General features: G+C 64.1%; 49 protein-coding genes and 3 riboswitches (2 of these 52 only partly in view). Of the genes, 14 read left to right on the top strand and 35 right to left on the bottom strand.

Features of this window, described 5'->3' with window-relative positions:
* The 5 genes from ACSQ8R_RS19240 to kynU all read right to left on the bottom strand — a co-directional run.
* Positions 1–269 carry the start of a branched-chain amino acid ABC transporter ATP-binding protein/permease gene (locus ACSQ8R_RS19240; RefSeq protein WP_436254848.1) on the bottom strand. The gene continues 1,501 nt to the left of window position 1, outside the view, so only the first 269 of its 1,770 coding nucleotides appear in the window; it begins with the start codon at positions 267–269; its stop codon lies off the left edge, out of view.
* A gap of 3 nt (positions 270–272) precedes the next feature.
* Positions 273–1,307 (bottom strand): branched-chain amino acid ABC transporter permease, encoded by a 1,035-nt coding sequence (locus ACSQ8R_RS19235; protein ID WP_436254847.1) that lies wholly within the window; start codon positions 1,305–1,307, stop codon positions 273–275.
* A gap of 68 nt (positions 1,308–1,375) precedes the next feature.
* Positions 1,376–2,524 carry an ABC transporter substrate-binding protein gene (locus tag ACSQ8R_RS19230; protein WP_436254846.1) on the bottom strand — a complete coding sequence of 383 codons (1,149 nt, stop codon included), beginning with the start codon at positions 2,522–2,524 and terminating at the stop codon, positions 1,376–1,378.
* Positions 2,525–2,668: 144 nt separating this feature from the next.
* Complete coding sequence (locus tag ACSQ8R_RS19225) at positions 2,669–3,184, bottom strand: MarR family winged helix-turn-helix transcriptional regulator (RefSeq protein ID WP_436254845.1); 516 nt, start codon at positions 3,182–3,184, stop codon at positions 2,669–2,671.
* Between the two features lie 4 nt (positions 3,185–3,188).
* Complete coding sequence (kynU, locus tag ACSQ8R_RS19220; protein WP_436254844.1) at positions 3,189–4,382, bottom strand: kynureninase; 1,194 nt, start codon at positions 4,380–4,382, stop codon at positions 3,189–3,191.
* Positions 4,383–4,584: 202 nt separating this feature from the next.
* On the opposite strand from kynU, the gene ACSQ8R_RS19215 reads away from it, so the two are divergent.
* Positions 4,585–4,992 carry an ACT domain-containing protein gene (locus ACSQ8R_RS19215; RefSeq protein ID WP_436254843.1) on the top strand — a complete coding sequence of 136 codons (408 nt, stop codon included), beginning with the start codon at positions 4,585–4,587 and terminating at the stop codon, positions 4,990–4,992.
* Here ACSQ8R_RS19215 and ACSQ8R_RS19210 read toward each other — a convergent pair.
* Positions 4,989–6,302 carry a cobyrinate a,c-diamide synthase gene (locus ACSQ8R_RS19210; protein ID WP_436254842.1) on the bottom strand — a complete coding sequence of 438 codons (1,314 nt, stop codon included), beginning with the start codon at positions 6,300–6,302 and terminating at the stop codon, positions 4,989–4,991. The two genes, ACSQ8R_RS19215 and ACSQ8R_RS19210, sit on opposite strands and share 4 nt — an antisense overlap.
* Positions 6,299–7,078, bottom strand: a complete 780-nt coding sequence (gene cobA, locus ACSQ8R_RS19205) for a uroporphyrinogen-III C-methyltransferase (RefSeq protein ID WP_436254841.1) — start codon at positions 7,076–7,078, stop codon at positions 6,299–6,301. Before cobA ends, ACSQ8R_RS19210 begins: the two co-directional genes overlap by 4 nt.
* 53 nt (positions 7,079–7,131) lie before the next feature.
* On the opposite strand from cobA, the gene ACSQ8R_RS19200 reads away from it, so the two are divergent.
* Positions 7,132–8,244 (top strand): cobalt-precorrin-5B (C(1))-methyltransferase, encoded by a 1,113-nt coding sequence (locus ACSQ8R_RS19200; RefSeq protein WP_436254840.1) that lies wholly within the window; start codon positions 7,132–7,134, stop codon positions 8,242–8,244.
* Here ACSQ8R_RS19200 and cobM read toward each other — a convergent pair.
* From cobM to cbiE, 3 genes are read right to left on the bottom strand one after another with little or no spacing between them, the layout of a single operon-like run.
* Positions 8,217–9,002, bottom strand: a complete 786-nt coding sequence (cobM, locus tag ACSQ8R_RS19195; RefSeq protein WP_436254839.1) for a precorrin-4 C(11)-methyltransferase — start codon at positions 9,000–9,002, stop codon at positions 8,217–8,219. The genes ACSQ8R_RS19200 and cobM overlap by 28 nt on opposite strands.
* On the bottom strand, positions 8,999–9,385 hold the full coding sequence (locus tag ACSQ8R_RS19190; RefSeq protein WP_436254838.1) for a cobalamin biosynthesis protein: 387 nt from the start codon (positions 9,383–9,385) through the stop codon (positions 8,999–9,001). The genes cobM and ACSQ8R_RS19190 overlap by 4 nt, the downstream gene beginning before the upstream one ends.
* Complete coding sequence (gene cbiE / locus ACSQ8R_RS19185; protein ID WP_436254837.1) at positions 9,382–10,671, bottom strand: precorrin-6y C5,15-methyltransferase (decarboxylating) subunit CbiE; 1,290 nt, start codon at positions 10,669–10,671, stop codon at positions 9,382–9,384. Before cbiE ends, ACSQ8R_RS19190 begins: the two co-directional genes overlap by 4 nt.
* On the opposite strand from cbiE, the gene ACSQ8R_RS19180 reads away from it, so the two are divergent.
* Complete coding sequence (locus ACSQ8R_RS19180) at positions 10,652–11,407, top strand: cobalt-precorrin-6A reductase (protein ID WP_436254836.1); 756 nt, start codon at positions 10,652–10,654, stop codon at positions 11,405–11,407. The genes cbiE and ACSQ8R_RS19180 overlap by 20 nt on opposite strands.
* Here the strand turns inward: ACSQ8R_RS19180 and ACSQ8R_RS19175 are convergent.
* The 7 genes from ACSQ8R_RS19175 to ACSQ8R_RS19145 are packed head-to-tail and all read right to left on the bottom strand — an operon-like array spanning position 11,383 to position 19,626.
* Positions 11,383–12,150: a precorrin-3B C(17)-methyltransferase gene (locus ACSQ8R_RS19175; RefSeq protein ID WP_436254835.1), complete on the bottom strand. Its 768-nt coding sequence runs from the start codon at positions 12,148–12,150 to the stop codon at positions 11,383–11,385. The two genes, ACSQ8R_RS19180 and ACSQ8R_RS19175, sit on opposite strands and share 25 nt — an antisense overlap.
* Entirely contained in the window at positions 12,147–12,887 is a 741-nt protein-coding gene (locus ACSQ8R_RS19170) for a precorrin-2 C(20)-methyltransferase (protein WP_436254834.1), read from the bottom strand. The genes ACSQ8R_RS19175 and ACSQ8R_RS19170 overlap by 4 nt, the downstream gene beginning before the upstream one ends.
* Positions 12,884–13,513: a precorrin-8X methylmutase gene (locus tag ACSQ8R_RS19165; protein ID WP_436254833.1), complete on the bottom strand. Its 630-nt coding sequence runs from the start codon at positions 13,511–13,513 to the stop codon at positions 12,884–12,886. The genes ACSQ8R_RS19170 and ACSQ8R_RS19165 overlap by 4 nt, the downstream gene beginning before the upstream one ends.
* A complete protein-coding gene (gene cobG, locus ACSQ8R_RS19160; protein WP_436254832.1) occupies positions 13,510–14,823 on the bottom strand; it encodes a precorrin-3B synthase in 1,314 nt (437 codons plus the stop codon). Before cobG ends, ACSQ8R_RS19165 begins: the two co-directional genes overlap by 4 nt.
* On the bottom strand, positions 14,820–18,164 hold the full coding sequence (gene cobN, locus ACSQ8R_RS19155) for a cobaltochelatase subunit CobN (RefSeq protein WP_436254831.1): 3,345 nt from the start codon (positions 18,162–18,164) through the stop codon (positions 14,820–14,822). Before cobN ends, cobG begins: the two co-directional genes overlap by 4 nt.
* 17 nt (positions 18,165–18,181) lie before the next feature.
* On the bottom strand, positions 18,182–19,219 hold the full coding sequence (gene cobW, locus ACSQ8R_RS19150) for a cobalamin biosynthesis protein CobW (protein WP_436254830.1): 1,038 nt from the start codon (positions 19,217–19,219) through the stop codon (positions 18,182–18,184).
* On the bottom strand, positions 19,216–19,626 hold the full coding sequence (locus ACSQ8R_RS19145) for a DUF1636 family protein (protein WP_436254829.1): 411 nt from the start codon (positions 19,624–19,626) through the stop codon (positions 19,216–19,218). Before ACSQ8R_RS19145 ends, cobW begins: the two co-directional genes overlap by 4 nt.
* 105 nt (positions 19,627–19,731) lie before the next feature.
* A riboswitch (cobalamin riboswitch) is annotated at positions 19,732–19,938 on the bottom strand.
* A 59-nt stretch (positions 19,939–19,997) separates the two neighbouring features.
* A riboswitch (cobalamin riboswitch) is annotated at positions 19,998–20,226 on the top strand.
* Between the two features lie 37 nt (positions 20,227–20,263).
* On the opposite strand from ACSQ8R_RS19145, the gene ACSQ8R_RS19140 reads away from it, so the two are divergent.
* From ACSQ8R_RS19140 to ACSQ8R_RS19125, 4 genes are read left to right on the top strand one after another with little or no spacing between them, the layout of a single operon-like run.
* Positions 20,264–20,440, top strand: coding sequence for a CbtB domain-containing protein (locus tag ACSQ8R_RS19140; RefSeq protein ID WP_210013432.1), 177 nt, complete (start codon positions 20,264–20,266; stop codon positions 20,438–20,440).
* 12 nt (positions 20,441–20,452) lie between these two features.
* Entirely contained in the window at positions 20,453–21,217 is a 765-nt protein-coding gene (locus tag ACSQ8R_RS19135; RefSeq protein ID WP_436254828.1) for a CbtA family protein, read from the top strand.
* Positions 21,214–21,828 carry a cob(I)yrinic acid a,c-diamide adenosyltransferase gene (cobO, locus tag ACSQ8R_RS19130; RefSeq protein WP_436254827.1) on the top strand — a complete coding sequence of 205 codons (615 nt, stop codon included), beginning with the start codon at positions 21,214–21,216 and terminating at the stop codon, positions 21,826–21,828. Before ACSQ8R_RS19135 ends, cobO begins: the two co-directional genes overlap by 4 nt.
* A 3-nt stretch (positions 21,829–21,831) precedes the next feature.
* Positions 21,832–23,301: a cobyric acid synthase gene (locus tag ACSQ8R_RS19125; protein ID WP_436254826.1), complete on the top strand. Its 1,470-nt coding sequence runs from the start codon at positions 21,832–21,834 to the stop codon at positions 23,299–23,301.
* Here the strand turns inward: ACSQ8R_RS19125 and cbiB are convergent.
* Complete coding sequence (cbiB, locus tag ACSQ8R_RS19120) at positions 23,285–24,250, bottom strand: adenosylcobinamide-phosphate synthase CbiB (protein WP_436254825.1); 966 nt, start codon at positions 24,248–24,250, stop codon at positions 23,285–23,287. The two genes, ACSQ8R_RS19125 and cbiB, sit on opposite strands and share 17 nt — an antisense overlap.
* Here cbiB and cobD point away from each other — a divergent pair.
* Positions 24,249–25,289, top strand: coding sequence for a threonine-phosphate decarboxylase CobD (cobD, locus tag ACSQ8R_RS19115; protein WP_436254824.1), 1,041 nt, complete (start codon positions 24,249–24,251; stop codon positions 25,287–25,289). The two genes, cbiB and cobD, sit on opposite strands and share 2 nt — an antisense overlap.
* On the opposite strand, the gene ACSQ8R_RS19110 is transcribed toward cobD, so the two are convergent.
* The 3 genes from ACSQ8R_RS19110 to ACSQ8R_RS19100 are packed head-to-tail and all read right to left on the bottom strand — an operon-like array spanning position 25,270 to position 29,153.
* Positions 25,270–26,268, bottom strand: coding sequence for a P1 family peptidase (locus tag ACSQ8R_RS19110; RefSeq protein ID WP_436254823.1), 999 nt, complete (start codon positions 26,266–26,268; stop codon positions 25,270–25,272). The genes cobD and ACSQ8R_RS19110 overlap by 20 nt on opposite strands.
* Before the next feature lie 3 nt (positions 26,269–26,271).
* Complete coding sequence (gene amaB, locus ACSQ8R_RS19105; RefSeq protein WP_436254822.1) at positions 26,272–27,813, bottom strand: L-piperidine-6-carboxylate dehydrogenase; 1,542 nt, start codon at positions 27,811–27,813, stop codon at positions 26,272–26,274.
* A gap of 56 nt (positions 27,814–27,869) precedes the next feature.
* Positions 27,870–29,153: an NAD(P)/FAD-dependent oxidoreductase gene (locus ACSQ8R_RS19100; protein WP_436254821.1), complete on the bottom strand. Its 1,284-nt coding sequence runs from the start codon at positions 29,151–29,153 to the stop codon at positions 27,870–27,872.
* Between the two features lie 98 nt (positions 29,154–29,251).
* Here ACSQ8R_RS19100 and ACSQ8R_RS19095 point away from each other — a divergent pair, with 98 nt between their 5' ends.
* Together ACSQ8R_RS19095 and ACSQ8R_RS19090 are read left to right on the top strand one after the other, a co-directional pair.
* The gene (locus tag ACSQ8R_RS19095) at positions 29,252–30,190 is read left to right on the top strand and encodes a LysR family transcriptional regulator (RefSeq protein ID WP_436254820.1); all 939 of its coding nucleotides are present in this window, start codon (positions 29,252–29,254) and stop codon (positions 30,188–30,190) included.
* A gap of 53 nt (positions 30,191–30,243) precedes the next feature.
* Complete coding sequence (locus ACSQ8R_RS19090) at positions 30,244–30,480, top strand: Lrp/AsnC ligand binding domain-containing protein (RefSeq protein ID WP_007765628.1); 237 nt, start codon at positions 30,244–30,246, stop codon at positions 30,478–30,480.
* Positions 30,481–30,534: 54 nt separating this feature from the next.
* On the opposite strand, the gene ACSQ8R_RS19085 is transcribed toward ACSQ8R_RS19090, so the two are convergent.
* The 3 genes from ACSQ8R_RS19085 to purU form a co-directional block, all read right to left on the bottom strand.
* A complete protein-coding gene (locus tag ACSQ8R_RS19085; protein ID WP_436254819.1) occupies positions 30,535–30,732 on the bottom strand; it encodes a hypothetical protein in 198 nt (65 codons plus the stop codon).
* Between the two features lie 432 nt (positions 30,733–31,164).
* Complete coding sequence (locus tag ACSQ8R_RS19080) at positions 31,165–33,810, bottom strand: aminotransferase class III-fold pyridoxal phosphate-dependent enzyme (RefSeq protein WP_436254818.1); 2,646 nt, start codon at positions 33,808–33,810, stop codon at positions 31,165–31,167.
* Between the two features lie 85 nt (positions 33,811–33,895).
* The gene (gene purU / locus ACSQ8R_RS19075; protein ID WP_436254817.1) at positions 33,896–34,780 is read right to left on the bottom strand and encodes a formyltetrahydrofolate deformylase; all 885 of its coding nucleotides are present in this window, start codon (positions 34,778–34,780) and stop codon (positions 33,896–33,898) included.
* A gap of 311 nt (positions 34,781–35,091) precedes the next feature.
* Between purU and ACSQ8R_RS19070 the strand changes: the two genes are divergently transcribed.
* Positions 35,092–36,141: a glycoside hydrolase family 5 protein gene (locus ACSQ8R_RS19070; protein ID WP_436254816.1), complete on the top strand. Its 1,050-nt coding sequence runs from the start codon at positions 35,092–35,094 to the stop codon at positions 36,139–36,141.
* Between the two features lie 83 nt (positions 36,142–36,224).
* A complete protein-coding gene (locus tag ACSQ8R_RS19065; RefSeq protein WP_436254815.1) occupies positions 36,225–38,057 on the top strand; it encodes an alpha/beta fold hydrolase in 1,833 nt (610 codons plus the stop codon).
* Here ACSQ8R_RS19065 and ACSQ8R_RS19060 read toward each other — a convergent pair.
* The 5 genes from ACSQ8R_RS19060 to ACSQ8R_RS19040 are packed head-to-tail and all read right to left on the bottom strand — an operon-like array spanning position 38,025 to position 43,865.
* Positions 38,025–40,487 (bottom strand): glycosyl hydrolase 2 galactose-binding domain-containing protein, encoded by a 2,463-nt coding sequence (locus tag ACSQ8R_RS19060; RefSeq protein ID WP_436254814.1) that lies wholly within the window; start codon positions 40,485–40,487, stop codon positions 38,025–38,027. The genes ACSQ8R_RS19065 and ACSQ8R_RS19060 overlap by 33 nt on opposite strands.
* Positions 40,484–41,467, bottom strand: a complete 984-nt coding sequence (locus ACSQ8R_RS19055; RefSeq protein WP_436254813.1) for a DUF1839 family protein — start codon at positions 41,465–41,467, stop codon at positions 40,484–40,486. Before ACSQ8R_RS19055 ends, ACSQ8R_RS19060 begins: the two co-directional genes overlap by 4 nt.
* A gap of 4 nt (positions 41,468–41,471) precedes the next feature.
* Entirely contained in the window at positions 41,472–42,383 is a 912-nt protein-coding gene (locus ACSQ8R_RS19050) for an amino acid--[acyl-carrier-protein] ligase (protein ID WP_436254812.1), read from the bottom strand.
* Positions 42,384–42,430: 47 nt separating this feature from the next.
* Complete coding sequence (locus ACSQ8R_RS19045; protein ID WP_436254811.1) at positions 42,431–43,612, bottom strand: acyl-CoA dehydrogenase family protein; 1,182 nt, start codon at positions 43,610–43,612, stop codon at positions 42,431–42,433.
* Between the two features lies 1 nt (position 43,613).
* Positions 43,614–43,865 (bottom strand): acyl carrier protein, encoded by a 252-nt coding sequence (locus ACSQ8R_RS19040; RefSeq protein ID WP_210013415.1) that lies wholly within the window; start codon positions 43,863–43,865, stop codon positions 43,614–43,616.
* 179 nt (positions 43,866–44,044) lie between these two features.
* Positions 44,045–44,177: riboswitch (TPP riboswitch) on the top strand.
* 99 nt (positions 44,178–44,276) lie between these two features.
* Here ACSQ8R_RS19040 and thiC point away from each other — a divergent pair.
* Positions 44,277–46,088, top strand: a complete 1,812-nt coding sequence (gene thiC / locus ACSQ8R_RS19035) for a phosphomethylpyrimidine synthase ThiC (protein ID WP_436254810.1) — start codon at positions 44,277–44,279, stop codon at positions 46,086–46,088.
* 773 nt (positions 46,089–46,861) lie between these two features.
* Here thiC and ACSQ8R_RS19030 read toward each other — a convergent pair.
* Together ACSQ8R_RS19030 and epmA are read right to left on the bottom strand one after the other, a co-directional pair.
* Positions 46,862–47,908: a lysine-2,3-aminomutase-like protein gene (locus ACSQ8R_RS19030; protein WP_436254809.1), complete on the bottom strand. Its 1,047-nt coding sequence runs from the start codon at positions 47,906–47,908 to the stop codon at positions 46,862–46,864.
* On the bottom strand, positions 47,905–48,975 hold the full coding sequence (gene epmA / locus ACSQ8R_RS19025) for an EF-P lysine aminoacylase EpmA (RefSeq protein WP_436254808.1): 1,071 nt from the start codon (positions 48,973–48,975) through the stop codon (positions 47,905–47,907). The genes ACSQ8R_RS19030 and epmA overlap by 4 nt, the downstream gene beginning before the upstream one ends.
* A 165-nt stretch (positions 48,976–49,140) precedes the next feature.
* Here epmA and efp point away from each other — a divergent pair, with 165 nt between their 5' ends.
* The gene (efp, locus tag ACSQ8R_RS19020; RefSeq protein WP_436254807.1) at positions 49,141–49,710 is read left to right on the top strand and encodes an elongation factor P; all 570 of its coding nucleotides are present in this window, start codon (positions 49,141–49,143) and stop codon (positions 49,708–49,710) included.
* 88 nt (positions 49,711–49,798) lie between these two features.
* On the opposite strand, the gene ACSQ8R_RS19015 is transcribed toward efp, so the two are convergent.
* From ACSQ8R_RS19015 to ACSQ8R_RS19000, 4 genes are all read right to left on the bottom strand, one after another.
* Complete coding sequence (locus ACSQ8R_RS19015; RefSeq protein WP_436254806.1) at positions 49,799–51,226, bottom strand: efflux transporter outer membrane subunit; 1,428 nt, start codon at positions 51,224–51,226, stop codon at positions 49,799–49,801.
* Between the two features lie 132 nt (positions 51,227–51,358).
* Positions 51,359–54,457, bottom strand: a complete 3,099-nt coding sequence (locus ACSQ8R_RS19010; protein ID WP_436254805.1) for an efflux RND transporter permease subunit — start codon at positions 54,455–54,457, stop codon at positions 51,359–51,361.
* Positions 54,458–54,506: 49 nt separating this feature from the next.
* A complete protein-coding gene (locus ACSQ8R_RS19005; RefSeq protein WP_436254804.1) occupies positions 54,507–55,703 on the bottom strand; it encodes an efflux RND transporter periplasmic adaptor subunit in 1,197 nt (398 codons plus the stop codon).
* Between the two features lie 172 nt (positions 55,704–55,875).
* Positions 55,876–55,922, bottom strand: partial view of a TetR family transcriptional regulator gene (locus ACSQ8R_RS19000; protein WP_436254803.1) — the 3' portion only. Its footprint extends 556 nt past the window's final position; 47 of the gene's 603 nt are visible here — the last part of the coding sequence; the start codon falls outside the window, past its right edge; the stop codon is at positions 55,876–55,878.

Raw genomic sequence — 55,922 nt, 5'->3', positions numbered from 1 at the left:
ATCAGCGACAACGGCAGGGTGAGCCATGGCGAGATGCCGTAGTTGGTGCTCAGAACGGCAGTCGTATAGGCGCCGAAGCCGCAGAAGGCAGCCTGGCCGAACGAGGTGAGACCACCGACGCCGGTCAAGAGCACGAGGCCGATCGTCACCAGCGAGGCGAGGCCGATATTGTTGAGGATGGTCAGCCAGAAGGGCGGCACCGGCAGGAGGGGGATGACTGCCAGGAAAGCGATGCCGGCGAGGCCGGGTAATATGCGTTCGATCTTCATCGCTCACTCCTCTTCGTGGAAACCGCTGCTCAGCGACAGCCAGATCAGCACGGGAATGATGAGCCCGAAAACGATGACCTCCTTGTAGCTGCTGGCGAAGAAGGACGAGAAGGATTCGACGAGGCCGACGCCGATCGCGGCGATCGCGGTGATCGGGAAGCTCGCAAGCCCGCCGATGATCGCCGCCACGAAGCCCTTGAGGCCGATCAGGAAACCGGTGTCGTAATAGATGGTGGTGATCGGCCCGATCAGCACGCCGGAAACAGCGCCGATCGCCGCGGCCAGCGTGAAGGCGGTGACGCCGGTCAGATGGGTGCGCACGCCGACCAGCCGGGCGCCGAGCCGGTTGACGGCGGTGGCGCGCAGCGCCTTGCCGAGCAGCGTCCGTTCGAAGAACAGGTAGAGGCCGATGATGATCGCGATCGTCGCGCCGTAGATGCAGAGGCTCTGGGCGCTCACCATCAGCGAGCCGATGTTGAAATTGTCGTCCGCGAGCGGATTGGCGCGCAGGCCTTCGGCGCCGAAGAAAACGAGGCCGAGCCCCATCATGGCGAGATGCACGCCGACCGAAGCGATCAGCAGGACGAGCACCGATGCATCGGCAAGCGGCCGGTAGGCGATGCGATAGACGTAGACGCCCATCGGCGTGATTATCAGGATGGTGAGCAGGGCCTTCGCGACGGAGGGAAGCTCGAGCGGAGCGAGCACGGTGGTCGCTGCATAGATCACGCCGGGAAGCACCAGGTTGAGGCCGACGCTGCGCAGAAAGGTGCCGACATCGGTGCCGCGGCGCATGCTCCAGAGATCGAACAGGAAAGCAATCGCTCCGAAGCAGGCGAGAAGCGAGGTGGTGGCTGGCACCTTTCCGCCGTCGAGAAGCGCCAGCGTCAGCGCGCCATAGGCGACGAATTCGCCCTGGGGAATGAAGATCACCCGGGTGACCGAGAAGAGCAGAACCAGCGCCAGGCCGAGCAGCGCGTAGATCGCGCCGTTGGTGACACCATCCTGGATCAGGAAGGTCGCAATCATCGCGTCCAAAGAATTTCCCCCGATAAAGACGCTGAAAGAAGGCCCGGCGCGGACGCCGGGCCTCGTTCATTTGCCGGTTACTTGGTGATTTCGAACTTGCCGTTCTTGGCCGTGAACAGCACGACGGCGCGGTCGTCGAGGCCAAGGTGATCGTCGGCCTTGAAGTTGAAGACGCCCTGGCTTGCGGGGAACGGGCCGCCGGTTTCGATAGCGTCGCGGAGAGCGGCGCGGAATTCCGGCGTGCCGGGCTTCGCCTTCTTGAGCGCGACGGGGATGGCCTTCTTCAGGATGGCCATGGCATCGTTGATATGCGGGCCGAACTGGGTGCGGGTGCCGGGACCGAACTTCTTTTCATAAGCCGTGACATAGGCCAGGCCTTCCGGCTTGGTTTCCGCGGTATCGGGCAGGGATTCCGGCGCCATGGCCGGGCCGGAGGCGAAGATCGTGTTGTCGGCAGCCTTGCCGGCGATGCGCAGGAAGTCGAAGGTCACGGCGCCATGGGTCTGGTAGATCTTGCCGGCGAAGCCGCGTTCGCGCAGACCGATCTGCGGCAGCGCGGCACCGGTGCCGGAGGCCCCGACGAAGACGGCATCCGGACGGGCGGCCACGAGTTTCAGCACCTGGCCGGAAACGGAGGTGTCGGGACGGGCATAACGCTCCTCGGCGACGACCTTCAGGCCGTATTGTTCGCCCATCGCCTTGAACTGGCCCATCCACAGGTCGCCGTAGCTGTCCGAGAAGCCGATATAACCGACCGTCTTGATGCCGTCGGCCTTCATCTTGGCAAACAGGTTCCTGGCGATAAGGCCGGCATCCTGCGGCATCACAAAGGTCCACTTGCCTTTGGAAATGGCCGGCGGAACCGGCGAGCAGGAGAGGTGCGGCGTGCTGGTCTCGCCGGCGACACCGGCGACGGCGATCGATGCTGGCGTCAGCGCGGAACCGACGATGACATCGACCTTGTCGTCGTTGACGAAGCGGCGGGCGTTGGTGGTGGCAACCGAGGGGTCGCCGGCGTCATCGAGAACGATGACCTTCAGCTTTTCGCCGCCCACTTCGGCCGGCCACAACTCGACGGAATTCTTCAGCGGAATGCCGAGCGCCGCACCGGGGCCGGTCGACGATATGGTCACGCCAATCGTCACGTCAGCCAATGCGGAGCTTGCAAACAGGGACAAGGTCAGGACGGCAACGGGCGCCATTCCAGCAAAAAACCGGTTCTTCATAGGATCCTCCCAGGACAAAAGCGGGCGATCTCCTCCCGCCCTGTCATTTGTTTACAGGGAGATTGTTTCTTTGTAAACAATTCTGATAATGGTTATGTAAAGCTTACGAAGCCCGGCTTGAATGCGGCCGGGTGACCGGAAGTCCTACTCGGCATCGCGCCCCAGCAGCCGCATCAGGCCGGCCTTGCCGTTCAACTCCACCATATCGCGCGCCAACCTGGCGCGGCGTTCGATCAGTTCCAGCATGTCCATGAATGCTGCGGTCTTTTCGGGCGGCAGATCGCCGAACATGTATCTTTCGAGGGCGTCGATGCCGGCGACCATCTTTTCATAGACCGCCGTTCCCGCTGCCGTCAGCTGGATCTGGGCCCATCGCGCATCATGGGCGTCGGCCCGGCGATCGATCAGGTCGCGATCGACCAGTTCGCGGATCGCGCGCGACACCATCGCCTTGTCGATGGTGGTGAGCTTGCCGATTTCCATCGGCGAGATCGATTGATAGGAACCGATCGCGGACATGACCCGCCAGATGTTCAGCGTGAAACCGTTGGCCTCGCAAAGGAGGCTGACGAGCTTCATCATTTCCGCGTTGCTGCGCGCGAGCCGGTACGGCCCGACCCTTGAGAGCTTTCTGGTGGATGTGGGCCGTTCTTCCGTCATCCGATCAGGTCACCAGCGCCCGCTGCCTATATTCGGCGGTGTCCCAGAGGCGGTTGGTCATGATGTCTTCGAGAATGTCCACTGCTCCCAATACCTCGGCCTCGCCGATATAGAGCGGTGTGAAGCCGAAACGGATGGCATTCGGAGCGCGGAAGTCGCCGATCACGCCGCGCGCGATCAGGGCCTGCATGATCGCGTAGCCTTCCTCGTGCAGGAAGGAGATCTGGCTGCCGCGCTTCGTGCCATCCCGCGGGGAACCGAGTTTCAGCATCGGGCAGCGCTTTTCGACTTCCGCGACGAACAGATCGCAGAGCTTGATCGACTGGCGGCGCAGATCTGCCATGTCGACGCCCTCCCAGGCATCCAGCGCCGCGTCGAGCGCCGCGAGCCCGATGATCGGCGGCGTGCCGACCCGCATGCGGTCGATGCCGCCGCCCGGCCGATAATCGAGATCGAAAGCGAAGGGTTGTTCATGCCCCAGCCAGCCGGACAGCGCCGGCCGGACCCTGTCCGCATGGCGCGGAGCGACATAGATGAAGGCCGGCGCGCCGGGGCCGCCATTCAGATATTTGTAGGTGCAGCCAACCGCGAAATCCGCGCCCGCGCCAGAAAGATCGACCGGCAGGGCGCCGGCCGTATGGGCAAGATCCCAGACGGTGATCGCGCCGGCGGCATGCGCCTTTTCGGTCAGCGCCTTCATGTCGTGCAGACGGCCGGTGCGATAGTCCACCTCCGTCAGCATCACCACGGCGACGGTTTCGTCGATTGCGGCTTCGACCTCTTCCGGTTCGACGATCTTCAGCTCATGGCCCTTGCCGAGCGAGCCGATCAGGCCCTGCGCCATATAGAGATCGGATGGAAAGTTGCCGCTGTCGGAGAGCACGACCCTGCGTTCCGGCACCAGTTCCAATGCCGAGGCGAGTGCCTGATAGACCTTGATCGACAAAGTGTCGCCCATCACGACCGTGCCTTCCGCCGCCCCGATCAGCCTGCCGATCCGGTCGCCGATCCGGCGCGGCATCATCATCCATCCCGCCTGGTTCCAGCCCTTGATCAGCAGTTCGCCCCATTCGTCGGTCATCAGTTTTCCGACACGCTGCTTGGCAGCGAGCGGCAGCGGTCCGAGCGAATTGCCGTCGAGATAGATCACGCCTTCCGGCAGATAGAAGAGCGAGCGGGTCTTTTCAAAATCCGTCACCGGAACACCTTGCTGTTCGAAACCAAGAGTTTGAGGAGAGCCGAGCCCCCAGGCGGCGTAGACTAGAAGCTCGCGAGGGACGCGCAAGGCGGATTTGTCGGCTCATGCGATTATTTCGAGGCGATATCCGGTGTTGCGGGCGGTGAATTACCGCCGTAACCTCGGTCCCAGGTTCATTCACCGGGCGACCTTTGGCGGGCACATGAGCGGCGTCACCGACCTTTCTACCTTGCTTGCGAGCCTTGAGCCGGTTCTTGTCGACGGTGAGTTCGTCTATGCGACCGTGCCATCCGAGAGCCTGCACGAGTATCTGGCGCTGAAGCCCATCGGAATGTTCTTCGAAACGGAAGGCCTCACGCTGATCCTGCCGAGGGATGCTGCCGAAAGGGCACGGCTTGCGGCGAGCGCACCGCTTCGCTGCATCACCATGATGGTCCATTCCTCGCTGGAAGCCGTCGGCATGACGGCGGCGATGGCGGCAGCGCTGACCACGGAGGGCATCAGCGCCAATGTCATCGCGGCCTATTACCACGACCACATCTTCGTGCCGGCGGCGGACGCGGAACGGGCGGTTGTTGCGCTCAGGGCGCTTTCAGCCGCTGCCGGCTAACCGCGGGCAATCGCGTGGAAAAACGCGCCGCTGACCAGGCCTCGCCGGCCGCCCGTCGGACCGATCGGCCTGCCGCCACCATCGGCGATGGTCGCAAAGGCGGCGTCGGTGCCGGGAGAAACCACGCTGGCATAGTGGAATTCATGCCCGCGGATCGTATCGCCCTTCCGGCCGAGCGGGCCGTCCTGGCCAAGCTCCGCCTGGCGGTAACCGAGGTTCATCTTGCGTTTGGCAAAACTGGTGCGGTGGGAGAGCAGCCCGGCCATGGCATGGGTGATGCCGTCGGCATCCTCCAGCGTTTCGCCGAGAACCATGTAGCCGCCGCATTCGCCGTGAACCGGTTTCGTTTCCGCAAACCGGGCGAGACCCGATCTGAATTTCTCTGCCGCCGCCAGCTTTCCCGCGTGCAGTTCAGGATACCCGCCCGGCAGCCAGCAGCTGTCGCAATCAGCAGGGGGTGCTTCGTCGATGAGCGGAGAAAAGGGAACTATCTGCGCGCCGGCAGAGCGCCATTCGCGCATCAGATGCGGGTAGAGGAAGGTGAAGGCGGCATCCTGCGCCAGGGCGATCCGCTGGCCCGGCGGCGGCAGCGAGTTTCTGGCGGAACCTGCCGGGATATCGAAAGGCTTGGCAGCGGCGTAGATCGCGTCAAGATCAAGCGAGGCTTCCATGGCGTCGGCCAGCCGTTCGATATGCGCGTCCATTTCCGGGTGTTCGCTCGCCTGGACGAGGCCGAGATGCCGTTCCGGCAGAACCAGCGAGGGATCGCGCAGGACGGTCCCGACGACCGGAATTCCGGCTGCCTCGATCGCATCGCCGCAGAGCTTCTTGTGCCGTTCGCTGCCGGCTCGATTGAGGATGCAGGCGGCGATCTTCACGGTCGGGTCGTAATGGGCAAAACCGTAGGCGATCGCACCGGCCGTCTGCGACTGGCCGGAGACATCCAGCACTAGCAGTACGGGCAGGCGGAACAGCCGGGCGAGGTCGGAGGCGGCGCCGGAACGGTTTTCCTCGCTGACGATGCCGTCGAACAGGCCCATGGCGCTTTCGATCAAAAGCAGGTCGGCATCTTCTGCCTGGCCGCGCGCCAGATGCCGGAGCAGGTCCGGCGCCATCGCCCAGCTGTCGAGGTTGAGGCCCGGCAGATGGGTCGCCGCCTCATGGAAACCGGGATCGATATAGTCCGGGCCGGTCTTGATGCCGCGTACCTTGACGCCGCGGCGGGCAAAGGCGCGCAAGAGGCCGATGGTGACGCTGGTCTTGCCGGAGCCGGAGCGCGGTGCGCCGATGATCAGCGCGCGGGCGGTCATGGCTTTTTCCCTGTCAGCACGGCCTGCATGGAGACGATCCGGCCAATGACGATCAGCGCGGGCGCAGCGAATTTCTGCCGCACGACCTCCGCTTCGACCGTCGCCAGGGTCGCAGTCATCGAGCGTTCGTCCGGCGTCGTCGCCGCCATCAGCACCGCGACCGGCGTTTCCGGCGACAACCCGCCTTCGATCAGCAGCCGGGCGATCGTGCCGATCGTGCTGACGCCCATGTAGACGACGATCGGCTCGCCGGTTTTCGCCAGCGCCTTCCAGTCCAGGTCACCGGGGCTGCCGGCTGCGTGGCCGGTCGCAAGCGTGATCGCTCGGCTCATCCCCCGCATGGTCGCGGGAATGTTGGCGGAAGCGAGGGCCGCCAGCGCTGAGGTCATGCCCGGCAGGATGCGGAACGGGATGTTTTCATTGACGAGCGCTTCCGCTTCCTCGCCGCCGCGTCCGAACACAAAGGGATCGCCGCCTTTCAGCCGCAGGACGCGCCTGCCCTTGCGGGCGAGCTCGATCAGCAGGCCGGTAATGTCATCCTGGGCGACAGAGGGCTTTCCGCCGCGTTTTCCGACGAAGATAAGCTCGGCGGTCGTCGCGAGCGACAGCACGCCTTCGGAGACCAGCGCGTCGTGGACGATAACATCCGCCTTGCGAAGCGCGTCGGCGACTTCCAGCGTCAGGTAACGCGGATGGCCGGGGCCGGCGCCCGCGAGCCAGACATGGCCGGGCTCGAAGACGGGTGCTGCGACGATGGTCGAGATGCTTTCATTCATATGCGGACCTTTGACCGGTGACGCTCGGTCCCGGTCGGGCTATAGAAACGGCCATGGAAGCGGATGGCAAGAACCTGCGTCGTGGCTGGACCACGGGAACCTGCGCGGCGGCGGCGAGCAAGGCGGCCTGCCTTGCGCTCCTTGCCGGAAAATTTCCCGACCTGATCGAGGTGACTTTGCCCGGCGGGCAGACGCCGTCTTTCGCACTCGCCGTCGAAGAAACCGGCGACGGGTTTGCAAGAGCCGGAATTGTCAAGGATGCCGGCGATGACCCCGACGTCACGCACGGGGCGCTGATCAAGAGCACCGTCCGGCGCGGCGTGGCCGGCAGCGGCATCGTTTTCAAGGCCGGCGAAGGTGTCGGCACCGTTACCCGCGCCGGCCTGCCCCTGCCCGTCGGCGAACCCGCCATCAACCCGGTGCCGCGCAGGATGATCGCCCAGGCGATTGCGGAAGTCGCCGGCGACGAGGTCGATTTCGAGGTCGAGATTTCCGTCGCCGACGGCGCGAAGATTGCCGAAAAGACGCTTAACGGCAGGCTCGGCATTCTCGGCGGCATTTCGATCCTCGGGACGACGGGGATCGTCATTCCCTTTTCCTGTTCGGCCTGGATTCATTCCATCTGGCGCGGCATCGATGTCGCGCGCGCCGCCGGGCTCGACCATGTAGCGGGCGCCACCGGCAATACGTCCGAAAAGGCGGTTCAGGCGCATCATGGATTGCATGAGATCGCGCTGATCGACATGGGCGATTTCGTCGGCGGCATGCTGAAATATCTGCGAGACCACCCGGTGCCAAGGGTGACGATCGCCGGCGGCGTCGCCAAGATGACCAAGCTCGCGCAGGGCATGCTCGACGTGCATTCCAAGCGCGGGCTGGCCGATCTCGAGGCTCTGGCGAAAGTGGCGCGTGAAGCCGGGGCGAGCGATGCGCTCGCGGCGCAGATAGTTGCCGCCAATACCGTGTCGCAGGCCTTTGGGCTTGCGGGCGAAAACGGGCTGGCATTGGGCGACCGGATTGCGGCGCTCGCCTGGAAGACCGCCGCCAAGGCGCTCAAACATCCCGGGATTGCGCTGGAAATCCTGGTCTACGATCGCGAGGGCCGGCTGGTCGGCCAGACCGGGTTTACGCCGTCCGATCATTCGACGTCCCTGTCGCCGGTCTGAGGCCAACCCGGACGGAAGCGGCGCACGTAATCGGCATTGTAGAGCTGGCTCTCGACGAAATCGGCAGCACCCAGGCCCTTGCCGACGAAGATCAGCGCCGTGCGTTCGGCCGGCTCCGCAGCGAGCTTTACCTCGATATCGGCAAGCGTGCCGCGGATGATCCGTTCCTCCGGCCAGGAAGCGCGCACCACGATCGCGACCGGGCAATCCGCGCCATAAAACGGCGTCAGTTCCGTCACGATACGACCCAGCGCATGGATGGCGAGGTGGATCGCCAGCGTCGCGCCGGTCGCGCCGAAGGCGGCCAGCGTCTCCCCCTCCGGCATTTTCGAAGCGCGGCCGGAAACGCGGGTGAGCACCAGGCTCTGCGCCACTTCCGGAATGGTCAGCTCTCGTCTCAGGGCCGCGGCGGCGGCGGCGAAGGAGGGCACCCCAGGGGTCAGCGTATAGTCGATGCCATGCTTCTCCAGCCGGCGGATCTGTTCGGCAACCGCGCTCCAGACGGAAAGATCGCCGGAATGCAGCCGCGCGACATCCTGGCCAGCCTTGTGGGCTGCGACATATTCCGCCTCGATATCGTCCAGCGACAGGGAGCCTGTATCGACGATACGCGCATCCCTCGGGCAATAGTCGAGCAATTCCTTCGGCATGATCGAGCCGGCGTAAAGGCAGACCGGCGAGCGGGCGAGAATATCCCGGCCGCGCACGGTGATGAGGTCGGCGGCGCCCGGTCCGGCGCCGATGAAATGCACGGTCATGTGTGATCCTTCGAGCGTGCCAGCGCGCAGGTGGCGCCATCGGCGACCAGTCGGGCCACGACGAGTTCCGAGGCTTCGCCGGCGGCCGCAAGTGCCGCGGCTTCGGAAAGGCTCGGCGTGGCGGTTTGCGCGAGGCTGTGTTTCGAAAGTGTCCTGGTGCGGCCTTCCGCCTGCTTCAGCGCCGCCTCATCCAGAATCTGCAAGGGCAGGCGCAGCCGCTCCGCAAGCTCGATCAGTCCGGGCTCATGCCGCTTGATCTCGCCGGTCGCCAGAACGGAGACGGATTGAGGCGAGATATTGGCTTCAGCGCAGGCGGCAGCCAGTGCCGAAAGCAGCGCTTCGGCAGATGTCCCCTTGCGGCAGCCGAGGCCTGCGGCAATCATGGCTTCGCTCCCATGGTTTCACTCCGGAGCTTCGTCCAGCTCCATTGGGTGACCGGCATGGCCGGCTTCCAGCCCGACATGCCGCCGATCGGTGCCGCGCGCGAGACCTCCATGCGGATCAGCTCCCCGCCGAGTTTCGCATGGGCCGCCAGAAGGACCGCCTCCATTTCCAGCGTCACGGCATTGGCGACCAGCCGCCCGCCGGGCTTCAGCGCCTCCAGGGCCGTCTCGAAAACGCCGGGCTCGCTGCCACCGCCGCCGATGAAGATCGCATCCGGCTGCGGCAGGCCGGCAAGCGCGGCCGGTGCTTCTCCCTCGACGATGCGCAGGCCGGGTACGCCGAATGCCAGGGCATTCCGCCCGATCCGTGTCGCTCGACCTGGATTGGCTTCGATTGCGATTGCGCGCATCGATCGATCGGTCAGCATCCATTCTATGCCGACCGAGCCGGAACCGGCGCCGATATCCCACAGCAATTCGCCAAGGCGAGGAGCCAGTGCCGAAAGCGTCAGTGCCCGGATTTCCCGCTTGGTGATCTGCCCGTCATGCTCGAACAATGCGTCGTCCAGCCCGGAGGTTCGAGGCAGGATGCAGGCGCCGGCCTCGGCCTGCACCTCGACGGCGACGACATTCAGGACATCGACATCCGGCAGCGCAAACTCGTCAGCCCGTTGTGAACGAACGCGTTCCTCTGCGCCGCCCAGCGCTTCGAGGACTGTCATCCGCGAGGGACCGAAACCGGTCCGGGACAAAAGCTCCGCCAGCGCCGCCGGTCCGTTCTCGTCGGATGTCAGCGCAATGATCCGCCGGCCGGGATAAAGAAGCGGCCGAATGAGATCGAGCGGCCGGCCATGCAGGGATACGGTCTCGATGTCCTGCAGCGGCCAGCCAAGCCGCGAGGCGGCCAGCGAAAAGGCGGAGGGAGCAGGATAGGCCGTAAACTCCTCCGGCCCGACATGGCGGGACAGCGTGACGCCGACGCCGAAAAAGAAGGGGTCGCCTGAGGCCAGAACACAGACCTTCTGACCGCGCAACACCATGACATCGCGCATCGTCGCGTCAAACGGTGTCGGCCACGGCCGGGCTTCGCCGGTGATCAGGGAGGCTGCCAGGTCCAGATGCCGCCTGCCGCCGAAGACGACGGAGGCCGAAGCAATTGCCGCGCGCGCATTGTCGCCCAGGCCCGCCACGCCATCCTCGCCGATGCCGACGATGGACAGCCAGCGGCTTTGGTTTAAAGGTTTCTGCGTTGATTCAGGAGGCATAGTGCGACACTCCATCCTCATTCTCGGTGGCACGGCGGAAGCTCGCGCGCTGGCCGGAAAGTTCGCCGGCGATCCGCGGTTCACCGTCGAGCTGTCGCTTGCCGGGCGCACCCGCGCGCCGGCCGAGCAACCCGTGCCGGTGCGTGTCGGCGGTTTTGGCGGTGCCGAAGGGCTTGCCGCTTACCTCAGGCAAAAAGGCGTCTCGATCCTGATCGATGCGACGCATCCCTATGCGGCGCAGATTTCCCGCAATGCGGCCGAAGCCGCCGAGATTTCCGGCGTCCCGCTTGTCGCCCTGCGACGGCATGCCTGGCTGGGAGAGCCCGGTGATCGCTGGATCGAAGTCGATAGTGTCGGCGATGCCGTCAATGCTTTGGGAGAGGTCCCGCGAAAAGCATTCCTGACGCTCGGCCGGCAGGAGCTTCTGCCTTTCGAAGCCGCGCCCCGGCACCACTATCTGGTTCGCAGCGTCGATCCGGTCGAACCGCCGCTTTCCGTACCTGACGCGGTCTATCTCACCGCGCGCGGTCCGTTCGGACAGGCGGACGAGGCCCAGCTTTTGCAGGACCATGGCATCGAGGTGATCGTCGCCAAGAACAGCGGCGGGCCGGCGAGTTACGGCAAGATCGCCGCTGCGCGCGATCTTGGCATCGAGGTCATCCTGGTCCGTCGCCCGGACCTGCCCGAAGTGCCGTCTGTCGAGACCGTCGAGGAGATGCTCGCCTGGCTCGATCATGCGACGGCGCCCTTGAAATAACGCGGGGAATAGACGATCGGGCGCTGGTTTCCGCGCTCGATCAGCCGGGTCTCCACCGTGCCGACGATCACGCAGGTCGCCATGTCGGCCATCTCGCCTGCCGCTTCGGCGAGCGGCTCGATCCGGATAACCTCATCCGGCCGGCCGGCCGCGCGGCCGAAGATCACGGGCACGGTGCCGGGCAGATGAGCGCGCAGAATATCGAAGGCCTCGCCGAGCTGATGCGGGCGGGCCTTGCTGACCGGATTGTAGAAAGCCATCACGAACCCGGCCGTCGCTGCGGCGACCAGGCGTTTCTCGATCACATCCCAGGGCTTCAGATTGTTCGAAAGCGAGATGGCGCAGAAATCATGGCCGAGCGGCGCGCCGGCCCTGGCCGCGACGGCCAGCATGGCCGTGATGCCGGGGACGACCGAAAAATCGATCTCGCGCCATGCGGCGGGGCCCTCGTCGATCGCCTCGCAGACCGCAGCCGCCATGGCGAATACGCCGGGATCGCCGCCCGAGACGACACAAACCTTGCCTCCGCCAGCCGCCATTTCGAGCGCGGCGCGGGCGCGCGCCAGTTCTTCGCGGTTGTCGGATGCATGCCGGCGCTGGTCGGGGCGCAGGTTCAGCCGGTCAATATACGGAAAATAGCCGAAAAAATCCTCCGCAGCCGTCACGGCGGCGAGAGCTTCCGGCGTCATCTGCTCTGGATTGCCGGGCCCGAGACCGACGACAGTCAGCGAACCCGCTTTCATGGCCGTGTCTTCCAGCCGGGCACGAGGACGATCGAGAAATAGGGGGCCGGGCTCTCGTCGCGTTCTTCCAGACGTTGCGCCATGCCGTTCGCCATCGTGCCGCGTTCCACGTAGAGCGCTCCGGACAGCTTGCCGACCGAGGCAAGCGCCCGGCGGATCTTCGGCAGATTGCGGCCGACCTTCATGATCACCGCGCCATCGGTGTTTCCGAGCCGCTCCGCCAGCTTTTCTTCGGGCAGCGTGCCGGGCAGCACGCTCAGGATATCGTCACCCTGGACCAGCGGCATGCCGGTCATCGACCAGCAGCCGGACATGGCCGTGACGCCTGCCACGACGTCGGCCTGATAGCGGTCGGCCAGTCGCACATGCAGGTGCATGTAGGATCCGTAAAACAGGGGATCGCCTTCGCTCAGCACCGCGACATTTTTGCCGGCATCGAGAAGGGTGGCGATATCGGCTGCGGAGCGATCGAAGAAATCGGCGATCGGGCCGCGATAATCGGCCTCGTCCTTGTGGGTCTCGACCGTGACCGGATAGACCAGCGGCAGTTCGAGGGTGCCCGGTCGGATATGGGCTTCAACGATGGCGCGGCCGTTGCCGCTCGAGCCCTTCTTGCAGAAGAAGGCGATCACATCCGCCTCGCCGATGGCGCGCACCGCCTTCAGCGTCAGCAGTTCCGGATCGCCGGGTCCGGTGCCGACGCCCGTGAGCCTGCCCTTGATGAGTGCGGCGTTCACAGTCCAGCCCTCGCCAGCGCGTTGACGCAGGCAGCCGTCATCGCTGACCCCCCCATGCGGCCGCGCACGATCGCATAAGGAATGCCGAGCGTCGATTCCATCAGCGCTTCCTTGGATTCAGCCGCGCCGACAAAACCGACCGGCATGCCGATGATCGCGGCCGGACGCGGCGCGCCGGCATCCAGCATTTCGAGCAGGCGGAACAGCGCGGTCGGCGCATTGCCGATCGCGACGACCGCGCCTTCGAGATCGTCCCAGAGGTCGAGCGCCGCCGCCGAGCGGGTATTGCCGAGCGTTTTTGCAAGCTCGATGGTGCGGCCGTCGCGCAGCGTGCAGATCACCTGGTTGTGGGCCGGCAGGCGGGCGCGGGTGATGCCATGCGACACCATTTCGGCATCGCAGTAGATCGGCTTGCCGGCATGAAGCGCGCCGCGTGCCTGCGCGATGAAATCCTTGGAAAACCGGAAATGCTGAGCCGCTTCGACCACCCCGCAGGCATGGATCATGCGTACCGCGATCTCGGCCTGTTCCGATGAAAAAGCCGAGAGGTCCGCTTCCTCGCGGATGATGGCAAAGGACTTTTCGTAGATCGCGTCGCCTTCGCGGATGTAATCGTAACTGTTCATGGTCGTCCTGACATAACGGCCGCAGCAAGCCGGCGCGGTCCCAGACGAGCGAGGCAGGCGGCGGAATTTTCGCCGGCACGCCTTTCGTCTCGGACAAGATCGGCGATGCGGCGAAGGGAGTTGTTGGTATCGGCAAAAGCGACCGAGGCAAAGGGCTCGTCGCCGGCTTTTCCTTGGGTGATCAGCGAAAGGCCGGCGGCCGTCCCGCAAAGTGCAAGCGCCGACGGCTCCGGATGGGCGCAGCCTTTGGTGCAGCCGGTCACGTGCAGCTTGAACGACCCGTCCAGCAGGTCGCCGCAATCCTGCGCGGCCCTGGCGGCGAGTTCGTGCGTGGCGATGGCCGCGGAATTGCAGGCCGGGCTTCCGGAGCATGCGGCAATGGCCGAACGCGGATCGCTGGGCGAGGTGACGAAGCCGTTATTGGCGGCAAAAGCGGCCAGCGCCTCGCAGGCGGACTGCGTTGCGAAAAACAGGAGCGAATGGTCGAAGGCCGGCTTCAGGGATTGTATTCCCAGCCGTTCGGCCTCACCGCAAAGGGCGATCAGGTTTTCGGCATTTGTCTGTCCGAAGGTCGGACCGATGCCCGCCGCAAAAAGGCTATCGGAAACGCGGAAGGCGCCGAAAGGCGAGGCCGGCAAGCCGGGGGCGCCGTTCGCAGGCAAGCCGGCGGCGAGATCGCGGCCTCTCGCCCTGGCTCCCATTTCACCGAGTTTTCGAAGCGCCGCCAGCGTCGCGGAGACGGCCTCTGTTTCACGTAAAACATTGAAAACGCGCCCGGTTGCTTCGGTCCCGCCCAACAGCAGCATCCAACGGACGCCTTCATCGGCGCAAACGGCCACGAGCCGGATATCGGCCAGAAGGTCGGAAAGCCTGAGCCGTCCGCCACCATCGACCACCACCGACATTTTCGGTGCGAGGCCGATAATCTCGCGCGCACCCTGGCGGATCGCTTCTGCCAGGGGACGCGGGTCGGCGATCTCGGTCCCGTCGATCCCGGCCAGGGGCGGGGTTTCCACCGCAAGGCCATCGCGGAGCGGCAGGTTCAGGGCGCGGACCTCGGCGTCGAGAAGCGGGGCCGAGGTCTCGCTCAGTCCCCGGACCTGCAGGTTGCCGCGGGCGGAAATATCGAGAATGCCGTTGCCATGGCGTCGAGCCAGCCGGCAGAGTTCGGCCAGCTGTGCCGGCGTGATCGCATCGGTCAGCGCGACACGGGCGAGAAGCCCGTCGCCGGTCATCATCGGAGCCGACAAAGCGGGGCAGGCGCCGCGGCGCATGTCCAACATGTTTCGATCGAGAGAAAGCGCCGTCATGCGACTTTCTCCCGGGTGAGCATTTCGAGTTCGGCATCCACCGCGTTGCGGCGGGGATGCCAGAGCCCGCGGCGAAGCGCGGAGCGGAACCGCTCGGCCATGAAGCGTGCGCCTTCCGGGTTCTGGCTCAGCAGGAAGTCGCGGACCTTGTCATCGCCGAGATAGGCGTCGTAGGTCGCCTCGATCAGCGATTGCGGGACGGCATGGGTGGTTTCGGCAAAACCGACCAGCCGGTCGACGGTTTCCACCAGTTCGGCCGCGCCGCGCGGGCCATGGTGCATCTGGCCGGCGATGAAGCGCGGGTTGACGGCGCGGGCGCGCACCACCCTGGTCACGGCCTCGGAAATCGAGCGGGCACGGGGCTTTTGCGGGTCGGTCGTGTCGAGCGCGATGACATCCGCCTTGCCGCCGAGCGCTGCGACGGCGGCCGAAAATCCACCGATGAAGGCGACGTCGGCCGAACCGTCCAACAGGTCGCGGCCGGGATCGTCGCCGGTATGGACGAGAAGATCGGCCGTCCCGATGCGGTCCGCGAATTGGCCGGGCACATGGCTGGCATCGCCTTCCGCGCCGCCAAAGGCATGGCTGGTGGCATCGAGATAGAGGCGGCCGAGCTCCTCGCGTTCGCCCCAGGTGCCGTCGGCGAGCTTTTCCTCGATGCCGGAGCCATAGGTGCCCGGCGCCGAGCCGAAGATGCGCGGAGGTACGTGTCCGAGCGTTTGGGTCTCTTCGGCCAGAGGATTGTCGCCCGGTGCTTCCTCGCGGTTGGCGATGGCGCGCATCGCGGCGTCGAGCAAGGCGATGAGAGCCGGAAACATGTCGCGGAAGAGGCCGGAAATCCGGAGCGTGACATCGACGCGCGGGCGGCCGAGCGCCGCCGGCGGCAGCACTTCGATGCCGGTGATCCGGCCCGTCGCCATGTCCTGCACCGGTTTTGCGCCCATCAGGGCGAGAACCTGAGCGACTTCCTCACCGCCGCTGCGCAGCGACGCGCTGCCCCAGAGATCGAAAACGAGGCTTTTCGGCCAGTCGCCGTGGTCCTGAAGATAACGCCGCAGGATTTCGTCGGCGGCGCGTTTGCCGAGTTCGAAGGCGGTCGGCGTCGGCAGCGTGCGCGGATCGCTGGCGAAGAGGTTGCGGCCGGTCGGCATCACGTCGCGGCGGCCGCGGGCCGGAGCGCCGGATGGGCCGGGGCGGATGTGTTTTCCGTCCAGTGCTTCGAGCAAGGCCTGGCGTTCGGTCTCGGCGCTGCGGAGCCGCAATGGATCGTCATCGCCGGGCGCCACCCGCCCGAAGACGTGCTGGCCGTCCTTGATCGCAAAATCCTTGAGATCGCAGAGAAATGCGTCGATGCGGGTCAACGCCGTATCCGGATCGTCATCGTTCGCAACCCCGGCCTCGCCGGCCAGGCCGGTATCGCGGGCGGTTTCGACGATCAGCTTGGCCAGGCGGTCGCGGCGGCGGCGGTCGAGCCCGTCGGCCTGGGCATATTCATCGACCAGCAGTTCCAGCTTCTTCTGTCCGTCGGAAAGGCCGCCGCCGATCAGCGCCGGCGGCAGATGGCCAATGGTGACGGCGGCAATCCGCCGCTTGGCGACTGCCGCCTCGCCCGGGTTGGAGACGATGAACGGATAGATGACCGGCAGGCCGCCGGTAACGATCTCGGGAAAGCAATCCTTCGACAGCGCCACGGTCTTGCCCGGCAGCCATTCGAGCGTTCCGTGCGCTCCGACATGGACGACGGCATGAGCGCCGAGCGTTTCGCGCATCCATTGGCCGAAGGCAATCAGGGCGTGGCGCGGGGGCAGGTCGGGGCTGTGGTAATCGGCGCGGCGATCGGCATTGCGGCCGCGATCGGGTGCGAGCGCGACGGTGACATTGCCGAAGGTGGCGGCACGGAAACGGAAAGCGCCGTTTTCGAGGTCTTCATCGGTTTCGGCAGCTCCCCAGGCCGCATCTGCCGCAGGCAGGGGACTGTAGGCGGCGAGCGGGTAGGTCACGGATCCGGCGCTTAGGCGATCGAGAAGGTCACGGGAGCTCTCGGGAATATCTGAAATATCATAGCCGGCTACCGACAATTCGCGCAGCATCCCGAGTACGCTTTGCGGCACGTCCAGGCCGACGGCATAACCGGTGCGTCCCGGTGCGCTCGGATAGTCCGGCATGAGGATGACGATCCTGCGCTCGATGCGAGGTGACGCCTTCATCCGCAGGAAAGCGGCGATGCGGTGGGCGACCTGTTCGACCCGATCCGGTTCCGGCTGGTTGATGAGGCTGGCGGAATTGTCACCGGCCTTGAAGGAGATCGCACCGGCTAGGATGCGACCGTCGAGCTCGGGCAGGACGACATGCATGGCGAGGTCGGCGGGGTTGAGGCCGCGCCGGTTTTCCGCCCAGCCTTCGCGACGCGTAGTGGCGATGACGATCTGGAACACCGGGACACCGCTGCGGTCGAAGATCGTTTCGCCGTTCTCGTCGGTGCCGCTGGCAAAGGCGGTGGTCGAGAGGATGGCGGAAGGCTTGAGGTCCGAGACCGCCTGTTCGACGAAGGCGACTGCGTCAGCATCCTTCAGGCCGGAGACGAAGATCGGTACGGGCGCGAAGCCGCGTTTCCGCAACGCCTCGAACAGTGCATCGATCGGTGCAGCGTCGTTGGCGAGCAGCATTGAGCGGTAGAAGAGGATAGGCAGGCGCGGCGCATCCGGCGCAAAGCCCGAAAGGAGATCGTTGGTCTCGACGATGCCTTTTCCCGGCCTGTAGAAACCGGCTTTCGGCATCGGCATTGCCGCGTAGAGATTATCGGCCTTGCCTGCGGCCAGAGCGGCGAGCTGTCTGGCGAGAAGCCGCATATTGTCCGGGCCGCCCTCTCGGAAGCAGGCAAGGATGGCGGAAAGCTGATCTTGCGAAACCGTCGATGCCCCGGCCAGCCGCTCGTCGCGGATGCTGCATTCGCCGGGCAGGAGGGCAAGCGCGATCTTTTTGGCACGCGCCACTCGGGAAAGTTCTTCGACGCCATAGGCCCAGCGGTCGTAGCCGCCGAGGATGCGCACGAGGATGACCTTCGCATGGGCAGCCGTCTTTTCGATCCACAGGTCCACCGACATGGGGTGGCGGAGATCGGAGAGATTGGTCAGGCGCAGGGTTGGGGTGGGGGAACGCTGGCACTTGTTTTTGCCGTCATCTGCGCGGCCACCGCACCCATCCGTACCCCAAACCGCCGCTACCCCGTTCAGGTCGCTGCCGGAAAAGGAGAGCACCACCACGTCGCCCGGCGACTGATCTAGGTCGACCGGTTCGATGAGGTCGTCAAGCGACGACGATGTGGTGGCGAGTATGTGCATCCTTCCCTCGGGCCTTCCTATGCGGCCAGCATCCTTTCGATTGCGGCCCGGTCGATGCCCTTTTCGCCGATGACGACGAGGCGGCTTGCCCGCGCTTCGCCGGGTGCCCAGGCGCGGTCGAAATAATGGTTGACGCGCGATCCTACCGCCTGAACCTGCAGGCGCATCGGCTTGTTCGCGACTTCCACGAAGCCTTTTATGCGCAGCACGTTCTCTGCTTCCGCCGTCGCGGAGATACGGGCGGCAAGCTGTTCGGCATCCGTGACCGCGGCCAAATCGACGACGAAGCTGTCGAAATCGTCGTGATCGTGGTCCAGTTCGTCGTCGTGATGGGTCTTGCGGTTTTCGATGTCGTCCTCGACGGCGAGGCCGAGGCCGATCAGCACCGCCGGATCGATGGCGCCATTGGCGGCCGAGACGATTTTCACGGCGCGCGGCAGATGCGCCGAAACGCGATCCCTGGCGGTCGCGAGGCCGGCGGCGTCGAGAAGGTCGCTCTTGGTGAGCACGATCATGTCGGCGCAGGCCACCTGGTCCTCGAACACTTCCTCGACCGGATCGTCATGGTCGATCGAGCCGTCCGCCTGGCGCTGGGCTTCGAGCGCCTCATGGTCGTCGGCGACGCGGCCTTCGGCGAGCGCCAGCCCGTCCACCACGGCAATCACAGCGTCAACCGTCACCCGCGCTTTCACGTCCGGCCACTGGAAGGCCTGGACGAGAGGCTTCGGCAGCGCGAGGCCGGAGGTCTCGATGAGGATGTGGTCGACACGCTGCTCCATGGCCAGAATTTGGTCGATCGCCGGTACGAAATCATCGGCCACGGTGCAGCAGATGCAGCCATTGGCGAGTTCGATGATGTTGTCTTCCGGGCAGCTTTCGATGCCGCAGCCCTTCAGCACGTCGCCGTCGATGCCGACATCGCCGAACTCGTTGACGATGATCGCCAGCCGCTTGCCCTTCAGGTTCTCGATCAGGTTGCGGATCAGCGTGGTCTTGCCGGCCCCCAGAAACCCGGTAACGACGGTGCAGGGAACGCGGTCGAACGAAACGCTCATGATGGCATGTCCTCGTGATGATGAAAGGGTGGGATGCGGGCCGTCATGCCCTTGCCGCGCAGGCAGGTGGGGCGGCCGCGAAGGGGAAGGAAACCGCGCTCGTCCTCGGCCAGCATCATTGCGCCGGTGACGATATCCTCGACATTGTCGAGCGACAGATGGCCGAAGACATAGGACCAGCCGCTGCGGTGGTTGAAGGCAGCGCTCGGGCTTTTTTCGCAATTGGCAAGGCAGGTGACGGGCTTGACCGCAAGCGGCTTGCCCGCGGCCGCCTCGCGCAACGCCGCGATCAGTGCGATACCCGGCCGGACCTCGCTATCTGTTTCGTCGCGGCAATTGGTGCAGACGAAAATCGTCACATCCGCAGGGCTGGCGGTCGCCGGATCATCTGGTCGGTGGTCACTCATCGGTCAGCCGCGTTCCCGCCGGGGTCGAAAAATCGGGGCGCGGAGCAGGAGGCTGAAACCGCCTGCGGTGATCGAAAAACTTCCTCCGGAGCACCCCGCCCGGTGAAGCAGAATTGTCGGACGGCAGGTCTCCTGGCTCACGGGTCGCCGCCATTTGCCTGCCTTCCCGGTTTCCCAGTGGCCTCTCGGCAAGTGGCTCGCCGCCTACAGTTGCGGGGGCAGCCGCGGCATTGATCCTGAAAAAGGGATCGCACCGCATTCTCTCTTAGCCCTCCCCGTTGCCGGAAAGGGACCATCTCCTTTCAACTAAGCCCGGTCGCTGGCCCATGTCAATGCGTCGCAAAGGCGATTGCCGTGACGCCGAATTCGTCTATAGTGACCGAGCCTATGGTGCCCGAAAGGGTTTTAGAGGGAATGCGGTGCGACGGAAATTTACCGTCCAACCCGCGGCTGCCCCCGCAACTGTAAGCGGAAAGTCTTTGCCCAAAACGGTCGTTCGGCCGTCAAGCCACTGGGAAATCCGGCCAACGGTATCCTGGGAAGGCGGGAGAAGGCGTCCGATCCGCGAGCCAGGAGACCTGCCAGAGGCGGCAAAGAACGTGAACGGCCCTCGGGTGGAGGGCGAAAGGACGAGACCATGGTACAAAATTCTGCCGCAACTGCAGTCGGCATTTCCGCTTCGAAGATCATTCCCCTCAGCATGACGGCCCTGCTCGGCCTGTTCATCGTCGGCTTTGTCGGCTTCTCGCATCTGGAAGTCGTCCACAATGCCGCGCATGACACGCGCCACTCGCTCGCCTTCCCCTGCCACTGAGGAGTTCTCCCAATGTCGTTGTTTCGTAACATCGTCTTCACGGCGGTGATCGCCGGGCTTTTGTCCGGGCTGCTGCTCACCGTGATGCAGAGCTTCTCCACGGTACCGCTGATCCTGCAGGCGGAGGTGTTTGAAAATGCCGGCGGTGAGGCCGCTCACAGCCATGACGCGGCGCCCGCAGCGGCCGGTGCGGCGGCGCCTGCTGCCGACCACCACCATGATGACGAAGCCTGGGCTCCGGCCGATGGCTTCGAGCGCTTCATCTATACGCTCGCCGCGGACATGCTGTCGGGCATCGGTTTCGCTCTCGTCCTCGTCGCCGCTTCGGAGGCATTCGGCGGGTTCCGGGGCTGGCGCGGTGGCTTGATGTTCGGCATTGCCGGCTTCCTCGTCGTCATCCTCGCACCGGGCCTCGGCCTGCCGCCGGAACTGCCCGGCATGCCGGCCGCCGAGCTCGGTCCGCGCCAGATCTGGTGGGTCTCGACGGCAGTCTGCACGGCAGTGGGTCTGGGCTTGCTCGTCTATACCCGCTCGGCCGTGTTCGCAGCGCTTGCGATCGTGCTTCTGATCGCGCCGCATCTCATCGGCGCGCCGCTGCCGCCGAGCCATGAAACGGCCGTCCCGATGGATCTTTATGCCCGCTTCGTCAACGCCGTTTATGCGACCAACCTGGTGTTCTGGGCGGTGCTCGGTGCGCTTGCCGGCGTAGTGCGCGAAAAATTCCGCGCCGGCGAGGAAGCTTCTGCCGGATCTCCGGCGAAGCTCGCTTCCCGGTGAAGGAGATCGACGAGGCTTCCGTCGAACGTCATCGCGCCAAGATGGCGAACCGCAAGGCGGTTCAGGATGCGGAAGTGGCGGAGAAGACCCAGGAAAAGGGGCTTCTCATCGTCCATACCGGATCCGGCAAGGGCAAATCCACCGCCGCCTTCGGCCTGGCGCTGCGCATGCTCGGCAACAATCGCCGGGTCGGTGTCGTGCAGTTCATCAAGGGTGCCTGGTCTACCGGCGAGCAGCCGGCGCTTGCCGTCTTCGGCGATCGTGTCGTCTGGCACACGATGGGCGAGGGCTTTACCTGGGAGACCCAGGACCTGAAGCGGGATGTCGCTGCGGCGGAAAAGGCCTGGGAAAAGGCGATCGAGCTGATGGCGGACGAGACGATCGGGCTCGTCATCCTCGATGAGCTCAACATCGCGCTCCGTTACGATTACCTGGATCTCGACAAGATCGTCGCCGCGCTGCAGGCGCGGCGGCCGGACCTGCATGTGGTCGTCACCGGCCGCAATGCCAAGCCGGCGCTGATCGAGGCGGCCGACATGGTGACCGAGATGACGCTGGTCAAGCACCACTTCAAGGCGGGCGTGAAGGCCCAGGCCGGCATCGAGTTCTAGACTATGACCGGGATCAAGCCAGCTCGGGCGCTGATGTTTCAGGGAACGGGTTCGGATGTGGGCAAGTCGCTGGTCGTGGCCGGACTTGCCCGTGCCTACAAGCTGCGTGGCCTGAAGATCATGCCGTTCAAGCCGCAGAACATGTCGAACAATGCAGCGGTGACCGCCGATGGCGGCGAGATCGGCCGGGCGCAGGCGCTGCAGGCACGCGCCGCCGGCGTGCCGCTCAGCGTCCACATGAACCCCGTACTCCTGAAGCCGCAGAGCGAGGTGGGTGCGCAGGTGGTTGTGCAGGGCAGGGTCGAAGGCAATGCAAAGGCCGCCGAATACCAGATGCTCAAGCCGAAACTGATGCCGCGGGTTCTGGAGAGTTTCGATATTCTCCGCAATCAGGCCGATCTCGTCCTGGTCGAAGGCGCCGGCAGCGCATCCGAAATCAATCTTCGCCACAACGACATCGCCAATATGGGGTTTGCCCGGGCCGCCGACGTGCCGGTGGTGCTGATCGGCGATATCGACCGGGGCGGGGTGATCGCCAGCCTTGCCGGCACCAGGCTGGTGCTCGATCCCGACGATGCGGCGATGATCCGGGGGTTTGTCGTCAACCGGTTTCGCGGCGACCCGGCCCTGTTTGCCGACGGCATGCGGATGATCGGTGATCTGACTGGCTGGCAGTCGATCGGTTTGCTGCCGCATTTTGCCGATGCGGCCAGGCTTCCGGCCGAAGATGCGCTTGGCCTCAATGCGCCTTCGGTGCGGAAGGCTGGCGCGAAGATCAGGATCGCGGTGCCGATCCTGTCGCACATATCCAATTTCGACGATCTCGATCCGCTGGAGGCGGAGCCCGACGTCGATCTGATCCGGGTTAGGCCGGAGCAGGTTATTCCCGGCGACTGCGATCTGGTGCTGCTGGTTGGTTCGAAGGCGACGATATCCGATCTGCGGGCGCTGAAGGCAGCCGGTTTCGACGTCGATATCGCCGCGCATGTCCGTCGTGGCGGTCGGGTATTCGGTCTCTGTGGCGGCTACCAGATGCTTGGAAAGACCATCTCCGATCCGGAAGGAACGGAAGGGCCGCCCGGGTCGATCGAAGGGTTTGGCTTGCTGGACGTCGAAACGGTTCTGTCGGGCGATAAACGGCTGGAGGCCGTGTCGGGCGAGAGTTTCGATGGAGTTTCGCTGTCCGGCTACGAGATGCATATCGGGCGGACATCCGGGGCAGACTGCGCGCGGCCGTTTTCGGTGATCGGCGGTGGTCCGGAAGGTGCGATATCGGCGGATGGCCGGGTCTGGGGTACCTATCTCCACGGGCTGTTTTCCAACGACCGGCAGCGGTCGGCCTGGCTGACGCGGCTCGGGGGCTCTGCATCGGGCCTTGATTACGAGGCAGGCGTGGACGCTGTGCTCGACCGGCTGGCCGGCCATATGGAAAAGCATCTCGATCTCGACGGGCTGCTCAAACTTGCCAGATGATCAGCGCCAGAAGGCCGAAAAGGCCGATCAGCAGGGCGTCGGCGACGCGGGCGAGTTTCAGCGCGCGGCGAATGTCGTGGTGGTTGAGTTCGGAACGTCCGCCCTCGCCCATGAAACCCGCCTCGATCATCCGGCCTCCATAGCTGCGCGGGCCGGCGAGCGCTATGCCGAGCGCGCCGGCCATGGCCGCTTCGGGCCAGCCGGCATTCGGCGAACGGTGATGGCGGGCATCCCGCCGGACGGCCCGGATCGCGTTGCCGGGCGAGGCGTGGTCGATGAGGCCCGCCGCGACCACGAAAAGAAGGGCGCTCAGGCGCGAGGCGGGCAGGTTGATGAGATCGTCGAAACGCGCCGCCGCCCAGCCGAAGGCTTCGTAACGCGGCGATTTGTGGCCGATCATGCTGTCGGCGGTATTGGCCGCCTTGTAGCCGACGCCACCCGCAAGACCGAATATCCCCATCCAGAAGGCCGGCGCCACGACGCCGTCCGAGAAATTCTCCGCCAGGCTCTCGATCGCCGCGCGGCAGACGGCGGCTTCATCGAGCTTTTCCGGGTCGCGCCCGACGATTTTCGAGACGGCCTTGCGCCCGGCTTCGAGCCCTCCGTCTCTCAGCGCCGTCGCGACGGCCTCGACATGGCTTTCAAGGCTTTTCTGCGCCGGCAGGGTCGCGGCGATCAGAACCAGCAGGATCGGCCCAAGCGGGATGATCATAAGGTCGTATTCGATCACCAGGCCGAGCAGGGTTGTGATGCCGAGGAGCGCCAGAAGGGCGAACACGCCCTTTCGTTTCCGCTTGGAAAAGCCGTCGCTTTCCCGGTTCAAGTCGCCGTCCAGCCGGGATATCAGTGCGCCAATCCAGGTGACGGGATGGCCGATGCGCCGGAACAGCCAGTCCGGATAACCGAAGATGCGCTCCACGATCAGGGCAGAAAATGCGAGAAGGAACATGAAGTTGGCAGACCCTGATATTGGCGAAGGGATTGGCGGTCCGATACAGCACGGCGGCAATCTTTCCCGCGCCCGGGCGCTGTTTCGCCACGCGCCGGAACCCTGGATCGATCTCTCCACCGGTATCAGCCCGCATTCCTACCCGCATTCGCCGCTGCCCGGCAATGTTTTCGCGCGACTGCCGGACGTCGCATCGGCTGAAAAGTTGAAGGCCCTGGCTGCTGCTGCATACGGTGCGCCATCCGTGGCGCATCTGGCGGCGGGGCCGGGGACGCAGATCCTGCTGCCGATGGTCGCCGGACTGGTTGCCCGGAAAGGCCATGCAGCGGTTCTTTCACCGACCTATGCGGAGCATGCCCGAGCGGCGCGGCTGGCTGGCTTCGAGGTCATGGAGACGGCGGACCTCGATCGGCTGAAGGATGCCGATCTCGCCATCGTCGTCAATCCGAACAACCCGACCGGGCGTGTTGTTCCGCGTGCCGACCTGCTGGCGCTTGCCGTGATCATGCGCGCGAAGGGCGGGCTGTTGGTGGTGGACGAGGCATTCATGGACGTCTCGGAAGCATCGAGCGTCACCGACGCGGTGGATGGCGGCGGGCTGGTGGTGCTGCGGTCCTTCGGCAAGTTCTACGGCATGGCCGGCCTGCGGCTTGGCTTCGTGATTTCGCATCCGGAACTCGCGGCAAAAATCGAGAGCCGGCTGGGGCCATGGGCGGTGTCCGGCCCGGCGCTGCATGTGGCGAACGAAGCCCTGGGCGATGCCCGGTGGCAGCAGGCCATGCGGCTGAGGTTGAAGGAGGATGCAGCGCGGCTGGATGCTCTGCTCGGAACGGCCGGCATACCCGTCACGGGCGGAACGTCGCTGTTCCGTTTCATCCGCGACCCGAGCGCGCAGGCGATTTTCCGGCATCTTGGAGAGCGGGGCATTCTGGTGCGCCGGTTCGAGGAACGCCTTGACGACCTCAGGATCGGCCTTCCCGGCGAGAGCGGTTGGGCACGGCTCGAAGACGCCCTGAAAACTATCCGGACGGCAATGTGAATTTGTCGCGCCAGGCGGCCTGAGGGTTTGCGACGGGCAAGGCCGTCGCCTCGTAGACGCCACGCGCCACGGCCCGCGCGGTTACCAGCGTCGCCAGGTGGCAGATTTCCATGAAATCCGAGGGCTCGCCTAAAGGTCTCGCACCGGTCGCGGCTGAAAGGATGGTGTCGCCGTCCAAGGGCAGGTGCGCCGGCAGGATCGCCCTGGCAAGGCCGTCATGGGCGAGGATGGAAAGCCGGTGCGCCTGCGCCTTGGTGAGCGCGGCGTCGGTGACGATGACGCCTATGGTCGTCGATGTCACATTGCGGCCCTTGAGGCGCATGCGGTTGTCGAAGGCTGGAGGTAGCCCAAGCCCGCCGAACTCCCTGTCCTCCTCAAAGGGAGCGGCCCAGAAATGCGGGCCTTCGCCTATCGTCGCCGAGCCCAGCGCGTTGGCGGCAACCAGTGCCGCGACCGTATGGCCTGTGGAGGTTCGGGCACTTGCCGAGCCGATGCCGCCCTTGAACGTCGCCGTCGTGGCACCCGTTCCGGCTCCGGTGGTTCCGAGTGCGAATGGACCCCTGGTGGCTGCCTTGAAGGCTTCATAGCCCATGTCGCGATAGGGCGAATGCAGGCCCCAGTCCTTGTTTCCGCCGTTCAGCAGATCCATCAGGATCGCCTGCGGCACGATCGGCACGCGGACGCTGCCGACCTGGAAACCGCGGCCGATCTCGCGCAGGCCCGATTGCACCCCGCCGGCCGCATCCAGCCCGAAGGCGGAGCCGCCTGACAGCACGAAAGCATCGACCGTCTGCACCGTCATCGAAGGATCGAGCAGCGCGGTATCCCTGCCGCCCGGGGCGCCGCCGAGCACGGAGCCGGAGGCGATCGCAGGTTCGTCGAAGACGATCGCCGTGACACCCGAACCCAGGGCAAGATCGGTGGCATGGCCGACGGCCACGCCTTCGATATCGGTCAGCAGGTTCAGCGTGGCGGCCATGGGTTACTCGATGTCGAACTTGACGCCCTGCGCGAGCGGCAGGGTGCGGCCGTAGTTCAGCGTGTTGGTGGCGCGGCGCATGTAGACCCGCCATGCGTCGGAGCCCGATTCGCGGCCGCCGCCGGTTTCCTTCTCGCCGCCGAATGCGCCGCCGATTTCGGCGCCCGAGGGGCCGATATTGACGTTGGCGATGCCGCAGTCCGAGCCGCGGGCGGAGACGAACGTTTCCGCTTCGCGCATGTCGTTGGTGAAGATCGAGGAGGAAAGGCCCTGCGGCACGTCGTTGTGGAGAGCCAGCGCCTCGTCGAAGCTCGAATATTTCATCACATAGAGGATCGGCGCGAATGTCTCGTCCTTGACCGGACCTGCCTGGGCCGGCATTTCGACGATCGCCGGGCGGACGTAATAGGCGTCGGCCGCCTCGTTCTGGTGAACGCGTTCGCCGCCGGTCACCTTGCCGCCTTCGGCCCTGGCGGCTTCCAGCGCCTTTTGCATCTTGTCATAGGCCATCTTGTCGATCAGCGGGCCGACGAGGTTGCCGTTTTCGAGCGGGCTGCCGATCGTCACCGACTGGTAGGCCTTTGCAAGGCGCGGCACCAGTGTTTCATAAACGCTGTCATGCACGAACAGGCGGCGAAGCGAAGTGCAGCGCTGGCCGGCCGTACCCATGGCGGCGAAAGCGACGCCGCGCAGCGTAAGGTCGAGATCGGCGGTCGGGGCGACGATCGCGGCATTGTTTCCGCCAAGCTCCAGCAGCGAGCGGGCGAAGCGCGACGCAAGCCGCGGGCCGACGGCGCGGCCCATGGCCGTGGAGCCCGTCGCGGACACCAGCGGGATCTTGTCGTGGTCGACCAGGACTTCGCCGATATCGCGGCCGCCGATCAGGACGGTCGAGAGGTTCTTGGGGGCCTTTCCGCCCTCGGCGACGAAACGGGCGAGCGCCTTTTCGAAGATCGCCTGGGTGGCGAGCGCCGTCAGCGGCGTCTTTTCCGACGGCTTCCAGACGGTGGAATTGCCGCAGACGATGGCGAGCGCCGCATTCCAGGACCAGACGGCGACCGGGAAGTTGAAGGCGGAAATGATGCCGATCGCCCCAAGCGGATGCCAGGTCTCCATCATCCGATGGTCGGCGCGTTCGGTGGCGATGGTCAGGCCGTAGAGCTGGCGGGAAAGGCCGACCGCGAAATCGCAGATGTCGATCATTTCCTGCACTTCGCCAAGGCCCTCGGATGTGATCTTGCCGACTTCGATGGAGACCAGCCTGCCGAGTGCGGTCTTGGCTGCGCGCAGTTCCTCGCCGAGGAGGCGGATCAGTTCGCCACGCTTCGGGCCCGGCACCAGCCGCCATTCGAGGAAGGCCGCGTGGGCCGCCTCGATCGCCTTGGCGGCGCCTGCGGCCGTCTCTTCCGGCAATCTGCCGATCTCTTTGCCGGTGATGGGCGAACGGACGGCGAGCGTGCCGCCGGTATAGCTTTCGGCCTTCACGCCGAGATCGCTCAGGATGTTTTTCACCTCAGCGGCGAGATCGAGAGTGGCGAGCGTCATGTCAGTCTCCGGATGTGTAATTTTCGTCAATCTACAAATCGGTGGCGGTTTCGCAATCAGAACCGTTCGCCGGCGAAATGGGCGACCTGCGCGCCCGCCTCGTAATAGGCTTCCTTGATGGCGCGGAAGGCCGGTTCCTGCGGGTTCGAAAACGGCAGGGGCAGGTCGGTCTCGGAGAGCTCCCCGAGGATATGCTTGGCAAGCAGCTTGCCGAACGTCGTGCCGGGTGCGATGCCGCGGCCGTTATACCCCGAAAAACCGACCGTGTTGCGTCCGAATTTGTGCAGGCGCGGCAAGGCGTTGTCGGTCATGCCGATCTTGCCGTACCAGCCGGCCTCGAATTCCACCTCGCCGAGTTGCGGGAATATGCGCTTCAGCGAGCGCCGCGCCCAGCTTTCATGGATCGCGGTACCCGTGCCGCGCAAGGCGCCGACCGAGCCGAAGACCAGCCGGCCGGCCTGATCCATGCGGAAGGAGGAGAGGATTTCCTTTGTATCCCAGCAGCCTTCGCGCCCGGCAAGGATGGAGCGGCGCAGGTTGTCGCCGAGGGGTGCGGTGGCGAGGTTGAAATAGGGAAGATGCACCTGCTCGCGGCGCACCTGTTCGAAGGGGCCGGTGCTGTAGGCATCGGTCGCGACGATCACCCAGTCGGCGGCAACCTGGCCGAATGCCGTCCTGACGAGGTTTCGGCCATCCGCCTCACCCGTGCCCGTAACCGCGCTGCCGGTATGGAGCCTCGCGCCGGCCTTCACCGCCGCATGGGCAAGACCACGCGCATAGGCGAGCGGCTGCAGCGTGCCGGCGCGCATGTCGAGCAGCGATCCGGCATAGGCGCTGGAACCGACACGTCTTTCCGTCTCGGCGGCGTCGAGCAAAGTCACCGGCGCGCCGCGCGCCTGCCACTGCCGGGCGCGCTCCTCCAGTTCCTTCAGCCCTTCCGGGCCAACGGCGCAATGCAGCGTGCCGCTCTTTTCCAGTTCGCAGGCGATGCCGTGTCTTTCGATCAGTTCGCGGACGAGATGGGGGCCGTTGCCGAGCAGATCGAGCAGCCGCTCTCCATGGACCGGACCGAGTTCCTTCGGAAAATCGTCGGGCATGACCCACATGCCGGCGTTGATGAGACCGACATTGCGGCCGGCGCCGCCGAAGCCGATCTCGGCTGCCTCGAGCAGCACGACATTCGTCCCGGCCTGCGCAAGATGCAGCGCCGCCGAAAGGCCTGTATAACCGCCGCCGACAATCACCACGTCGGCGGTTACGCTCTCCTCCAGCCGGGTGGTGAGCGGCGGGGCGGGCGCGGTCTTTTCCCAGAGGCCGTGAGAGCGGGGATCGTTCAGCATGATGATTGTCCGGGAGCGTTGATCGCCAACTCTTTACAGGGAGCAGTTATCGATGAATATCGACATGTTCTCAACAGGTCATTCGCCGGAGGAATGACATGCTGCCGCCACGGCGTTTCCTTCCATCATTCTCGCTCCTGTCGGCCTTCGAGGCGGCGGCGCGCACCGGCAGCGTCACGGCGGCGGCAAACGAGCTCGGCCTGACCCAGAGCGCCGTCAGCCGGCAGATTTCGGCACTCGAAAAACAGCTCGGCGTGGCTCTGTTTTTACGCGAACGGCAGACGATCCGCTTGACGCTTGCCGGCGACGGTTATGCGCGTGAAGTTCGGGAGGCGCTCAGGCGCATTTCCCATGCGTCGCTCAATCTCAGGGCCAATCCCTCCGGCGGCACGCTGAACCTTGCGGTCCTGCCGTTTTTCGGCACGCGGTGGCTTACCCCGCGCATCGGCCGCTTCCTGGAAGCGCATCCGGGCATGGTGGTAAATCTGATCACCCGGCTCGAGCCTTTCGACTTCCGATTCGATACGCTGGATGCCGCCATTCATTTCGGCTCTGCCCGCTGGCCGGGCGCAGCGCTCACCTTTCTCATGGATGAGGAAGTCGTGCCGGCCTGCAGCCCTGCCTTCAAGGTCAAGCATGGTCTTCAAACTCCGGCCGATGTGCTCCGGGCTCCGCTCCTGCATCTCAATACGCGGCCGGATGCATGGGAATTGTGGTTTTCGAAGAACCGGATCGTTTTCGACGCACTGCACGGCATGCTGTTCGATCAATTCATGACGATGGTGGAGGCGGCAACCGCCGGACTTGGGGCGGCTCTGCTGCCGCGGTTCCTGATCGGCCGGGAGCTGGAACAGGGCCTGCTGGTGCCAGCTGTCGAGGCCGAGAGGATGGAGACCGGGCAATACCATCTCGCCTATCCGCCCGACCGGGCCACCTATCCGCCGCTTGCCGCATTCCGGGACTGGATCATCGACGAAATTCACCAAGCGGAGAATCGCCAAGATACGCTTGCGAACGGCGGCGGCATCGGCCAATAGTCGGACATGTCCATCATGATCGCGAAGGCGATCCGACCGACGGGAAGACGTCCATGAAACCTATTTTCGTCCAGCTCCGCTGCAAGCCCGGCAAGACCTACGAGGTTGCCGACGCCATCTACAAGACCGAGCTCGCCTCCGAACTTTATTCGACCAGCGGCGATTGGGACCTGCTGTTGAAGGTCTATATCAAGGACAACGACGAGATCGGCCGCTTCGTGAACGAGAAGATCGCCTCCATCCCGGGCATCGAACGTTCGCTGACGACGATGACCTTCACTGCGTTCTGAACGCAATAAAAAAGCCGCCACAGGGGCGGCTTTTTGGATACGAATTTAAAAATATCAAACATGCGCCGCCGAGGCGCCATTGCGCGAGCGGACCAGCTCGCGGATCGCGAGACGCACTTCGTCGGCGGAACCGAAACGCTGTTCGTCCAGATCGATGACATGGAATTTCACGGCGATGAACTTCAGCCGATCCGCATCAGGAATGACAATACCGACGGGCTCGCCGCCGAATTCGATAACTTGCTTCTGCATGGCAGACTCCCGCTATGGCTGCTTGCGACGCAGCTCCGGCGAATGAAAATTTTCAGGAACGATTAAACTGAAGCGTTACATTCGACAGCACGGAAGGGAGCGGCGATCCGTGCCATTCATTTTGAACGCGGCCTCACCAAAGGTGGCGACGCGGACGAATTTAAACATGTCACTCTCCCTTCATGGCGTTGCGCGAAAACCGGCCAGACTCACCAGGCCGAACGGAAATCATCTGTAGGCGAATCCCACAAAATGATCAACGAAAATCAGTCTACCTAGAATTTTTTTCTGACTGATGACAGGAAGAAGGCCGAATTGTGAAATTTCATTCGCGATTTCCGGCCGCCGCCTGTCAGCTCTGAGATAGGTGGCTTTTTCACCCAAGCAAGGATCGACGGTGGAAAATTTCTGGTAACGACCGGATCGGCCACCTCAAATTTCCGAGAGCAGCGTTTCGATCCGGTCCGCCACCCCGTCGGCGCTTTCGCGGCTGAGGCATAGCGGCGGACGCAGGACGAGGCGTTTGGGCGTGCTGGTATCCACTGCAATGCCGGGTTGCAGCCGTTCGCCGAGGTCCGCCGCTTCGGCTGCGAGATCTATGACCAGCAGCAGCCCGCTCCCCGATACGGCGGTGATCGCAGGAAAACGTTCGGCCAGGCTTTCGAGCCGTGTCTTCAGGTGGGTCCCGATCTCGCGCGTATTTTCGCGCATCTGCTCCTCCCGGATGACATCAAGCGCCACGAGAGCGGAGGCGGCCCTGACGGGACACATCGCCGGCGGCTGCTGGTCCGAGGGGAGGTTTGCAGCAATCTCGGGCCGTGTCATGAGAAACGACAGAGCGCCGCCGTCCGGCCCGTCCGCAAACACGATGTCGGGCGCAAGCCCCCTGTGCGAAAAGGCCCATGTATGGTGGCCGAGGCGGCCATAACCCGTTCCGGTCTCGTCGACGATCAGCAGGCCCGCCTTCTGCCGAAGCTCCGTCAGAGGCTCGTCCAGGTTCGCGGTGTCGCCATAACCTTCCGCCAGCACGGCCGCGACGTCGTCGAGATCGTGGATCATATCCGCAGCGGTGCCGATCGACGGGACAGCGAAGAAATCGGGATCCCGCCTGACCATCCGCAGCCCCGGCAGCCCTATGATGCCGCGCTTTTTCGTATGGTTGCGGGCAAGCCTTATGGCGAGATCCAGCGCCTCCGCGCGGCCGGCGACAAAAAAGACATGGCTCAGCCCTTCGGGCGCGAGTTCGGCCGATTGCGCGCGCAGAACCTCTTCCGGTTCTGACGGGCGGCCCCTGACGCGGTCGAGCAGGATGGTCTGGCGGTAGGCCGCGGCAGCAAGGCGCGGATGTCCGTGGCCGATCAGCGGCGCTTGGCCCGCGAGATCGAGGGAGCTGCGGCCCGTCGCGTCGAAGAGGTATTCCCTCCAGCCGCGGACGGGCTGATCGGGATATCCCGGAGCCGGGGCATTCGCGTCGATACCAAGCAGCGCTGACGGCGAAGGGCACAATCTCGACCATGTGCCCATCTCTGCGGGCTTGCAGAAGAGTGGCGGCACGAGATCCGGATCGAGGCAGAACCTGAGGCGCAGGCCGCCGACGGAATTTTCGGCCCCCGCGATGACACCAAGAGGATCGCCCGCGGCGAGTTCGGTCTCTTCGGCAAGCGTGCATTCGAGGCCTTCTACATGCAGCGTCAGGTCGCGGCCGACAAGGACGAGGCGGGGTCCGGCGGTTTTCAGCGTTCCCGCAAAAGGAGCCACCGCCGGCATCCGGGCGGGTATGCAGGCATCGATGTGAAGCGCGAAACTTTCCGGTTCCTGCTGCGGATCGGTGCTGCTCTTCGAAAGCCGGTATTCGCCGTAGCGGGTGCTGGCGCGGCCGGTTTCCCTGGCGATATGGGCAAGCAGCTTCCAGTCGTTGTCGGCGTCGGTCCAGTTGCCGCCGTAAAGAAGCGGACTGGTGACGCTCAGATCCACCAGCCGGAAAGTCTCCGGGTCGATATCGGGCAGGAGCCGGCCGATCTCCGGCAGCGGTTTTTCCATCCCCGTCGTATCAAGGATGGCCGCAAACACCTGTGCCGGCGAAGCGGAGGCCGCAGCGTCCAGCACGGCGCGGCGTTTCTCCGCGTCTTCCCCGGCCTGCGGGTCATCGGGTGACCCGGTGTGGCGGCTTTCGGCTTCGGCGGCGAGAATGCCGGTTCGGGCGACGACCAGCGGCCACAGCGCCTCGAGTTCGTTCAAGGTGAACGGGTAGATGTCGTGATAGGCCCGGATCGCCGGCAGCAGCGCGAAAGGATCGCCGTCGCGGTCCGCGAGCAGGTAGGCGCAGGTATTGGCGAAACCGGCGACCAGCCAGCCGTTGGAAATGCCGGTGAAGTCCGTCACGCCGGTCGGCAGCCATGTGCCGTCCGCATCCTCGCCGACGACGGTTTCGCCGTTGATGTTATGATGTGCGGCGGCAATCCTGAGGCTCGGGCCGAGCGGCTGGATGCGCCGGAGCGCCGTCACCATCGCCTTGGCGATCACGTCGCGGATCCCCTGGTCGGCGACGGCGGACAGAAGCGTGACAGTCTGCGGGCCGGCCTTGCGCAGGTCGCCTTCCGGCTCGCGCCGCAGCACCGGATGGTCGAAATCCAGCAGGCTTTTTGCAAGTGCCGCCGAGATCCCCCCGAAGGCCGCCATCGCCCGGTCCGGCAGCTTTTCGCCACTCGGCGGAGCCGTGCCATCGAGAAAGGTGAGGAGCCGGATACGCCGGTCTTCGCCGCCGAGTGGCAGGACGAGCGTATCGCCGCCATCCTTTGTCACCACCGGCTCGGGTACCCGCGGCCCGTCCGGGCTGCGCAGGATATGGCGCATCAAGGCGTGTTCAGCCTCGATCTCCTCGACCGGCCCTTCGGCAGGCGCCACCTTGAGCAGGTAGCGCATGTGGCCGTTGTCGATCAGGAAATAAGGGTTCTGCCGGCCCTCGATCGGGAAGATCTGTCCGGAAAGCCCGTAGTGGTCGCGGAGAACGTCCTCGATCGCGTCGATCGACAGGTCATTTGCAGGAGGCTCGATGAGTTCTGGCAGTACGTCGGACATGAACCTCTCCGGAAGGGCGCTTCCGAAGAGGATAGAGCGTTAACAGCCTGCGTCCATAGGCCTTTTTACCGACTTTTGACGAGCTTCAGCCCATGCGCTCCGAAGCGTAGGAACCGGGGCTCGGCGGGAAGACGACGGTGCGGTTGCCGTTGATGAAGGTGCGGTGATGGATATGGGCATGGATGGCACGGGCCAGGACCTGGCTTTCGACGTCGCGGCCGAGCGAAACATAGTCGTCGGCCGACTGCGCATGGGTGATGCGCACCGTGTCCTGCTCGATGATCGGACCTTCGTCGAGATCGGCGGTGACGTAGTGGGCCGTCGCGCCGATCAGCTTCACGCCGCGGGTATAGGCCTGCTTGTAGGGGTTGGCGCCCTTGAAGCTCGGCAGGAAGGAGTGATGGATGTTGATGATCTTGCCGGACATCTTCTTGCAGAGATTGTCGGACAGGACCTGCATGTAGCGGGCCAGCACGATGAGTTCGGTGCCGCTCTGCTCGACCAGATCGAGAAGCTGGGCTTCGGCCTGCGGCTTGTTTTCCTTCGTCACCTTGATGTGGTGGAAAGGAATGTCGTTGTTGACCACGAGTTTCTGGTAGTCGAAATGGTTTGAGACGACGCCGACGATGTCGATCGGCAGCGCGCCGATCTTCCAGCGGTAGAGCAGGTCGTTCAGGCAGTGGCCGAAACGCGACACCATCAGAAGCACCTTCATGCGCTCTTCGGTGTCGAAGATCTCCCATTCCATCTCGAACCGGTCGGCGATCGGCTTGAAGCCCTCGAGCAGTACGGGACGTTCGGCGCCTTCCTCGGAGAGGAAGCTGACGCGCATGAAGAACTTGCCCGTGTCGAGGTCATCGAACTGCGAGGAGTCGATGATGTTGCAACCCTTTTCCGCCAGAAAGCCGGAAATCGCCGCGACAATGCCGCGCGTTGTCTTGCAGGATACGGTCAGGACATAGCTCTTCATATAGGTTCTCCCTCCTCTGCCATCGGCTGGCCATTCCGTGTATACATAAACTTGGTGTTGGACAATATCCAGCTGCCCGTAGGATAGGAAAATGCCCTTCGAGCCCCGGATTCGATCCTGGAATGTGTACAGCCCGCCTAGTTTGCCGTCTATGTGAGTTTCTTACCCCGTGACCTTAAGGCCAGCCACCCAAAATTCCGTTCCTTTTGCGCCGTCGGTGCGCGCATCACCGCCGCGGAACCCGCTTCGGGCAACGATTCGCATTTGCTAAAGGTTATGATGGCAGGTTGTGGCTCGCTCTGGAGGAAGACTTGAAGCAGAGGTCCCGAAAAATCGACCGCGGCGTCTCGCGTTTGCTGGGCGTGCTGGTGTCGTTGGCGGTCGCGGCCGGATCGGCCGAGGCAAGGGCCGCCTGCCTGCGCGGCGTGAACCTTGCGGGTGCCGAGTTCGGCAATCTCGGAGAGGAGTACGGCAAGGGCTATATCTATCCCACCAGGGAAACCATCGATTATTTCGCCGGCAAGGGCTTCAACACGGTACGCCTGCCGTTTCTCTGGGAGAGGCTCCAGCCGCAGCTCTACAAGGGGCTCGATTCCGCCGAGCTCGGGCGCCTGCGCGATACCGTCCGGCTTATCCGCGGAAGCGGCATGGCCGTCATTCTCGATCCCCACAATTACGCCCGGTTCCGCGGCCAGCTAATCGGTTCCGAAACGGTGCCGCAGAGCGCATTCGCCGATTTCTGGCGCCGGCTTGCCGCAGCCTTTGGCGACATCGACGGGATTGCCTTCGGTTTGATGAACGAGCCCTACGGCATTTCGGCCGAAGACTGGCTTTCCGCCGCCAACAGCGCGATCGGAGCGATCCGCCAGACCGGAGCCGCCAATCTCGTGCTCGTACCTGGCACCGCCTGGACGGGTGCCCATAGCTGGCTTGCCGGAGACTACGGCACGCCGAATGCCGCAGCCATGCTCGCGATCTCCGACCCGCAGAACAACTATGCCTATGAGGTCCATCAATACCTCGACACGGATTTCTCCGGGAAGAACGCCGAGTGCTCGCGGGCAGCCGATGCCGTGAAGGCGATTGGCGACGTGGCCAGCTGGCTTCGGGAACACGGACAGCGCGGATATCTGGGAGAACTTGCAGTCCCAGCCACCCCGGATTGCCTGCCGGCACTTGCCGAGATAGTCCGCACGGTCGAGCAGGGTGCCGATGTCTGGCTCGGTTGGTCCTATTGGGCGGGCGGCGAATGGTGGCCGGAGAACGAGCCGCTCAACATCCAGCCGACTAAAAGCGGCGACCGGCAGCAGATGCAGGTTCTCTCCCGCGTCTTTTCGGAACAATCCAGCTGCGATCGATAAAATTGCGCCAGAGAGTTTAAGCGCCTGGAAGCAAGGCCGGAGGTATTGCTGGCGCAGTGATCAAAAAAACTGCCGGCAGAACCATGACGGACGCTCGACATAAATCCCCGGCCGCCGGGGAAACCTCATCCCTGCCTCAACGCTCGGCTTCGCAGCCGCTGACGTTCGACGGCACCGTCGGGCTTTTCACGCCACCGTCGGCGGGAACCGTGCCCTCCGGCGCCGCGGTGCTGTTTGCCAGCCCCTGGGGACTGGAGGAAATGTGCACCCGCAAGTTCTGGCGCATCATTTCGGAAAAACTTGCCGATCGCGGCATTGCCAGCCTGCGGTTCGACTATCCCGGCACCGGCGATGCGCTTGACGGGCTGGACTTCGAGGGCGGGCTTTCCGTCTGGTCCGACAGCCTCGTTTCCGCTGCCACGCACCTCAAGGCGCTTTCCGGCTGCGAGCGGATCGTCCTCGTTTCCCAGGGGATGGGGGCCGTCGTCGCGACCGAGGCCGCCGAGAGGATCGAAGACCTCGCCGCCATCGCCTATCTGGCGCCGGTCGTTTCCGGTCGCCTGCATATCCGCGAGCTCGCAGTCTGGTCCAGGGTAGTGGACGAAAATCTGGGGCTGGCAGATCAGCAGGGCGACAAGTCCGGCGTGTCCATCGCTTCGTTCACCATGCCCAGCCAAATCGCCGACGAGGTTCGCAAGGTCAATCTGCTGATGATCGACCGGCCGGCCGCGCCACGCGCTCTGGTCGTCGGACGGGCCGACCGGCCCTCTGACAAGGAGTTTGCCGCGCGTCTCCGGGCGCTCGGGGCGGACGTGACGGAGCAGGCATTCGAAGGCTACGACAAGCTCGTCTCCAACCCGGTGATCGTCAAAATGCCGCTGCCAGTTGCCGATAATCTGGCGAACTGGATCGCGGCACTGCCGTCTGAACCGGCTTCCGCATCAACACGTTCCCCAGGGCCTGCCACGCCTCTTGCCGGCGACGGGTTTACCGAAACGCCGGTACGCTTCGGTGTCAACAGCCGGCTTTCGGGGGTTCTCTGCGAGCCGTCGCACGGCCGCGCCGGCGCGACGGTGCTTTTCCTGACGTCGGCCTATGACCGGCATGCCGGCTGGGGCCGCGCGACCGTAGCCCTGGCTCGCGCGCTTGCGCGGTCGGGCATTCCGTCACTGCGTTTCGATACCGCCAATGTCGGCGACAGCCCGCCGGTGCCTGGTCGGCCGGATCAGGTTCTCTATCATTCGGACCAGAATGCCGATGTCTCGGAAGCGATCGATTTTCTCGAAACCCGCCGCCTGACACCGGTGGTTACCGCCGGTCGCTGCAGCGGCGCCTATCTCGGCCTCCAGGCATCGCTCGTCGAACCGCGCATAGCCGGCAATGTCTCGGTCAATCCGGCGGTCTTCCGCTGGCGCCCCGGCCGCTCCGTCGAGGACATGATCGTTAACGGCGCGCGCAGCCTGCGGGACTACCGCAAGCGGGCCTTGCGGGCCGAAACCTTCAAGCGCATCCTGAGGGGTGAGGTCAATACCGTCACTGCGGTCCGCAATATCGCTAAAAGTGTAGGCAACCGGATCAAGGGCAAGGTCCTGCATGCCTTCCGCGGTTTCCTGCCGGAGGGGCGAGCGATCTACGGCGCTTTCCGCACCCTCTATCAGCGCGGCACCCCCATCTCGCTGATCTACAGCGAGAACGACCTCGGTCTCGAGCAATACGATTTCTATTTCGGCCATGATGGGTCGGGCCTGGCTCGTTTTCCAAATGTATCACCGGCAATCATTCCGGATGCCGATCACAACCTGACGCCGGAGCATGCCCGCAAGGTCTATCTGGAGGCCTTGAGAGAAATGGCTTTCCGCGTTCCTCTGGAAGAAGACGTCTATTCAAAAACGGGTGCTTCGGTCGCCGCCGAGTGAGCGGATCGTGCCATGGGGTCTGCCGGCGGCTTTGGAGAGTGCGGCAAGACGAATGCGCCTGATTGCACCGGGCGCCAGATGGAATCCGTTGTCCGAGGGGCGATAACCCGCACATTCGATGCTGACGGACTGTGCAAAGACGTCCGTCGAAAGCTCCAGCCAGAACTCTGCCCCACTCTCGGCGACCGAAACCGTGATCTCTGCATCGTGGAAAGCGCGGGCGCGCCCGAGCGGGAAATGGAAGGCCTCTGCGAGAACTTCCGCCGTTTGCGCATGTTTCAGCCGCGCCACCGTCACGTCGTGAGAGGGCGGGCCGAAACGGTAGGCGTAGTTCGTGTCGAAGAAGGCGCCGAACAGATCGGTCGAGGCGATGCTCTCGCTGCCGCGGGAAACGAGCGTCAGGTCGCGCCGGCCTGAAACCACGGCCATCCTGCCGTCCCGCAGGCAGGCGAGTTCGAGAACCACCGGCAGGTCGGCGGGCGTTTCGTTGAGAAGGTGGATATCCAGCCCGTTGGTGCCCTCGTCGGCAAATATGGCCTGGACCGGCCGGAAAGCGCGCTTCAACGCGAACCAGGCAGGTTTCGGCGTGCGGTCGACGCCGACCACGCCCCAGCCGGGACCGGGCATGACATCCTGGAAGGTGAAGGCGAGAGCGCCGTTGCAGGTCGAGCCAGGCCGGCGCCATTCGGCGAAGGCCGCCTCCATCACCTCGCCGGTCACGGCGCGGGATAGGGCGAGATATCGTTCCGGCCGCTGCGCACGCAGCATCTGCGGATCGGCATCGTAAAGCGTGCCGAGATAGTGATCGCGAACGTCCTCGAAGTCCCAGTCCGCCCCGGCATCATGGGGAATTCCGGATTTGCCGCCGGCCAGCGTTTCCGAAGAGGAGAGGTTCGAGAATGCCAGGCACTCGGCTGCGAAACGGATGTTCGCGCGCCGCGCATCCTCGAGCGGCCGCTTGTAGGCGCCGACGCCGTAATAGTGGGCGACACCGGCATTCGGATAGAAAGGCAATGCGCCGCCTGAGGGCGAGTTTGCCGCATAGGGCAGGTCCGGGCGGAAATCGGCGGCCACGGCATGGAGGATTTCCTCGCAGAGCGGGCCTTTCCAGATGCGCTCCGGCAGGCCCAGCATGGCGCCTTGCTGGTAGATTTCGCTGCCGCCGCAAATCACCGCAAGCGACGGCGAGGCCTGCGTCGCCGCCAGGAATTGCCCGACTTCCGTTTTCACGTGAATCACGAAATCCGGATCGGCCACCGGATAATCGAAGTTGGCGAACATAAGATCCTGCCAGACCAGGAGGCCGAGTTCATCGCACAGCGCGAAAAATTCAGGGCTCTCGTAGGTGGCGATGCCAGGAACGCGGATCATGTTCATGCCCGCGTCTCTCGCGAGCCTCAGCCACGGCTCGTAGCTGGCACGATCGCCCGGCAGCTTGATGATGTCGGCGGAGGTCCAGACGGCGCCGCGGCAGAATATCTTCTCGCCGTTGACGATAATGGCGAAATCGTCGCCGTCTACGCCACGATCGGTTTTCAGGCTGCGGAAGCCGGTTCGGACGAGTGGGAATTCTTCGTCATCGACCTTGAGTGTCACGTCGTAAAGCGCCGGTTCGCCATGGGTATGCGGCCACCAGGGTTTTATGTCCGACAGGCGAAGCTCGGCGGAATATCGTCCGTCGTCGTTCGCGAAACGCGCCTCGGTGCCGTCGCAGACGAGCCGCAAATCCCGTGTCGGTCCGTCAAGGGCAAGACTGACCTTGAGAAGGCCTGATCCGCCTTCATCGAGCGTGGCCGAAACCGCGAACTCCCGCTTCTCCCTCGCCGGGAGAGGGTGGCTCGCGGGCCTGGACGAGGCGGGGGGCCTGATCACCGAGACCGGGCGCCACGGTCCCACCGCATGAACCTCCGGACACCATCCCGGCATGAAGCCGAGCGCGGTCGTGCGGATCAGGCGGAGACCTTGGCTGTTCATCAGCCGCGGCCGCCAGCGGGCACGAGGCCCGGGCTTTTCCAGATGCGGTTTCAACGCTCGGAAGCAGATCGACAGCGTTTCGGTGCCGGTCAGGTCCACCGCGACATCATGGCTTTCGAACATGCTTGTCGAGGACAGGATCAGCGTCTCGCCCAGAAACACCTCGGCCACAGTCGCAAGCCCGGCAAACCGCAGGATCGCCGGTCCGGGCGCTTCACCGGCAAGCGGGCAGCGATACCAGGCATCCCTGTCGATCAGCGGCCCGGGATTGTCGCGGTCGAAGCGGCCGGCGGCTTCCAGCGCGGCCGCGACCGTGCCGGGCACGCTGGCCGGGAGGCATTCCAGTCCCGAAGGAAGGTCGGACGGCAGCGTGTAGGCGCCGGGTTCCGTCAATGCCAGAGACCAGCCTTCGGCAAGAAGGCTGGTCTCTGAACCGATAGGGATAAGAAGGCTCACGCGGCCTCGCGGGCTTGGGCCAGCGTCGAGGCCAGGTCTCCCATCAGCAGGTCCCAGGCTTCGGCCGCCGGATCGAGCGCTGTTGCCAGCGGTTCGAACTTCCTGCGGGTCAGTGCGCGGGCAAGCTGGAACTGGGTGGATTTCGCCACTTCCGAAATCCTCAGCGCCTGCTGTTCGGGCTGGGCGAACGCCCTGTGGTTCAGCCAGGCGAGATGGCTCGCCAGCAGCTCGAAATTGGCACCGGCCTGCCGCAGCGTGTTGAACGCGTATTTGTGGAAGAAGCCGAAATCCCTGTCGGCGATCCGCTCCACCTGCGCCGGGAAGAGCTTTGCAAACGCCCGGATCGGATTCTCCTGCGGCCGCCGGGCGAAATGATGCCGGAGCAGCTTCCAGGCGGTTTCGCGAATGTCGCTGGCGTCCGGATAGGCGGCGGGGAACTTGGCGAACTCGGTATAGGGCAGGAAGGGCAGCGCGTCCGGGCTCGCGTTCAGCTGGAACAGGCCGTCGAAATCTTCGCCGGACAGGGTGAAGAAGCCGCCATTGTGGAAATAGTCGAGCTCGCGATGTTCGAGGTCCAGCCGGTTGATCGCAACCGTGGTCTTGCCATGTTCCTGGCGATAGGCGACGCCGCGTGTATCGGGGAGATAGAAGCTGTCGAGTTCGAGCAGCGTCAGCCGGCCGCGGCGGATCTGCTCCGCAACGTGCCATTCCGGCCGGTCGAAGATCGCCAGTTCGGTCACGCGGATGCCGAACAGGGTTTCGAGATCCTCCAGCGGCACCTTGAAGAAGGTGAACTGGTCGCCTTCGAAATCCTGGGTCAGGGTGAAGCCGAGCATGGCTTCCGGCGGCAGGCCCTGTGCCGAAAGCACCTCGATCCAAAGATCGACGTAACAATTGGTCTCCGGCCACATGCGCTCGGCCGAATGCAGCGCATGCGTCGTGTAGTTCGCCGGATCGAGCGCCGGAAATACCGCCGTCATTGGATCAGCCCCAGAGCGTGGCGCGGACGGAGCCCGGCCACTCTTTTACGTCCAGACCGTGCGTGTGGAAGAGTGCGAGCGCGATACGTTCGAGGCCGAAGCCGACGCAGGCCGTGTGAGCGACGCTGCCATCCTCCAGGTTGAGCCCCCATTTCAGGCCGAAACTGTCCTGATGATAGTTGAAGCTCATGCAGGCGGTGGGCTTGGCGACAGAGGTGATCGGGATCAGCAGTTCGAACTTCAGGTTCTGGTCGCGCTGGTTGTTGACCAGCATCTTGCCGGCGCGCCCGAAGAACGGGTCGTTGGCGATGTCGATCGTCACCTCGAGGCCGACCGACTTCATCATCTCGACGCCGCGGTCCATCCACAGCTGGCGGAAATCGGTAACGTGTTGTTCTGTCCCCATGCAGACATATTCGCGCATGCGGAACAGCTGCTGGCGGGCCGGATCCTTGGAGGGTTCGTGGCGGAAGCAGTAGCTCTGCAGGTCGAAGAGACCGCCGCCGGCGGGCAGGTTGCCGCGGCGCGCAACCGTCGGATAGAGCGGATAGCAAGCCGCGGGCGTCAGCACGATGTCGGTCGCCTCCTGGCCCTTGGTCCAGTCCTCCTCGCCGACCTCCATGCATTTCAGGAGGCTCATGTGGTCGAACTCGTTGCCGCAGAACGAATGCACCGTGCCGGCGAGCTGCGGAAAGCTCTTCATGTAGCCGCTGGTCTCGAAGAAGGCGCGGTTCATGCCCGGCGGGAAGCGCATGGCCTCGGCACCGTCGGCGCCGCCGACCTTGTCGATCAGGCGTTCAAAGGCGGCAATGACGTCTTCGAACTGGCCGCTTCGGCCATACAGTCCGTCAACGCCGGTCTCGATCAGCAGGCCTGCATCGAACAGGCGGTCGAGAAAGGGGACCTGAATATCCATGGCTTCACCTCATTCTTTCAACAAACTACATCTGAAATGACGGGGCGTCAGCCGAGCAGGCTGGTGTCCGGTTTCTGAACGAGCAGCATGGTCGACGTATTGCCGAGAATGCGGTCGTTGGAAATCATCAGCTGGGCGGAATGCGCATCGCGCAGGTGCCGGCCGAGGCTGTAAGGCGTACCGTTCTTGTAGCCCATGATGCCGCAGATGATCATCGCCTGGTTGATGATGGTCAGGATCGTCTCGGAGGAAGCCAGCTTGACGTTGTTCATGGCGATCGAAAAAGCCATGGACGATAGCTGGTCGTGATCCGCCTTGGCGTCCGCGTAGGTCTTGAGGCCGGACAGGATGCTCGCCTTGAGGAGCTGCAGCAGGTTCGAGGCTTCGGCGAGCCTCAGCGCGCCGGGCGGCTGGGTGCCGCCCGCCTTGCGGGCTGCGGCCCGCACGAAGGCCTGGGCGCGCAGTACCGCGTCGGCGGCGATCCCGTACCAGACCGCGCTCCAGAGGAGATGCGAGGTGGCGAGCATCGATTGCGCCGCGATCTCGGCGAACGGCTTCGGGAAGATCTGGACGGACGGCGCTTCGCCCCTGAAGAGAAAACCGTCCGAGCAGGTGCCGCGCATGCCGAGCGTATCCCAATCGACGGTTTTCTGCAGGGTATACTGGCCTTGTCTGAAGACGGTCATGACCTGGTCGGTCGGGGCGGCGTTCTCGCTGGAGCGCGAGGTGACCATGATCGCATCGGCATGGGCGCCGTAGGAAATCACCGTCGCATCCTTCGTCAGGCGGCAGGTGTCGCCCTCGACCTCGATCGCGCAGATCGAGTTGCGCATATTGCCGCCGATGCCGCCCTCGGTCGTCGCGGAGGCGACGAGAAGCTGGCGGCCGGCAAGTTCGCGCATGAAGTCCTTATGCCATTCACTGTCGCCACCGTGTTCCACGAGGCTCGAAACCTTGATCTGGTGCATGGCGAAAACCATGGCGCTTGCGGCGCAGGCCTGTCCCAGGATGGAGCAGACCTCGGCGATCTCGGTGATCGAGGCGCCATCGCCACCGAACGCGGTCGGGATCTGGATGCCGATCAGGCGCTCGGCCTTCATGGCATCGACCGCCTCGCTGGGGAAGCGGCCGTCACGGTCGACGTGGTCGGCAAATTCAGCCGCAACGGCTGCCACGCGGTGAGCGCGGGCGTTCAGGCTCATGTCGGCGGCAAAGGCGGGGAGGCTCATCTCAAGCGGCCTCGTGGGCTTTCAGGATATGCGAAACCGTCTGCTCGATCGCCGCTATGCTGGCGAAGGACTTGCGGTTCAAAAGGCTGTCCGGAAACTCGATGTCGAAGGCCTCTTCCAGGCCGAGCATCAGTTGTACGGATGCAAAGGAGGAGAGACCGGCCGCATAAAGATCGGCGCCGTCTTCCAGTTCAGTCACCGCGACCGGAAGGCCGCCTACCCGTGTCAGCAATTCGCGAATGGTCTCGTTCATCTCGACATCTCCGGATCGTTCGAATTCTGCGTTCATCGCTGGGGACCTTATTACGCAGGAAAGCATAAGATTCCGGAAATGAACGTCGTGAAGTTAGGGATGCGGGATTCCGTAAAATCCGATCGATCGGCATCGGCATGGGCCGGCTTGACATGAACGGCCCGCGGGTTTCTGATGGCGCCATTCACCAGGGGGGTCCCGTCAAGGGGCTGAGATACTGCTGGTCGGACCGGCTTTGGCCGGCCGAGGCGCAGTGACCCGTTGAACCTGATCCAGTTCATACTGGCGTAGGGACGGTGCGGGCGCAGCGGCAGCCAGGGCGGGTATCCGTCCTTCGGATTCCGAGGTGTTTTTCCATCATTCCAACACTGGAACTGGGTCTCCAAACGTCAAACCTTGGAGCCTCGAGCCATGAATATTGCAACCACCAAGCTCACGCCGGTCGTCACCACCGGCCCGCTTCCCGCCTCCACGAAAGTCCTGAAAGCAGGAACGATCCATCCGGACATCCGCGTGCCGATGCGCCAGATCGCATTGCATCCGACATCCGGCGAACCGCCGGTCACCGTCTACGATTCCTCCGGACCCTATACCGCAGAAGGCACCGTGATCAGCATCGATGCCGGCCTGCCGCGCCTGCGCGAAAGCTGGATTGTCGCTCGCGGTGATGTCGAAACCTATGAAGGCCGTTTCGTCAGGCCGGAGGATAACGGCTTCGTTTCCGGCGACCGGCTGACGCCGGAATTTCCCGTTCGCAACCAGCCCTTCAAGGCGAAAGCGGGCAGGGCCGTCACCCAGCTCGCCTACGCCCGGGCCGGCATCGTCACCCCGGAAATGGAATTTATCGCCATCCGTGAAAACCTCGGCCGTCAGGCGGCCAGGGAGCCGCTTATCCGCGATGGCGAGAGTTTTGGCGCCCATGTGCCGGATTTCGTGACGCCGGAATTTGTCCGCCGGGAGGTGGCGGAAGGCCGGGCGATCATTCCCGCCAACATCAACCATCCCGAATCCGAACCGATGATCATCGGCCGCAATTTCCTGGTCAAGATCAACGCCAATATCGGCAATTCGGCCGTCACCTCCTCGATGGCCGAGGAGGTCGAGAAGATGGTCTGGGCGATCCGCTGGGGCGCCGATACGGTCATGGACCTGTCGACCGGCCGCAACATCCACAATATCCGGGAATGGATCATCCGCAATTCGCCGGTGCCGATCGGCACCGTGCCGCTCTATCAGGCGCTCGAAAAGGTGAACGGTATCGCCGAGGACCTGACCTGGGAGGTCTATCGCGACACGCTGATCGAGCAGGCCGAGCAAGGCGTCGATTATTTCACCATCCATGCAGGCGTGCGGCTTTCCTATATCCCGCTCACCGTCAATCGCGTCACCGGCATCGTTTCCCGCGGCGGCTCGATCATGGCCAAGTGGTGCCTGCATCACCACAGGGAGAGTTTTCTCTACGAGCATTTCGAGGAAATCTGCGATATCGCCCGGGCCTATGACGTGTCGTTCTCGCTGGGCGACGGCCTGCGTCCGGGATCGATCGCCGACGCGAACGATGCGGCGCAGTTTGTGGAACTGGAAACGCTCGGCGAACTCACGAAGATCGCCTGGGCGAAGGATTGCCAGGTGATGATCGAAGGCCCCGGCCATGTGCCGATGCACAAGATCAAGGAAAACATGGACAAGCAGCTCGCGGTCTGCGGCGAGGCGCCGTTTTATACGCTCGGGCCGCTGACCACCGACATCGCGCCGGGTTACGATCACATCACGTCCGGCATCGGGGCCGCGATGATCGGCTGGTTCGGCACCGCCATGCTTTGTTACGTGACGCCGAAGGAACATCTCGGCCTGCCGGACCGCAACGACGTGAAAGTCGGCGTCATCACCTACAAGATCGCGGCGCATGCCGCCGATCTCGCCAAGGGCCATCCGGCGGCGCAGGTGCGCGACGACGCGCTGTCGCGTGCCCGGTTCGAATTCCGCTGGGAGGATCAGTTCAACCTGTCGCTCGATCCGGAAACGGCGCGATCGATGCATGACGAAACCTTGCCGAAGGAGGCGCACAAGGTGGCGCATTTCTGCTCCATGTGCGGCCCGAAATTCTGTTCGATGCGGATTTCTCACGATATCCGTGCCGAGGCACAGAAGGAGGGTCTTGAGGCGATGGCCGCCAGGTATCGCGACGGGGGCGATCTTTACATGCCGGTGGGGGAAGGGTGAGCTGGCCGGCTGCTGATAAACGAGGCTATGCTTTTATTTCTCCCCCTTCAAGGCAGGGCTATAGCATATGAAGATGTGAAGCGGTGCGTGGAGCCCCTCCCCCTTGTGGGGAGGGGTTGGGGAGGGGCTTCGCCGAGCATGAAACCCCTCCCGCCTGCCGGCCACCCTCCCCACAAGAGGGAGGGTTAGACGTGCCACACCGTCGCGCTCCGTATGCGATCTCCCCTTGAAGGGGAGACGTCCGGCAAGACAGAGAGGTAGGCGGGTATGCTTTCCAATGCTGTCTTTCCATGGTTGCCCGTGGATAATTCGTCACCGCCTTCCAGCATCTTCAATGACTTGCTCCATTTCTCATCCCCGGCCTCCAGCTTTCCGCCTACAATCCTCCCGCTTCCGTCGCCGGAGTGTTTCGCGAGACGTTCGCGGGCAGGCGGGGGCCGGCGCCCTCATTCGATCCGTAACGTGCGGGGAAGGTGAGGGAGGTGAAAGCCATGGCGGTGCTGTCTTCGGATGAAGCCGCCTATCAAGCCTCCCCCTGGCCGCCGGGCCGGGTTCGGTTGAGCCGTCCAAGTGGCAAGCCCGTCCCGAAAGGATGGGCGTGAACGAAGCCACGCAGCGGGGCGAGGTGATCACCTGTAGGGGCCGGAAGCCCCGAAAAGACGCCGAAGGCCACGCGAATGCGGAGCCACCGAATTAAAATCTATTTGAGGTTCCGCATTCGTGTGGGCTCTCCAGAACACGGGCAAAAGCTGTCGCGTGACGGTACACGCGCGTCACTTCGGAGGATATTGATGTTCTTCACCGCGGAAATCGCTCACCGAATAACAGCCGCCGTCGCTCCGCACCGCGCTTTCGCCGATCACCGCCTTGCCGTGGCCGCCGGGAATATCCAGGACGTAGGTCGGCTGGCAGAGGCCGGAAATGGTGCCGCGCAGGGCCGAGACGATCTTCTGGCCCTCGGCGATGTCGAGCCGGAAATGGCTGGTGCCGGGCGCAAGGTCCGGGTGGTGCAGGTAATAGGGTTTGACGCGGGTTTCGACGAAGGACTTCATCAGGTCGCCAAGCACCGCCGGATCGTCATTGATGCCGCGCAAGAGCACCGTCTGGCTCACCATCGGGAAACCGGCGTCGATCAGCCGGGCACAGGCGGCGCGGGCGGCTTCCGTCATTTCGCGCGGATGGTTGGCGTGCAGCGCCACATAGACGACCTTGCGGCTTTCCTTCAGCGCCGCGATCATCGCTTCATCGACGAGGTCCGGCTCGACCACCGGCACGCGGGTGTGAAAGCGGACGATTTTTACATGCGGGATCTCCGCAAGGCCACGCATGATCGCCGCCAGCCGTCGCGGGGAGAGGACCAGCGGGTCGCCGCCGGTCAGGATCACCTCCCAGATTTCGCTGTGTTCGCGGATATAGGCGAGCGCCGCCGCCAGTTCCTCGGGCGAAAGCGTGCCGTCGCCCTGCGGGCCGACCATTTCGCGGCGGAAGCAGAAGCGGCAATAGACCGGGCAGATATGCACCGCCTTCAAGAGCACCCGATCCGGATAGCGATGGACGATGCCCTTGACCGGGCTGTGGGCTTCATCGCCGATCGGGTCCGCACGTTCTTCCGGCGTCGCCAGCAACTCGCTCGGATCGGGCACGAACTGCCGGGCGATCGGATCGTTTTGATCAGTTCTGTCGATGAGCGAAACCACGGTCGGCGTCAGCGCGATCGCGTAGCGGTCTGCGACTGCGCGAATGCCGCCGAGCTTTTCGGGCTCGATCAGGCCGGCAGCCGCCAGCTCTTCCAGGGTTTTCAATGAGCGGGCCGCCGTCACGAAAATACCTCCGCGACCGGCGCCCACATCACCTGGTCGATACGGGTGGCGCCGGTTGCCAGCATGGCGAGCCGATCAAAGCCGAGCGCCGCGCCGCTTGCCTCCGGCATGATCGAAAGCGCTGCGAGAAAATCTTCGTCGAGCGGATAACGTTCGCCGTAGATGCGGGCCTTCTCGGCCATTTCATGCTCGAAACGCCGGCGCTGTTCGCCGGCGTCGGTGAGTTCGCCAAAGGCGTTGGCAAGCTCGACGCCGCAGGCATAAAGCTCGAAACGTTCGGCGACGCGCGGATCGCGGGCGGATGGCCGGGCGAGTGCGGCTTCGCAAACCGGATATTCGTGCAGGATCGTCGCCCGGTCCCTGCCGAGATGCGGCTCGACCTTTTCGACCAGAACCTTGCTGAACAGATCAGCCCAGGTGTCGTCTTCGGCAACGCGGATGAGGGCCTTTTCCAGGCCGGCTGCCAGCAGGTCCCGGTCGGTATCGCCGTTCGTCGCGACGGACGCGAGCAGGTCGATGCCGGCGAACCGGTCGAAGGCCTCGGCGAGCGTCAGGCGTTCCGGTTCGGCGAAAGGATCGACTTCCATATCGCGGAAGGCAAAGCGTCTGGTCCTGGTGGTATCCGCGGCCAGTGCCAGCATCTCGGCGCAATCGGCCATCAGCTGTTCATAGCTCTCGCCGACCCGGTACCATTCCAGCATGGTGAATTCCGGATGGTGCAGCGGTCCGCGTTCCCTGTTGCGGTAGACATGCGCGAAGGTGAAGATCCGTTTCTCGCCGGCGGCCAGCAGTTTCTTGGCGGCGAATTCCGGCGATGTGTGCAGGTAGAGCGGCGCCCTGCCTCCGTCGATGGCGATCGCTTCCGTTGCGAAGGCATGCAGATGCGTCTCGTTGCCGGGGGAAACCTGCAGTGTCGCCGTATCCACCTCGACGAAATCGCGCTCGCCAAAGAAACCGCGCAACGCAGACTGGACCGCATTGCGACCCTTCAGGAAGGGCCGGCGGTCGGCATGGTTTGCCGGTGTCCACCAGGGCGAGCGGGATATGGCAGGTCGCGACGGGCTCATTTGCGGCTTTCTTCGCCGGTTCTCCCCGGCAAGGCTTCCACTTTGCGCGGTTTTAGAGTAGTTCCGGCCGGAAAACAGACGATCCGTCCTTCGGGCCGGTTATCGCCCGGTCCTCTACGACGCATTTTCGGCAGTTACAAGCCGGTTCGCACCACAAGGAATCCCATGGTCAAGGTCATCGCCTCTTCCGTCCGCAAGGGCAACGTCATCGATGTGGACGGCAAGCTTTATGTCGTTCTCACCGCCGAGAACTTTCATCCCGGCAAGGGCACGCCTGTCACGCAGGTCAATATGCGCCGCATCGTCGACGGCGTGAAGGTGTCCGAACGCTGGCGGACGACCGAGCAGGTCGAGCGCGCCTTCGTTGAGGACGTCAATCACCAGTTCCTCTATGAGGACGGCGAAGGTTTCCACTTCATGAACCCGGAAAACTACGACCAGGTCGTGGTGGACGTAGATACGATGGGCGACCAGAAGGCCTATCTTCAGGAAGGCATGACCTGCGTCCTCTCCATGCACGAAGGCATTGCACTGGCTCTCCAGCTGCCGCGCCACGTGACGCTCGAGATCGTCGAGACCGAACCGGTCGTCAAGGGCCAGACGGCTTCCTCGTCCTACAAGCCGGCCATGCTGTCGAACGGTATCCGCACGGCCGTTCCGCCGCATATCGATGCCGGCACCCGCGTCGTGATCGCGACCGAAGACAATTCCTACGTCGAGCGCGCCAAGAATTGATCGTCCCCGGCTTTTCCGGGCGTGATAAAAAAACCTCCGAAGCGCTGGCTCCGGAGGTTTTTTGTTGTCGGTTATGTTTGGGCGGCGCCTATTTTTTGACGACGACCGAAGCGACCTTGGTATCGGTCTTGCCGAAGGCGTAACCGCCGCCGAGCGCCACGTTGAGCGAGACGTAGTCCTGCGCCATCTGCCGCACGGCGGCAGCGAGGTTCGACTGAGCGGTCGAGACCTGACGCTGGGCGTCGAGAACGTCGAGCAGCGAAGAGGCGCCGTCACGATAGCTGGCGGTGCCGAGCTGCAGGGCTTCCTCGTAGGACTTTACGGTTGCCTGGAGAGAGGAAACCGTGCGGCTGTCGCGGGAAACCGCGGCCAGGGCATTTTCCACTTCCTCGACAGCGTTCAGAACCGTCTGCTTCCAGGCGAGATACTGCCCGCGGGCGCTGGATTCGGCGATCTTGACGTTGCCGCGCAGGCGACCGCCGTCGAAGATCGGCAGGCTCAGCTGCGGACCGAAGGACCAGGTCAGGGCCCGGGTATCGAGGCCGCCGGCAATAGCGTTGTATCTCGGAGAGATCGAGCCGCCGAGCGTAATGGCCGGATAGAGCTGGGCCTCGGCGACGCCGATTTCGGCGACTGCCGATGCGAGCTGGCGTTCCGCGGCACGGATGTCCGGACGGTTGCGAATCAGGTCCGCCGGGATGCCGGCCTTGGTGCTGAAGCGGGCGACCGGCTGGCGGGCGCCTCTCTGCAGTTCAGAAACGAGCGTCGATGCGGGCATGGCGAGAAGCGTGGCGACACGGTGGGCCGCGCCCCGGAAACTCGTTTCCAGGCCCGGAATTTCCGCGATCGTCGAATTCACCAGGCCTTCCGACTGAACGACATCGAGGCGCGAAGCCGCGCCGGCATCCAGCTGGAGCTTGGTGAGGTTGAGCGTTTCGCGCCGCGATTCGAGGTTCCGGCGGGCAATCGCGATGCGCTCCTGATAGTAGCGTACGTCGATATAGGCCGCGACCACCTGAGACAGGAACGAGAGACGTGCGACGTCTTCGCTGGCATAGGCGGCATCGAGGCTTGCGAGCGCACTTTCCTTGGAGCGCCTGTAGAGGCCGAAAAGATCGAGGAACCAGGACGCATCGGCAGTGCCCGCCGTCGTGGTCGTCCGCGAGAACGAACCGGGGTCCGAACGAAGGCCGGTCGTCGTGCTGGCGGCCGAGAGATCCAGCGACGGGAGAGCGCCGGCGCCGGCGACGGTAACGCTGGCCTGGGCAGAGGTGATCCGCTCCAGAGCCTGGAGGATATCGAGGTTCTGGCCGATCCCCTGATTGACATAGCCGTTCAGGCGGCTGTCATTAAATGCGGTCCACCAGGCAACCTGCGAAACGTCGCCGTTGCTGGTCTTGCCGGCTTCGGCAAATTTACCCGGAAGAGCAATTTCCGGTGCCTTGTGATCTGGACCGACGACGCAGCCCGAAAGCAGCAGCATAGTGAGAGGAGCAACAACACGAATGGATAACATTTTTCTGTCCCAGTGCCCTACAACGCGTGGAAGGTCAGCACTCATGCCTCTTCCGATTGTCCCGCCAGCAGCGAATCGTATAGCTTCTGACGGCATTAAAGGTCGAATACGTTAACGAACGTAATCGTCATCCTACTCTTTTTCACGCTTTGATAACCGTCTAACGACAACAAAGAAGGACGGAACGAAGAAAATTCCGAGAAGTGTTGCAGAAAGCATACCACCCAGCACCCCGATGCCGATGGCGTTCTGCGCGGCCGATCCGGCCCCGGTCGCGATTGCCAGCGGCACGACGCCGAGGATGAAAGCGAGCGAGGTCATGACGATCGGCCTCAGGCGCAGGCGTGCGGCCTCAAGGGTGGCCTCGATCAGGCTCATCCCGCCCACCTGCCGATCCTTGGCGAATTCGACGATCAGGATGGCGTTTTTCGCCGCGAGGCCGATCGTCGTCAGCAGTCCGACCTTGAAGTAGACGTCGTTCGCCTGGCCGAAGAAATGCGCCGCGGTAAGCGCGCCGAGCACGCCGATCGGAACGGCGAGAATGACCGAGAACGGGATCGACCAGCTTTCATAAAGCGCCGCAAGGCAGAGGAAGACGATCAGGACCGATAGCCCATAAAGCATCGGCGCCTGCGACCCGGACAGCCGTTCCTGATAGGAAATACCCTGCCAGGCCACCGAGTAACCGCCCGGCAGCGCGGCCGTCAGCCTCTGCATCTCGTCCATCGCCTGGCCGGTGCTGACGCCCGGGCCGGCCGCGCCGTCGAGCGGAATGGCGCTGGTGCCGTTGAAGCGGGCCAGCTGCGGCGTGCCGTTGATCCATTGGACGGTGCTGAAGGCGGAGAAGGGAACCATCTCGCCCTTGTTGTTGCGGGCAAACCAGTGCTTCAGGTCGTCCGGCTGCATGCGGTAGGGCGCATCGCCCTGAACGTAGACTGGCTTCAGCTCGTTGTTGAGTGTGAAGTCGTTGACGTCGCGGCCTGCGAAGATGGTCGCCAGCATCGAGTTGACCGAAGCGAGATCGACGCCCATCGCGCCCAGCTTTTCCTGGTCGAGCAGGATCTTGAGCTGGGTTTCGGACCGCTGGGTGCTGCTGCGCAGCGAGCTGATGTTGGGATTGCCCGCGCCGGCCTGCATGAGCTGCTGCGATGCCGCGGTCAGCGCCGCATTGCCGTTGTTGCCGCTATCGACCAGATACATGGAGAAGCCGCTCGACGTGCCCAATCCCTGGATGGCCGGCGGCAGAAGTGCGAAGACCTGCGCATCGCGGATGGTGAAGAAGTAACCGCTCGCCCGCTGGACGATAGCTGCGGCAGACTGCTCCGGCCTGGTACGCTCGGCGAAATCCTTGAGCTTGGTGAAGACGATCGCGTTGTTCTGGCCGCTTCCGCTGAAGCTGAAGCCGAGGACGCCGAACACAGCATCCACGTTGTCCTTTTCCTTTTCGAGGAAATAAGCCTCGACCTTCTTGACCGCCTCGTCGGTGCGCGGCGTGGTGGCGCCGACCGGCGTCTGGATGATGGTCAGGAGAACGCCCTGGTCTTCCTGCGGAAGGAAGGAGCTCGGCAGTTTCGTGAAAAGCCAGGCGCAGCCGCCGATCACCAGCAGGAACAGCAGCATCACACGGAACGGGCGCTTCAGAAGATATCCGATGGTGCCGACATAACCCCGGGTCGAGCGGTCGAAACCACGATTGAACAGGGCGCCGATGCCGCGACGTTTCTTGTGATGGTCGATCGGCTTCAGCATGGTGGCGCAAAGCGCCGGCGTCAGCACGATGGCGACCAGTGCCGAAAGCAGCATGGCCGACACGATGGTGATCGAGAACTGCCGGTAGATGATGCCGGTCGAGCCGCCGAAGAAGGCCATCGGAATGAACACGGCGGTCAGGACGAGCGCGATGCCGATAATGGCGCCGGTGATCTCGCCCATGGATTTTTCGGTCGCCTCGAGAGGGCTCAGCCCCTCTTGGTCCATGATACGCTCGACATTTTCAACGACGACGATGGCATCGTCGACGAGAAGGCCGATGGCGAGAACCATGGCGAACATGGTCAGGGTGTTGATGGAATAGCCGGTCATCGCCAGCACCCCGAACGTCCCGAGCAGGACGACGGGCACGGCAATCATCGGGATCAGCGTTGCACGCAGATTCTGAAGGAAGACGAGAAGGACCACGAAAACAAGAATGATCGCCTCAATGAGCGTGTGGACGACCTTCTCGATCGAAAGCTGCACGAAGGGGGTCGTGTCGTAGGGATAGGTGATCTCCACGCCGTCCGGAAGGTTGGGCCCAATCGCGGTCAGCGCTTCCCTGACGCGCGCGGCGGTATCGAGAGCGTTGGCGCCGGTCGCGAGGTTCACGGCGAAGCCCGTGGACGGCAGGCCGTTCTGGCGGGAGCCGCCGCCATAACTCTCTTCACCGATCTCGACGCGGGCGACATCGCTGAGGCGCACCGTCGCGCCGTCCTGTTCGACCTTCAGGATGATCCGCTCGAAATCGTCGACCGTCGTCAGCTGGCTTTGCGCGGTCATGGTGACCGTAAGCTGCTGCTCCGCCTTGGCCGGAAGACCACCCAGGGCGCCGACGGAAACCTGGGTGTTCTGGGACTGGATCGCGGACGTCACATCCGCGGGCGTCAGCTGGTATTTCTGCAGCTTGTAGGGATCGAGCCAGACACGCATCGCGTAGCCGGATCCGAAGATGTCGATGCTGCCGACGCCTTCCAGGCGCTTGACCTGATCCTCGATCTGCGTGGAAAACAGGTCGCCGAGATCGACTGAGCTTCGCTTCTTGTCGGTCGAAACCAGGGCGCCGACCATCAGGATGCTCGAGGTAGAACGGGCGACCTCGATGCCGGCCTGCTGCACCACGTCGGGCAGCTGCGATTGCACGAGCTGCAGCTTGTTCTGCACCTGCACCTGGGCAATGTCCGGAAGCACGCTGCTGCCGAAGGTCAGGGTGACGGTGGCGCGGCCGGTCGAGGAGGACGACGTCATATAGGTGAGGTCGTCGAGGCCGGTCATGCCGTCCTCGATGATCGTCGTCACCGATTTCTCGACGGTCTCGGCGCTTGCGCCGTTGTAGCTTGCGGTGATCCTGACCGTGGTCGGCGCGATGTCGGGATATTGCGAAATCGACAGCGTCGCGATGGCGAGCGCGCCGCCGAGCATGATGACGATCGCGATGACCCAGGCGAAGACCGGTCGCCGGATAAAGAACTTGGCCATTCAGATTATTCCTTGCCGCGTTTCGTCATGATCGTTTCCGTTCGGGCCGTCACGGCTTTGCCGCCGCCGGCTTCGGGGCCTCGACGACGAAACCCTTGTCGTCGATGGTCGCTTCGACCGGCTGGACGGTGGCGCCGTCGGCGATCCACTGGAAGCCGTCGACGACCAGGCGGTCGCCATCGGCAACACCCTGCGTGACAAGCCAGCTGTTGCCGGAGACGCTGCTGGTCGGGAATATGCGGGTCTCAACCTTGCCGTCCGTCGTGACGAACTTGGCGGAAAGCTCGCCGCGGGCATTGCGCGTCGCGGCACGCTGCGGGATCAGGTAGCCGCTCTCGTTGCCGAGAGTGACGGTGGCGCGCACATAGGTTCCCGGCAGGATCATGTCCTCGGGGTTGTCGAAAAGCGCGCGGATCTGGTAGGTGCCGGTCGTCTCGCTGACGGCCATGTCGGCCATGTCGAGCTTGCCGGTCAGGGGGTAGTCCGTTCCGTCTTCCAGGGTCAGCCGGATATCCGCCTTGCGCGGATCGCCGCTCAGGCGGCCGGAGGCCATGGCCGTGCGCAGTTCAAGCAGGTTGGTACTGGAATCGATGAGATCGATATAGATCGGGTCGAGGCGGCGGAGCGTCGTCAGCGCCGTCGTCTGGTTGGCGGTGACGATATTGCCGATGCTGACATTGGAGATCGACGTGACGCCGTCGAAGGGCGCGCGGATCTCGGTCAGGTCGAGATTGATCTGGGCGGCTTTGAGCGCGGCATTGGCCTGTTCGACATCCGCCTGCGCCTGGAGAAGCGTCACCCGCGCATTTTCATATTCGATCTGCGTTGCGCCGCTGTTCACCAGCCGCTCGTAGCGGGAGAGGTTCGCCTGGGCGCTCGGGATGCTGGCTTCCGCCTTCGAGACGGTCGCCTTCGCCTGGGCGACCTCGGCCGCATAGGTGCGGTCCTCGATCTTGTAGAGAAGATCTCCGGCCTTGACCTCGTTGCCCTGTTTGAAGGCGATCTGGTTGATCTCACCGGTGACGCGCGGACGGATGTCTGCGATCTGGAATGGTGTAGCCCGGCCCGGCAGGACAGCGGTGATCGGCTGCTCGGACTTCTTCATGATCACCACGCTGACCGGCTGCGGCGGACGCTGGGGAGCGCCGCCTGCCGCACCGTTGCCGGCCGGCGTCTGGCCCGAATCGCTGCAGGCGGCGAGCGCCACGGAAAGAAGCAGGGAAAGTATCAGTTTGCGTCCGGTCATGGCGTCATCCAAGCAAGCGTCTGGGTAATCGCCACGGCAGACGAGATGTGCCGGAGCGGAAGTCGGGAGACTAGCCCGTCTCAAGCGGTCGGAACAGTGGTGGTCGAAATGGAGATTAACCAAATGTTCCACGGTTGGCCGCAGTCAGGAAAGTGACGTAAGTATAAAATCGTCACTTTGCAAGCGGATTTTGCAGCGCAGCATTCACAAGCCTGGCAA

This window comes from Neorhizobium sp. LjRoot104, assembly GCF_964253725.1.
Lineage (GTDB): Bacteria > Pseudomonadota > Alphaproteobacteria > Rhizobiales > Rhizobiaceae > Neorhizobium.
This window is presented reverse-complemented; position numbering and strand designations above follow the sequence as displayed.

Excerpts from the sequence above, each read along its gene's own strand:
- ACSQ8R_RS19200 (WP_436254840.1), top strand. The coding sequence starts at position 7,132 with ATGGAAGCGGATGGCAAGAACCTGCGTCGTGGCTGGACCACGGGAACC.
- ACSQ8R_RS19040 (WP_210013415.1), bottom strand. The coding sequence starts at position 43,865 with ATGAACGAGACCATTCGCGAATTGCTGACACGGGTAGGCGGCCTTCCG.
- cobG (WP_436254832.1), bottom strand. The coding sequence starts at position 14,823 with ATGACGGCGCTTTCTCTCGATCGAAACATGTTGGACATGCGCCGCGGC.
- ACSQ8R_RS19210 (WP_436254842.1), bottom strand. The coding sequence starts at position 6,302 with ATGACCGCCCGCGCGCTGATCATCGGCGCACCGCGCTCCGGCTCCGGC.
- amaB (WP_436254822.1), bottom strand. The coding sequence starts at position 27,813 with ATGACGCTCGCCACTCTCGATCTCGCCGCTGAGGTGAAAAACATCCTG.
- cobW (WP_436254830.1), bottom strand. The coding sequence starts at position 19,219 with ATGAGCGTTTCGTTCGACCGCGTTCCCTGCACCGTCGTTACCGGGTTT.
- ACSQ8R_RS19050 (WP_436254812.1), bottom strand. The coding sequence starts at position 42,383 with ATGGATATTCAGGTCCCCTTTCTCGACCGCCTGTTCGATGCAGGCCTG.
- ACSQ8R_RS19090 (WP_007765628.1), top strand. The coding sequence starts at position 30,244 with ATGAAACCTATTTTCGTCCAGCTCCGCTGCAAGCCCGGCAAGACCTAC.
- ACSQ8R_RS19225 (WP_436254845.1), bottom strand. The coding sequence starts at position 3,184 with ATGACGGAAGAACGGCCCACATCCACCAGAAAGCTCTCAAGGGTCGGG.
- ACSQ8R_RS19095 (WP_436254820.1), top strand. The coding sequence starts at position 29,252 with ATGCTGCCGCCACGGCGTTTCCTTCCATCATTCTCGCTCCTGTCGGCC.
- cobM (WP_436254839.1), bottom strand. The coding sequence starts at position 9,002 with ATGACCGTGCATTTCATCGGCGCCGGACCGGGCGCCGCCGACCTCATC.
- ACSQ8R_RS19085 (WP_436254819.1), bottom strand. The coding sequence starts at position 30,732 with ATGCAGAAGCAAGTTATCGAATTCGGCGGCGAGCCCGTCGGTATTGTC.
- ACSQ8R_RS19010 (WP_436254805.1), bottom strand. The coding sequence starts at position 54,457 with ATGGCCAAGTTCTTTATCCGGCGACCGGTCTTCGCCTGGGTCATCGCG.
- efp (WP_436254807.1), top strand. The coding sequence starts at position 49,141 with ATGGTCAAGGTCATCGCCTCTTCCGTCCGCAAGGGCAACGTCATCGAT.
- ACSQ8R_RS19110 (WP_436254823.1), bottom strand. The coding sequence starts at position 26,268 with ATGGCCGCCACGCTGAACCTGCTGACCGATATCGAAGGCGTGGCCGTC.
- ACSQ8R_RS19145 (WP_436254829.1), bottom strand. The coding sequence starts at position 19,626 with ATGAGTGACCACCGACCAGATGATCCGGCGACCGCCAGCCCTGCGGAT.
- ACSQ8R_RS19045 (WP_436254811.1), bottom strand. The coding sequence starts at position 43,612 with ATGAGCCTCCCCGCCTTTGCCGCCGACATGAGCCTGAACGCCCGCGCT.
- ACSQ8R_RS19005 (WP_436254804.1), bottom strand. The coding sequence starts at position 55,703 with ATGACCGGACGCAAACTGATACTTTCCCTGCTTCTTTCCGTGGCGCTC.
- ACSQ8R_RS19015 (WP_436254806.1), bottom strand. The coding sequence starts at position 51,226 with ATGTTATCCATTCGTGTTGTTGCTCCTCTCACTATGCTGCTGCTTTCG.
- ACSQ8R_RS19080 (WP_436254818.1), bottom strand. The coding sequence starts at position 33,810 with ATGTCCGACGTACTGCCAGAACTCATCGAGCCTCCTGCAAATGACCTG.
- ACSQ8R_RS19230 (WP_436254846.1), bottom strand. The coding sequence starts at position 2,524 with ATGAAGAACCGGTTTTTTGCTGGAATGGCGCCCGTTGCCGTCCTGACC.
- ACSQ8R_RS19125 (WP_436254826.1), top strand. The coding sequence starts at position 21,832 with ATGACCGGGATCAAGCCAGCTCGGGCGCTGATGTTTCAGGGAACGGGT.
- cobN (WP_436254831.1), bottom strand. The coding sequence starts at position 18,164 with ATGCACATACTCGCCACCACATCGTCGTCGCTTGACGACCTCATCGAA.
- cbiB (WP_436254825.1), bottom strand. The coding sequence starts at position 24,250 with ATGTTCCTTCTCGCATTTTCTGCCCTGATCGTGGAGCGCATCTTCGGT.
- cobD (WP_436254824.1), top strand. The coding sequence starts at position 24,249 with ATGAAGTTGGCAGACCCTGATATTGGCGAAGGGATTGGCGGTCCGATA.
- ACSQ8R_RS19055 (WP_436254813.1), bottom strand. The coding sequence starts at position 41,467 with ATGACGGCGGTATTTCCGGCGCTCGATCCGGCGAACTACACGACGCAT.
- cobA (WP_436254841.1), bottom strand. The coding sequence starts at position 7,078 with ATGAATGAAAGCATCTCGACCATCGTCGCAGCACCCGTCTTCGAGCCC.
- ACSQ8R_RS19190 (WP_436254838.1), bottom strand. The coding sequence starts at position 9,385 with ATGATTGCCGCAGGCCTCGGCTGCCGCAAGGGGACATCTGCCGAAGCG.
- ACSQ8R_RS19140 (WP_210013432.1), top strand. The coding sequence starts at position 20,264 with ATGGTACAAAATTCTGCCGCAACTGCAGTCGGCATTTCCGCTTCGAAG.
- ACSQ8R_RS19135 (WP_436254828.1), top strand. The coding sequence starts at position 20,453 with ATGTCGTTGTTTCGTAACATCGTCTTCACGGCGGTGATCGCCGGGCTT.
- thiC (WP_436254810.1), top strand. The coding sequence starts at position 44,277 with ATGAATATTGCAACCACCAAGCTCACGCCGGTCGTCACCACCGGCCCG.
- ACSQ8R_RS19165 (WP_436254833.1), bottom strand. The coding sequence starts at position 13,513 with ATGAACAGTTACGATTACATCCGCGAAGGCGACGCGATCTACGAAAAG.
- cbiE (WP_436254837.1), bottom strand. The coding sequence starts at position 10,671 with ATGAGGATGGAGTGTCGCACTATGCCTCCTGAATCAACGCAGAAACCT.
- purU (WP_436254817.1), bottom strand. The coding sequence starts at position 34,780 with ATGAAGAGCTATGTCCTGACCGTATCCTGCAAGACAACGCGCGGCATT.
- ACSQ8R_RS19175 (WP_436254835.1), bottom strand. The coding sequence starts at position 12,150 with ATGAAAGCGGGTTCGCTGACTGTCGTCGGTCTCGGGCCCGGCAATCCA.
- ACSQ8R_RS19100 (WP_436254821.1), bottom strand. The coding sequence starts at position 29,153 with ATGCTGAACGATCCCCGCTCTCACGGCCTCTGGGAAAAGACCGCGCCC.
- ACSQ8R_RS19065 (WP_436254815.1), top strand. The coding sequence starts at position 36,225 with ATGACGGACGCTCGACATAAATCCCCGGCCGCCGGGGAAACCTCATCC.
- ACSQ8R_RS19215 (WP_436254843.1), top strand. The coding sequence starts at position 4,585 with ATGAGCGGCGTCACCGACCTTTCTACCTTGCTTGCGAGCCTTGAGCCG.
- epmA (WP_436254808.1), bottom strand. The coding sequence starts at position 48,975 with ATGAGCCCGTCGCGACCTGCCATATCCCGCTCGCCCTGGTGGACACCG.